This window comes from Streptomyces sp. NPDC003691 (assembly GCF_053981115.1).
On sequence record NZ_JBSFNQ010000003.1, the window covers coordinates 113,011 to 170,681 of the forward strand.

The 57,671-nt window shown below is 72.3% G+C and carries 45 protein-coding genes and 2 pseudogenes (2 of these 47 only partly in view); 15 read left to right on the forward strand and 32 right to left on the reverse strand.

Translation table 11 applies throughout. The annotated features are described in order from the left end of the window. Positions 1-744: the final stretch of a VWA domain-containing protein gene (locus ACWDR0_RS02625; protein ID WP_456349767.1), read on the forward strand. 1,455 nt of this gene lie to the left of the window's left edge; 744 of the gene's 2,199 nt are visible here — the last part of the coding sequence; its start codon lies off the left edge, out of view; it ends in the stop codon at positions 742-744. Here the strand turns inward: ACWDR0_RS02625 and ACWDR0_RS02630 are convergent. Both ACWDR0_RS02630 and ACWDR0_RS02635 read right to left on the reverse strand, forming a co-directional pair. Beyond that, positions 725-2,026, reverse strand: coding sequence for a HAMP domain-containing sensor histidine kinase (locus tag ACWDR0_RS02630; protein ID WP_456349768.1), 1,302 nt, complete (start codon positions 2,024-2,026; stop codon positions 725-727). The genes ACWDR0_RS02625 and ACWDR0_RS02630 overlap by 20 nt on opposite strands. Further along, positions 2,023-2,676 (reverse strand): response regulator transcription factor, encoded by a 654-nt coding sequence (locus ACWDR0_RS02635; protein WP_456349769.1) that lies wholly within the window; start codon positions 2,674-2,676, stop codon positions 2,023-2,025. The genes ACWDR0_RS02630 and ACWDR0_RS02635 overlap by 4 nt, the downstream gene beginning before the upstream one ends. A 233-nt stretch (positions 2,677-2,909) precedes the next feature. On the opposite strand from ACWDR0_RS02635, the gene ACWDR0_RS02640 reads away from it, so the two are divergent. Beyond that, positions 2,910-3,560, forward strand: coding sequence for a DUF6461 domain-containing protein (locus ACWDR0_RS02640; protein ID WP_456349770.1), 651 nt, complete (start codon positions 2,910-2,912; stop codon positions 3,558-3,560). A gap of 71 nt (positions 3,561-3,631) precedes the next feature. On the opposite strand, the gene ACWDR0_RS02645 is transcribed toward ACWDR0_RS02640, so the two are convergent. The 9 genes from ACWDR0_RS02645 to ACWDR0_RS02685 all read right to left on the reverse strand — a co-directional run bounded on the left by ACWDR0_RS02645 (position 3,632) and on the right by ACWDR0_RS02685 (position 18,929). Continuing rightward, positions 3,632-7,189 carry an ATP-binding protein gene (locus ACWDR0_RS02645; protein ID WP_456349771.1) on the reverse strand — a complete coding sequence of 1,186 codons (3,558 nt, stop codon included), beginning with the start codon at positions 7,187-7,189 and terminating at the stop codon, positions 3,632-3,634. A gap of 113 nt (positions 7,190-7,302) precedes the next feature. Beyond that, on the reverse strand, positions 7,303-7,980 hold the full coding sequence (locus ACWDR0_RS02650) for an FMN reductase (protein WP_456349772.1): 678 nt from the start codon (positions 7,978-7,980) through the stop codon (positions 7,303-7,305). Positions 7,981-8,121: 141 nt separating this feature from the next. Beyond that, the gene (locus ACWDR0_RS02655) at positions 8,122-9,201 is read right to left on the reverse strand and encodes an LLM class flavin-dependent oxidoreductase (protein ID WP_456349773.1); all 1,080 of its coding nucleotides are present in this window, start codon (positions 9,199-9,201) and stop codon (positions 8,122-8,124) included. 144 nt (positions 9,202-9,345) lie between these two features. After that, complete coding sequence (locus ACWDR0_RS02660) at positions 9,346-12,837, reverse strand: SAV_2336 N-terminal domain-related protein (protein WP_456349774.1); 3,492 nt, start codon at positions 12,835-12,837, stop codon at positions 9,346-9,348. Between the two features lie 17 nt (positions 12,838-12,854). Continuing rightward, positions 12,855-14,051, reverse strand: coding sequence for an AAA family ATPase (locus tag ACWDR0_RS02665; RefSeq protein ID WP_456349775.1), 1,197 nt, complete (start codon positions 14,049-14,051; stop codon positions 12,855-12,857). Further along, the gene (locus tag ACWDR0_RS02670; protein WP_456349776.1) at positions 14,048-16,459 is read right to left on the reverse strand and encodes a VMAP-C domain-containing protein; all 2,412 of its coding nucleotides are present in this window, start codon (positions 16,457-16,459) and stop codon (positions 14,048-14,050) included. The genes ACWDR0_RS02665 and ACWDR0_RS02670 overlap by 4 nt, the downstream gene beginning before the upstream one ends. A gap of 3 nt (positions 16,460-16,462) precedes the next feature. Then, on the reverse strand, positions 16,463-17,065 hold the full coding sequence (locus tag ACWDR0_RS02675; protein WP_456349777.1) for a CU044_2847 family protein: 603 nt from the start codon (positions 17,063-17,065) through the stop codon (positions 16,463-16,465). A 130-nt stretch (positions 17,066-17,195) separates the two neighbouring features. Then, positions 17,196-17,996, reverse strand: a complete 801-nt coding sequence (locus ACWDR0_RS02680; RefSeq protein WP_456349778.1) for a bestrophin-like domain — start codon at positions 17,994-17,996, stop codon at positions 17,196-17,198. A gap of 15 nt (positions 17,997-18,011) precedes the next feature. Then, complete coding sequence (locus ACWDR0_RS02685) at positions 18,012-18,929, reverse strand: hypothetical protein (protein WP_456349779.1); 918 nt, start codon at positions 18,927-18,929, stop codon at positions 18,012-18,014. Between the two features lie 206 nt (positions 18,930-19,135). Between ACWDR0_RS02685 and ACWDR0_RS02690 the strand changes: the two genes are divergently transcribed. Then, positions 19,136-19,351, forward strand: a complete 216-nt coding sequence (locus tag ACWDR0_RS02690; RefSeq protein ID WP_456349780.1) for a hypothetical protein — start codon at positions 19,136-19,138, stop codon at positions 19,349-19,351. A gap of 50 nt (positions 19,352-19,401) precedes the next feature. Here the strand turns inward: ACWDR0_RS02690 and ACWDR0_RS02695 are convergent, their stop codons facing one another. The 3 genes and pseudogenes from ACWDR0_RS02695 to ACWDR0_RS02705 form a co-directional block, all read right to left on the reverse strand. Next, positions 19,402-20,490 (reverse strand): magnesium and cobalt transport protein CorA, encoded by a 1,089-nt coding sequence (locus tag ACWDR0_RS02695; RefSeq protein ID WP_456349781.1) that lies wholly within the window; start codon positions 20,488-20,490, stop codon positions 19,402-19,404. 918 nt (positions 20,491-21,408) lie between these two features. Then, on the reverse strand, positions 21,409-23,028 hold the full coding sequence (locus ACWDR0_RS02700) for a sensor histidine kinase (protein WP_456349782.1): 1,620 nt from the start codon (positions 23,026-23,028) through the stop codon (positions 21,409-21,411). A 284-nt stretch (positions 23,029-23,312) separates the two neighbouring features. Continuing rightward, positions 23,313-24,023, reverse strand: a pseudogene (locus ACWDR0_RS02705) (response regulator transcription factor); the annotation flags it as partial. 276 nt (positions 24,024-24,299) lie between these two features. On the opposite strand from ACWDR0_RS02705, the gene ACWDR0_RS02710 reads away from it, so the two are divergent. After that, positions 24,300-25,901: an alpha/beta hydrolase gene (locus tag ACWDR0_RS02710; RefSeq protein ID WP_456349783.1), complete on the forward strand. Its 1,602-nt coding sequence runs from the start codon at positions 24,300-24,302 to the stop codon at positions 25,899-25,901. 300 nt (positions 25,902-26,201) lie between these two features. On the opposite strand, the gene ACWDR0_RS02715 is transcribed toward ACWDR0_RS02710, so the two are convergent. Both ACWDR0_RS02715 and ACWDR0_RS02720 read right to left on the reverse strand, forming a co-directional pair. Next, positions 26,202-29,099 carry a toxin-antitoxin system YwqK family antitoxin gene (locus ACWDR0_RS02715; RefSeq protein WP_456349784.1) on the reverse strand — a complete coding sequence of 966 codons (2,898 nt, stop codon included), beginning with the start codon at positions 29,097-29,099 and terminating at the stop codon, positions 26,202-26,204. 179 nt (positions 29,100-29,278) lie between these two features. Next, complete coding sequence (locus tag ACWDR0_RS02720; protein WP_456349785.1) at positions 29,279-30,193, reverse strand: NAD(P)-dependent oxidoreductase; 915 nt, start codon at positions 30,191-30,193, stop codon at positions 29,279-29,281. Positions 30,194-30,515: 322 nt separating this feature from the next. On the opposite strand from ACWDR0_RS02720, the gene ACWDR0_RS02725 reads away from it, so the two are divergent. The 4 genes from ACWDR0_RS02725 to ACWDR0_RS02740 all read left to right on the forward strand — a co-directional run bounded on the left by ACWDR0_RS02725 (position 30,516) and on the right by ACWDR0_RS02740 (position 33,879). Continuing rightward, on the forward strand, positions 30,516-31,049 hold the full coding sequence (locus ACWDR0_RS02725) for a toxin-antitoxin system HicB family antitoxin (RefSeq protein WP_456349786.1): 534 nt from the start codon (positions 30,516-30,518) through the stop codon (positions 31,047-31,049). 85 nt (positions 31,050-31,134) lie between these two features. Continuing rightward, a complete protein-coding gene (locus tag ACWDR0_RS02730) occupies positions 31,135-31,977 on the forward strand; it encodes a DUF4097 family beta strand repeat-containing protein (RefSeq protein ID WP_456349787.1) in 843 nt (280 codons plus the stop codon). A 91-nt stretch (positions 31,978-32,068) separates the two neighbouring features. Next, entirely contained in the window at positions 32,069-33,088 is a 1,020-nt protein-coding gene (locus ACWDR0_RS02735) for an ATP-binding cassette domain-containing protein (RefSeq protein ID WP_456349788.1), read from the forward strand. Continuing rightward, entirely contained in the window at positions 33,085-33,879 is a 795-nt protein-coding gene (locus ACWDR0_RS02740) for an ABC transporter permease (protein WP_456349789.1), read from the forward strand. The genes ACWDR0_RS02735 and ACWDR0_RS02740 overlap by 4 nt, the downstream gene beginning before the upstream one ends. Before the next feature lie 164 nt (positions 33,880-34,043). On the opposite strand, the gene ACWDR0_RS02745 is transcribed toward ACWDR0_RS02740, so the two are convergent. The 5 genes from ACWDR0_RS02745 to ACWDR0_RS02765 form a co-directional block, all read right to left on the reverse strand. Then, positions 34,044-34,487 (reverse strand): RICIN domain-containing protein, encoded by a 444-nt coding sequence (locus ACWDR0_RS02745; protein WP_456349790.1) that lies wholly within the window; start codon positions 34,485-34,487, stop codon positions 34,044-34,046. 207 nt (positions 34,488-34,694) lie between these two features. After that, positions 34,695-35,042, reverse strand: coding sequence for a hypothetical protein (locus tag ACWDR0_RS02750; RefSeq protein WP_456349791.1), 348 nt, complete (start codon positions 35,040-35,042; stop codon positions 34,695-34,697). A 110-nt stretch (positions 35,043-35,152) separates the two neighbouring features. After that, a complete protein-coding gene (locus ACWDR0_RS02755; protein ID WP_456349792.1) occupies positions 35,153-40,093 on the reverse strand; it encodes a DNA repair ATPase in 4,941 nt (1,646 codons plus the stop codon). 373 nt (positions 40,094-40,466) lie between these two features. Continuing rightward, on the reverse strand, positions 40,467-42,503 hold the full coding sequence (locus tag ACWDR0_RS02760; RefSeq protein WP_456349793.1) for an SPFH domain-containing protein: 2,037 nt from the start codon (positions 42,501-42,503) through the stop codon (positions 40,467-40,469). Between the two features lie 57 nt (positions 42,504-42,560). Further along, positions 42,561-43,121 (reverse strand): hypothetical protein, encoded by a 561-nt coding sequence (locus tag ACWDR0_RS02765; protein ID WP_456349794.1) that lies wholly within the window; start codon positions 43,119-43,121, stop codon positions 42,561-42,563. A gap of 138 nt (positions 43,122-43,259) precedes the next feature. On the opposite strand from ACWDR0_RS02765, the gene ACWDR0_RS02770 reads away from it, so the two are divergent. Beyond that, on the forward strand, positions 43,260-44,297 hold the full coding sequence (locus ACWDR0_RS02770) for a PucR family transcriptional regulator (RefSeq protein ID WP_456349795.1): 1,038 nt from the start codon (positions 43,260-43,262) through the stop codon (positions 44,295-44,297). A 129-nt stretch (positions 44,298-44,426) separates the two neighbouring features. Here ACWDR0_RS02770 and ACWDR0_RS02775 read toward each other — a convergent pair whose 3' ends face one another. From ACWDR0_RS02775 to ACWDR0_RS02800, 6 genes are all read right to left on the reverse strand, one after another. Then, complete coding sequence (locus ACWDR0_RS02775) at positions 44,427-45,047, reverse strand: hypothetical protein (RefSeq protein ID WP_456349796.1); 621 nt, start codon at positions 45,045-45,047, stop codon at positions 44,427-44,429. Between the two features lie 176 nt (positions 45,048-45,223). After that, positions 45,224-45,502 carry a hypothetical protein gene (locus ACWDR0_RS02780; RefSeq protein ID WP_456349797.1) on the reverse strand — a complete coding sequence of 93 codons (279 nt, stop codon included), beginning with the start codon at positions 45,500-45,502 and terminating at the stop codon, positions 45,224-45,226. A gap of 54 nt (positions 45,503-45,556) precedes the next feature. Next, on the reverse strand, positions 45,557-46,099 hold the full coding sequence (locus ACWDR0_RS02785; RefSeq protein ID WP_456349798.1) for an NUDIX hydrolase: 543 nt from the start codon (positions 46,097-46,099) through the stop codon (positions 45,557-45,559). A gap of 5 nt (positions 46,100-46,104) precedes the next feature. Next, complete coding sequence (locus ACWDR0_RS02790; protein ID WP_456349799.1) at positions 46,105-47,226, reverse strand: adenosylhomocysteinase; 1,122 nt, start codon at positions 47,224-47,226, stop codon at positions 46,105-46,107. A gap of 12 nt (positions 47,227-47,238) precedes the next feature. After that, entirely contained in the window at positions 47,239-47,409 is a 171-nt protein-coding gene (locus ACWDR0_RS02795; RefSeq protein WP_456349800.1) for a hypothetical protein, read from the reverse strand. A gap of 382 nt (positions 47,410-47,791) precedes the next feature. Beyond that, positions 47,792-47,980 carry a hypothetical protein gene (locus ACWDR0_RS02800; protein ID WP_456349801.1) on the reverse strand — a complete coding sequence of 63 codons (189 nt, stop codon included), beginning with the start codon at positions 47,978-47,980 and terminating at the stop codon, positions 47,792-47,794. Between the two features lie 514 nt (positions 47,981-48,494). On the opposite strand from ACWDR0_RS02800, the gene ACWDR0_RS02805 reads away from it, so the two are divergent. After that, positions 48,495-49,832: a hypothetical protein gene (locus tag ACWDR0_RS02805; RefSeq protein WP_456349802.1), complete on the forward strand. Its 1,338-nt coding sequence runs from the start codon at positions 48,495-48,497 to the stop codon at positions 49,830-49,832. 5 nt (positions 49,833-49,837) lie between these two features. Continuing rightward, on the forward strand, positions 49,838-50,665 hold the full coding sequence (locus ACWDR0_RS02810; RefSeq protein WP_456349856.1) for a DUF1932 domain-containing protein: 828 nt from the start codon (positions 49,838-49,840) through the stop codon (positions 50,663-50,665). Here ACWDR0_RS02810 and ACWDR0_RS02815 read toward each other — a convergent pair. Together ACWDR0_RS02815 and ACWDR0_RS02820 are read right to left on the reverse strand one after the other, a co-directional pair. Continuing rightward, positions 50,662-51,129, reverse strand: coding sequence for a VOC family protein (locus tag ACWDR0_RS02815; protein WP_456349803.1), 468 nt, complete (start codon positions 51,127-51,129; stop codon positions 50,662-50,664). The genes ACWDR0_RS02810 and ACWDR0_RS02815 overlap by 4 nt on opposite strands. A gap of 68 nt (positions 51,130-51,197) precedes the next feature. After that, positions 51,198-51,410 (reverse strand): hypothetical protein, encoded by a 213-nt coding sequence (locus ACWDR0_RS02820; protein WP_456349804.1) that lies wholly within the window; start codon positions 51,408-51,410, stop codon positions 51,198-51,200. A gap of 105 nt (positions 51,411-51,515) precedes the next feature. Between ACWDR0_RS02820 and ACWDR0_RS02825 the strand changes: the two are divergent. Next, positions 51,516-51,842 (forward strand): annotated as a pseudogene (locus ACWDR0_RS02825) (class I SAM-dependent methyltransferase); the annotation flags it as partial. Between the two features lie 134 nt (positions 51,843-51,976). Continuing rightward, on the forward strand, positions 51,977-52,525 hold the full coding sequence (locus ACWDR0_RS02830; protein ID WP_456349805.1) for a DUF3995 domain-containing protein: 549 nt from the start codon (positions 51,977-51,979) through the stop codon (positions 52,523-52,525). A gap of 264 nt (positions 52,526-52,789) precedes the next feature. Here the strand turns inward: ACWDR0_RS02830 and ACWDR0_RS02835 are convergent, their stop codons facing one another. Next, positions 52,790-53,389, reverse strand: a complete 600-nt coding sequence (locus ACWDR0_RS02835) for a hypothetical protein (RefSeq protein WP_456349806.1) — start codon at positions 53,387-53,389, stop codon at positions 52,790-52,792. Between the two features lie 526 nt (positions 53,390-53,915). On the opposite strand from ACWDR0_RS02835, the gene ACWDR0_RS02840 reads away from it, so the two are divergent. Then, positions 53,916-54,131: a DUF6243 family protein gene (locus tag ACWDR0_RS02840; RefSeq protein WP_456349807.1), complete on the forward strand. Its 216-nt coding sequence runs from the start codon at positions 53,916-53,918 to the stop codon at positions 54,129-54,131. Between the two features lie 75 nt (positions 54,132-54,206). Here ACWDR0_RS02840 and ACWDR0_RS02845 read toward each other — a convergent pair whose 3' ends face one another. Further along, a complete protein-coding gene (locus tag ACWDR0_RS02845) occupies positions 54,207-55,508 on the reverse strand; it encodes an MFS transporter (RefSeq protein ID WP_456349808.1) in 1,302 nt (433 codons plus the stop codon). After that, on the reverse strand, positions 55,505-56,761 hold the full coding sequence (locus tag ACWDR0_RS02850; protein WP_456349809.1) for an aminotransferase class V-fold PLP-dependent enzyme: 1,257 nt from the start codon (positions 56,759-56,761) through the stop codon (positions 55,505-55,507). The genes ACWDR0_RS02845 and ACWDR0_RS02850 overlap by 4 nt, the downstream gene beginning before the upstream one ends. Between ACWDR0_RS02850 and ACWDR0_RS02855 the strand changes: the two genes are divergently transcribed. Next, positions 56,760-57,671, forward strand: the 5' portion of a protein-coding gene (locus ACWDR0_RS02855) for an aminotransferase-like domain-containing protein (RefSeq protein ID WP_456349810.1). Its footprint extends 519 nt past the window's final position; only the first 912 of its 1,431 coding nucleotides appear in the window; it begins with the start codon at positions 56,760-56,762; the stop codon falls past the right edge of the window. The genes ACWDR0_RS02850 and ACWDR0_RS02855 overlap by 2 nt on opposite strands.

Consider the following 57,671-nt stretch of genomic DNA (forward strand, 5'->3'; position numbering starts at 1 on the left):
GCGCCTGTCGTGATCGAGGACCACGAGCCCGTGGCCGTTCCGGAGGCCCCCGTGGCCCCCGTGGTCGCGGACACCGACGAGGCCACCCCCGCCCCCGCCGCGGTACCCGCGGCCCTCGCCGGGACGGCTGCCGCCGCTGCCGCGGCCGTCGGGCGGGCCGGGCTCGACGGGGTGCGGGCGCAGGTGTACCTGGTGCTCGACCGGTCCGGGTCGATGCGCGGGTACTTCAAGGACGGCAGCGCGCAGCGGCTCGGCGAGCAGGCGCTGGCGCTGGCCGCGCAGTTCGGGCGGGACCGGGTGCAGGTGGTGTTCTTCTCCACCGAGATCGACGGCACCGGCGAGCTGACCGGCGCCTCCTACGAGAACCGGATCGACGAGCTCCACGGTTCCCTCGGCCGGATGGGGCGGACCAACTACCACCTCGCCGTCGAGGAGGTCCTCGCGCTGCACGCCAAGGGCGACGACCCCGCCGCGCCCGCGTTCGTGGTGTTCCAGACCGACGGCGCGCCCGAGTCCCGTACCGCCGCCACCGCCGCGCTCACCGCGGCCGCCGGACGGCCGGTCTTCTGGCAGTTCGTGGCCTTCGGGGAGCACGACGCCAAGGCCTTCGACTATCTGCGGAAGGTCACCACGGAGGGCGCCGGCGGCCTCGCGAACGCGGGCTTCTTCCACGCGGGCCCGGCGCCGAAGGACCTCTCCGACGCCGAGCTGTACGACGGCCTGCTCAAGGTCTGGCGCCCCTGACGGCGCCGCGGACACCGCCCCTGCCCTCCTCCGCGGGGGCGGGCGGGCGTACCGGCAGGGACACGGTGACGGTCAGCCCGCCCGCCGGTCCCGGCCGGGCCGTCACCGATCCGCCGTGCGCCTCCGCGATGGAACGCACGATGGACAGGCCGAGGCCCGCGCCCGGACCCATCCGGTCGCGGCCCTCGCCCCGCCGGAAGGGCTCGAACAGGGCGGGCACATCCGCCGCCGGGATCACCGGACCGGTGTTCTCCACGGTCAGCACCCCGCCGGACAGGATCACGTCCACCGTGCCGTCCGGCACGTTGTAGGCCACCGCGTTCGCGACCAGATTGCGGACCAGCTGGGACAGCAGCGGGCGGTTGCCGCGGACCACCGGGGGCCGCCGTACGGACCGGCCCCGGATCCGCACCTCCCGGATCTCCGCCCGTACGTCGTGCCGGGCCGACTCCTCGGTCACCACGTCCGCCAGGTCGACGTCCTCGCACTGCTCCAGGCCGCGTTCGCCGCGCGCCAGCATCAGCAGCCCTTCCAGCAGCCGTTCGCTGCGGCGGTTGCTCTCCAGCAGGACCGCTCTGGTTGCCGCCGTCTCCTCCGGCGAGGCCGACGGGTCGAGACCGACCTGGATGGCGGTGCGCTGGGTGGCGAGCGGGGTACGGAGTTCGTGGGAGGCGTTGGCGATGAACCTGCGCTGGCTGTCGAACGCCCGCTCCAGTCGTCCCAGCAGTGCGTCCAGCGTCTCGCCCAGCTCCTTCAGCTCGTCGTCGGGACCGCCGTCGGGGCCGATGCGCTCGTGCAGGGTCCGGGCGGAGAGCTTGCGCGCCTTCGCCGTCATCGCATGCACCGGACGCAGCACCCGCCCGGCCGTCCACCAGCCGACGGCGACCGCGCACAACGCCGTCACCAGCAGCGCGGCGGCCGACCAGGAGAGCATCTGCCGGGACGCGGCGTCGCTGACGTTGTCGGTGAGCCGGTCGGCGAGGAGGGGGTCCAGCGACACCAGGGCGGGGGCGCTGTCCGTACCGCTCGTGGCACTGCCCGGGCCGCCGCCGTTGGTGGCGGTCTCGCGGTACTCCTTGAGCACCGACGGCAGATACTCCGACCGCTCGGCGATCGCCGCCGCCTCCGACTGCGTACCGGCGCTGGAGAGCAGATTGACCGTGGTCAGCAGGGCCCCGCCGAGGACCAGGAAGACCGCGCCGAAAGCCAGGGCGATCCGGGTCCTGGCCGACAGCGGGCGGACCAGCCGCCCGGGTATCCGCCGCCACCGCGGCCCGTTCACAGCGCGTACCCCGCGCCCTGCACCGTACGGATCGGCGACGGCTCGCCCAGCTTCGACCGCAGCTTGCTCATACAGACCCGGACCGCGCCCGTGAACGGGTCGGTGTGCGCGTCCCAGGCCCGCTCCAGCAGCTCCTCCGCCGAAACCAGGGCGCCGTCCGCCTCCAGCAGGATCTGGAGTACGGCGAACTCCTTCGGCGACAGGTCCAGCGGCCGTCCGTCGCGCTCGGCGGTCCTGCGGACGGTGTCGAGGAGGATGCCGTGGCGGGTCAGCCGGGGCGGTACCAGCCGGGCGCTGCGCCGTCGCAGGGCCCTGACCCGGGACACCAGCTCGGGGAAGTCGAAGGGCTTGCCCAGATAGTCGTCGGCGCCCAGGTCCAGCCCGGCCACCCGGTCCTCGGCCGCGGCGGCCGCGGTCAGCATCAGGATCCGGGTCCGGGAGCCGGTGTCGACGAGATGCCGGGCGACCTGGTCGCCGTGGACCCGCGGGAGGTCGCGGTCGAGGACGACGACGTCGTAGTCGTGCAGTCCGAGGTAGGCGAGCGCGGCGTCCCCGCTGTAGACGGTGTCCACGGCGAATCCGGCGCGCCGCAGCCCCGTGGCGATCAGCTCGGCCAGGACCTGCTCGTCCTCGGCGACGAGTATGCGCATGGCGCTGTCCCCATCCGTTCCTGTTTGCGGCTTGTCTCCCCCAAGGATGCGTCTTTCTACTCCGAACGGTGTTTCGCCGATGTTTCTCCCCGCCCGGTTCCGCCGCCGTTCCGCCGTCGTCCCGCTGTCGTCCCTGCTCGGAGCGGTCGGCCCGCGGCCGCAAAGGGGCACCCAAGCGGCATCGGAGCGGCATCGGAGGGGCGTTGTCAGTGGTGTGGTTCAGGATGGTGGGCATGACGAAGACCGCAGCCGATTACGCCTGGTTCCAGAGGGATTTCGCGAGCCTGGCCGTGGCGTACTGCTTCACCCTGGTCCGCGGGCTCACCCCGGCCGAGGCCGTCTCCCGGCTGGGAGGACGGCTCGGGGCGGAGGGCGAGCCGCCGGACCCGGGGATCACCGTGGTCGAGGAGGCGGCTCATGCCTACCACCGCCGGGTCGACGGGGCGCACGAGCTGATCGCCGTCACCACTCTCGGCCCCTGGACCCTGCTCATCGAACCGAACGGCTATCTGGGCTGTCTGGAGGAGCGGGCGCTGCCGGCCTCCGCGGGGGCGGTCTGGGTCTCCCACTACCGCAATGTGAACGCGGTCAGCTCCTTCCTCTGGGCGGAGGACGGGGAGCTGAGACTCCACTTCGACCCGCTGTTTCCCGAGGACCGCATGGGTGCCGCGCCCGATGCGCTCGTCGACGAGATGCGGCGGATCGGATTTGCGACGGAGGCGGCCGACGAGGGCGCCGACGACGGATACGACGACGACTTCGACGAGACGGCACCGTGCTCGGAGGGCGCCTTCGCGCTCGCGGAGCATCTGACCGGGGTCGCCGTCACTCCGGAGCTGTTGCGCGACACGGTCTTCGCCCGCGCCCTCGTCCCGGTGCGCTGAGCCGCATCGGGAAGGGAGGGAAAGGGGGAAGGGGGGAAGGGGGAAGGAAGCGAGGAAGGGAAGGGGAGCGCTCAGAGCTGCCAGGAGACCGGGGTCGCGGGGCGGTACGAGCAGTGCGCGCCCGTCGTGATGGAGTCGCGGAGATGGGCCGCCAGCTCCGGATGGAGACTGTCCAGTTTGCGTAGGGTGTCCCGGATCCGGGCCGTGACCGTCTTACGGGCGCGTTCGGCCTCGTCGCCCAGACGGCGGGTCCGGCCGCCGAGGCCGGCCGCCGTGCGCAGCTGGTCGAGGAGGGCCTGACGCTCCCGGGTGAACTCCGCGGCGCGGGCCGTGTCGCCGCGCTCCGCCGCGCGGTCGATCTCGTCGTCCAACTGCTCCAGGCGGGCCCGGTAGCGGGCCTTGGCCTCGTCGTCGAGGACCGGGTCGCCGCCGAGGCCGCGTGCCGCGATCACCTCGGCGCCGCCGTCGGGGGAGAGCAGCCGGACCGCCGGTATGTCACGGCCCGCGTGCGTCAGCAGGGTCCGCAGGTCCAGCAGGCCCTTGGCGTCCGGGACATGGGCGGACCGGCCCGCGAAGACCAGCTGCCAGACGGCCCCTTCCCGGCGGAACCGGGCACCGGCGGACGCGGCCGGAGCCGTACCGCCGGAACGGCCGGTGGAAGCGCTGGTGGAAGGAGCGACGGGGGTGCCGGCGGGCGTCACGGATGCCGTCCGTCCGGTGTCCGTACCGGCCGTCCGGCCCGCGGCACCGGGTGCTGTCGCGTCCCCCGGCGCGGTCCCGGGACGGCCGGGTGCACCGGCGGCCCCGGCCCCCGGCGCGACAGCTCGCGGGGCGGCGGCGGGCTCCCGGGCGGTGGCCGGTCCGGCGGCGGGCAGCAGATGTGTCAGGCCCAGCTCGCCCGCGTCCCGGCGGACCCGGGCCAGCAGTTCCGCGGGCGCCTCCGCGCCCAGGACACCGGCGAGTGCGGCCCGGGCCCGGACCGACCAGGGCCTGGCCCGCATCCGGTCGGCGTCCTGCCAGGCCGAGGTCAGAGCGGCTACGGCCGCCTCCCGGTCGCCCCGGGCGGCCTCCACGAGCCCCAGCCAGAGGTCCACCGGCCCGCCCAGGTCGCAGCCGTAGAAGGCGACGATCCACTCTCCCGAGTACGGCAGGAGGGCGGTCCGGGCGGCGTCGAGCCGGGCGGGGTCGCCGGAGACCGCCGCCGCCTGGGCGCGGAGCCGCATCCACAGCGCGGCGTAGAGCCGGGGCAGCGGCACCGGAAGCGCGGCCAGTTCGTCCTGCATACGCACCGCGAGGGCCGCGTCCCCGGTCTCGGCGGCCGTCACCCCGATCACCAGCTGGGGGAACGGGTGGTCGGTCGCCGTCATCCGGTCCACCTCGGCCGCGGCCTCGTCGAACCGGCCCTGGAGGATGTACATCGACCAGCGGACATAGGCGGTCACATACGAGTACGAGGAGTTCTCGCACTCCAGCGAGCCGAGTTCGCCGATGCCCCGGAGCGCGTCGTCGAACCGGCCGGTGAAGGCGGCGACGAGGGCGCCGTCCATGGCGCGGGCGAGTTCGAAGCGGCGCATGCCGGTCCGCTCGACGAGCGCGGCGAACTCCCGGTGCTGGTCGTGGTAGCGCGGATCGCCCAGCTCCAGCAGGCTGACCCAGCGCATCGACGAGGCGTGCAGCTCCATCTCGCGGTTCCGGGTGCGCTGGGCGACCAGCTCCATCTCGTCGGTGAGCGCGAGCCGTTCCTTCGCGGTGCCCAGGCCCCAGATCGCGTCGTGCCGGGCCCAGAGGGCGAAGGAGAAGAGCTGGTCGTCGCCGTTGCGGCGGGCGGTGTCGGTGAGCCGGAGCGCCAGTTCATGGGCCATGTCCTCGGACGAGGGCGGTACAGCGCTTCCCTCGCCGTCCGACAGGCTCCCGCCCGAAGCACCTCCGGCCGCCGCGCCCGCGTCCGTCGTGTCCGCGTCCGTCATGTCCCCGTCCGCCGGGGCGCCGCCGACCAGGGCGTCGTACGCCTCCGTCAGCAGACCGACCGTGAGCCGGCCCGCCCCGAGCGAGCTGGCGGCCCCGGAGTCGTACTGATGGAGGGTGATGGCGACCCGCGCCATCAGCGCCGGGTCCCCCGCGAGCCGGGCGTGGTCGGCGGCCCGCTCCAGCATCCGCCAGGACTGGACCGGATCGCCGCCCTGCCGCAGCTCGGTGGCGAGGTGCAGACAGATCAGCGCATACGGGCCGGGGTCACCCGACGCGACCTCCAGCGCCCGGCGGTAGTGGCCCACGGCCTCCTCGGTCGCCAGCCGCCCCGACGCGTCGCCGCCCGCCGCCACCAGCAGGGCGATCCGCTGCTTCGCCGGTATCTGATCGCCCGCCAGATACGCGTGCCGGGACAGCTCGGTGAGGATGATCCCCTCCTGGATGCCGGTGCAGTCGTCGGCGAGCCGGACGACGGCGGCGTGGCGCATCTGCCGCTGCTGCTCGTCCAGTTCCCCGTAGAGCGTCTCCCGGACCAGATCGTGGGCGAAGGTGTAGGTGCCGCCGCCGTGGGCCACGATCAGCTGGGCCGCGACGGCGCGTGCCAGCAGCCGGTCGGCGTGCGGCACGGGGATACCGGTGGCGGTGGCGAGCGCCGGGCGGTGGAACTCGGGCCCGATGACCGATGCCGTCCGCAGCAGGTCGACAACCTGCTCGGGCAGCGGTTCGAGGCGCCGCCGGACGGCCTCGCGCACCCCGGGGGCGATGCTGCCGGGGGTGACCGTCGCCCCGGGCGGGCCCCCGATGCCGGCCCCGGCCCCGGCACTCGCTCCGGCGCCGAATCCGGGCCCGAAGCCGGTCAGGGAGCCGGGGGGCGGGGCCGGGAGGTCGGGGCCTTCGCCCAGCCAGTTCCGTACGGTCTGCTCGATGAAGAAGGGGTTGCCGCCGGAGCTGCGGTGCACTTCGTCGACCAGCTTGTCGTCGGGCTCGCCGCCCGCGAACAGGGCGATCAGCGCGGCCACGCCGTCCCGGTCGAGCCCGGTGAGCCGCAGGGTCGACGAGGCGCGGGAGGCCAGCGGCAGCAGCAGCGGGCGCAGCGGATGCTCGGGGGCCTCCACCTCGGCGTCCCGGAAGGCGCCGACCAGCAGGATCCGCTCGTACCAGGTGTGCTGGGCGGCGAAGGCGAGCAGGCGGACGGTCGCCGGGTCGGCCCAGTGCAGATCGTCGAGTACGACCACGAGCGGCCGCTGCTGCGCCGCCGTGACCAGGGCCGTCGTCACGGCGTCGTAGAGCGGGAAGGCCTCGGGGGCCTCCACGGGCATGGGCTTGCGCACTCCGGGGTCCTCGCCGAGGACGGCCGCGAGCCGCCCGCCCGCCGCCTCCTCCACGGCGTCCCAGCCGGTGCCGACGGCCCGTCGCAGCGCCCGCAGCACCTGGACCCAGGGCCAGTATCCGGGGGCGCTGTCGGACTCCCAGCAGGTACCGCTGAGCACCAGGGCGCCGTGCCGCCGCGCCTCGTGGGCGGCCTCGGTGACAAGGGACGTCTTGCCGATTCCGGCTTCGCCCGTGACCAGCACCAGGCCGCCGTGGCTCTCCGCCGCCCGGCCTATCTCGGCCCTCAGCACGGCGATCGGGTGGGCACGTCCGATGAGTGCAGTGGTCATGCCCCAAACGATAGGAGCCGGGTCCGACATTCAGCAGGGGTTAACGGCCGCGGTGATGTCGGAGGCGGTGCCGTCCGTCATCATCGCGGCCGGGTCCCCGGCCGCCGGGGCGGTCAGGCCCGCGGCAGTCCGGCAAGCGCCGTACCAGCGCCGTTCCCGTCCGGGCCGCCGAACGCGCCGTCGAACGCGGCGAATCCGGGGGCCTCGTCGGCCCCGCCGTCCGCCCGGGCCCGGAAGGCCGCCGTCATCGCCCGGGCCAGCTGGCCGCCCGCGCGCACGATCCGGTTCGGCAGGGTGTCCGTCAGCGGGTCGCCGCTGCCGCCCCAGTCCTCGGAGGCCGCGTAGACGCCGGTCGGCACGGTCTCGGTGCGCAGATAGGTGAAGAGCGGCCGCATCGCGTGCTCCAGCACCAGGGAGTGCCGGGCGGTGCCGCCGGTCGCCCCGATGAGCACCGGCTTGCCGGTCAGCGCGTCCGGCTCGATCAGATCGAAGAACGACTTGAAAAGGCCGCTGTACGAGGCGGAGAAGACCGGGGTGACCGCGATCAGCCCGTCGGCCCCGGTCACCGCTTCCACGGCCGCTTCGAGTGCGGGCGGCGGAAAGCCGGTGACGAGGTTGTTGGCGATGGGCACGGCCAGGTCGCGCAGTTCGACCACCCGGACCTCGACGTCCGGCGTCCCGGCGGTCTCCGCCAGGGAACGGCGTACGGCCTCGGTCAGCCGGTCGGCGAGCAGTCTGGTCGACGACGGCACGCTCAGTCCGGCCGAGACGACCACCAGCTTCATGGTCATGTCCTCTTCTCCTTCTCGTATTGCTTGCTACGGGCCTGCTTGCTACGGGCCCTGGCGGGCCGGGCGGGGGCTACCGCCGGGCGGGGCGGGGCCGGGCGGGCACGCATGGCCCGCCCCGACCCGCCCCGGCCGCCTTCCGGTTCAGGCCGCGTCGGCCCCGGTGACGGCGGGGTGCAGCGGCGCGGTCTCCGGTACGCCCTCGGGCCGCAGCGCCGCGAACTCCTTCCGCAGCACCGGCACGACCTCCTCGCCGAGGATGTCGAGCTGCTCCAGCACGGTCTTCAGGGGCAGTCCGGCGTGGTCCATCAGGAACAGCTGCCGCTGGTAGTCCCCGACGCCCTCACGGAACGACAGGGTCCGCTCGATCACCTGCTGGGGCGAACCGACGGTCAGCGGGGTCTGCTCGCTGAAGTCCTCCAGGGACGGGCCGTGGCCGTAGACCGGCGCGTTGTCGAAGTACGGGCGGAACTCCCGTACCGCGTCCTGCGAGTTCTTCCGCATGAACACCTGTCCGCCGAGCCCGACGATGGCCTGCTCGGGCGTGCCGTGCCCGTAGTGCGCGTACCGCTTGCGGTACAGCTCGACCATCTTCCTGGTGTGGGACATGGGCCAGAAGATGTTGTTGTGGAAGAAGCCGTCTCCGTAGTACGCGGCCTGCTCGGCGATCTCCGGGGAGCGGATGGAGCCGTGCCAGACGAACGGCGGCACGCCGTCCAGCGGGCGCGGGGTCGAGGTGAACGACTGGAGCGGGCTGCGGAACTTGCCCTCCCAGTCGACCACGTCCTCCCTCCACATCCTGTGGAGGAGTGCGTAGTTCTCGATGGCGAGCGGGATGCCCTGGCGGATGTCCTGCCCGAACCACGGATAGACCGGTCCGGTGTTGCCGCGGCCCATCATCAGGTCCACCCGGCCGTCGGCCAGATGCTGGAGGTAGGCGTAGTCCTCGGCGATCTTCACCGGGTCGTTGGTGGTGATCAGGGTCGTCGAGGTGGACAGGATCAGCTTCTCCGTGCGCGCCGCGACATAGCCGAGCAGGGTCGTCGGCGACGACGGCACGAAGGGCGGGTTGTGGTGCTCGCCGGTGGCGAAGACGTCCAGCCCGACCTCCTCAGCCTTCTGCGCGATGGCCACGGTCGCCTTGATCCGCTCGTACTCGGTCGGCGTGCTGCCGTTGGTCGGGTCGGTCGTGACATCACCGACGGTGAAGATGCCGAACTGCATGGCGCTCGCCTCCCGGCTGCGGTCTCTTCGAAGGGCCGGCGGGCTTCCTTCGGAGGAGTATTGGTTGAACGTTGAACTAACCCTATCAACGGGTCCCCCCAACGGTCTATTCCAGCCTTGCTCAGACCCCTGCCCCGGCGCTTGTCACACGCCTGTCACCAGCAGTTTCGCCACCGAGAGCAGTCCCCGGACGGTGGCCGGCGGCAGCCCTTCGAGATCCCAGAAGCGGTACGGAGCCTGCTGCTCCCGCGGAACGACGACCACCTGGTCCGGCCGTATCCCGGCCGATTCCGCCAGCGCGTCCGGATCGGCCGCTCCGGACCGCAGCCCCTCGGTCACCACCAGCAACAGCCGGTCCCACTGCTCGTCGCGGCCGGACCGCCGCAGCTCGGCCAGGGTCCGGTCGGCCTCCGCCATCTCCCCGCTCCGGCCGTACACCAGCAGCCGGTCCGTATGGTTCAGCACCACCGCCGCGCTCCCGTCGAGCGCGCCCGCCCAGTCCGTCAGAACGAAGGAGTAGTACGGCGCGGTCAGCGCCAGCACCCTCATGTACTCCTGTGGGTGGCTCGGATTCACCCGGAAGGTCCGGTAGCGGTGGTGCGCCACCACTTCGAGACCGGCCGGGAGGGCCGTCGTACGCGCCCTGATCTCCTCGTACGAGGCCCCGTCCGGCAGCCCCGCGAACTCCTTCCACGACGCCGGATTCCGCCCCGCCACCAGACACTGCTCCAGCGCACCCTCGACCGGCGAGCCGTCCAGCGCCAGCACCGGCTCCCCGCGCACCGCGGCCAGCACCGAGCCGAGCGCGACCGTGAAACCGGCCCGGCCGTCGTACATCCGGCCCCCGGCCAGCGTCACCCGGAGCCCGTGCGGCAGCGGCGCCCGCAGCGACTCCAGCAGCGCCCGGTCCTCGGCCCGGCGCGGGCCCCCGCGCCCCTGGAACCGGCCCAGTCTGATCAGCCCGTGCCGGAGCGCGGAGCGCGGCGGCACCAGCTCCGGCCTGCCGTCCGGCACGGCGGGGACGCCGGGCCCGGCGCCCTCCGGCCCGCCCGCGGGCCCCGGGCGGGCCAGGAGCGTGGTGCCCGGCCCGGAAGGCGGTGCGGACGACGTCGCCCCCGTCCCGCCCGTGTGCTGCACCTGGTGCATCGCCAGATAGCGGGACAGCAGATCGGCCAGCTCACCCGCGGTGGGCCGGTTCGCGGGATCGGGGTCCAGACAGCGCAGCACCGTCGAGCGCAGCAGGTCCCAGGTGCCGCCCTGCCATTTGTGCATGCCTTCCGGCAGCTCCCGCACCGAATCCCCGACCCGGGTGCTGATGATCTGGAGCAGCTCGCCCAGCGCGTGCACCGTGTCCGCGGGCACCGGCACCGGGCCGGTCCCCGCGTACTCCCCGTCGATCGCGCAGTCCGACAGATCGCCCAGCACGATCGACCGGCGGAGTACGAACACGCTGTCCGCGGCCAGCGACGCCGGGACCAGCCCGTTCACCAGGCAGACATCGACGGCGCTGGCGAGCTGCCAGGCCGCGAAGAGCCCCGGCAGGGTGCCGAACGGCGGCCGGCCCGTATAGGCCGCTTCGTCCACCAGATCACTGATCCGGGGCGGCTGGGCGGCCGGCTCGTCGTCCTCGGCGACCGGGGACATCGCCAGCCACGGTGTGGTGCCCTCCGTGCCCCGGCCCAGCAGCACCGGCGCATAGCGGCCGTCGAGCCGGGTGAGTGCCTCCGCCTCCGTATCGAGCAGCCGGGCCGTGGCCGCGGGCTGGTCGGGCCGCGGTACGCGCACCACCACCGCCCGCTGCTGCCCGTCCTGCCCCCGGTAGACCAGGGTCCGCCGGCCCGGGCGCCAGCCGGTCAGCCGGTACGGGCCGAGCCGCTCCGGATCCTCCGGGCGCAGCGGCCGCCAGCCGCCGTGCCCCACCGCGGTCTCCGGCGACGAGGCGAGATTCGACGGCGGGGCGATCCGGCGCGCCGAGGAGTCCAGCGGCACCCCGAACCGGCTCAGCAGCTTCTGCTCGACATGGGTGAACGGGCGCCGTCCCGCGGGCAGGTCGGCATGGCCCGAGGGGTGTGCCAGCCAGGCCGGGAAGTCCGGGGAACGGCCCGCCAGCAGCTCCAGCCTGCGCCCGATCCGGCGGCCCGTCAGCAGCAGTTCGGCCTGTGGCACCGCGTCCAGCAGCGCGGCCTTCGACTCCTCCGTGAAGTCGAAGATCCGGTGTTTGGCCGGGAGCGGGTCCCCGGCCGGGACCGGTGCCGGATGCGGCCGGATCAGCCCGCCCAGGAACACCTCCGCCAGATGCGAGGTGTCGGCCCGCCACGGCACGGCCTCCTGCACCAGCCGCATCACCGGCACCGACAGCGGTGCCACGGCGGCCAGATGCGCCGCGAGCCGGTACGCCTCCGGGGTCGCCGCGTCCCGGAAGTGCTGCGCACCGGCCGGTACCGCCGACGCGGAGACCGGGCCCCGCACACTGGGCCGGGCCAGCAGCGGCAGTTCGGCCGTCGCCCCCGGCGACACCAGCAGCCTCGACCAGCGCGCCAGCGACGGCGGGGTGGCCTCCAGAACGGGCACGGGCACCCCGTCGAAAACGGTGAGACCGCGCGGCAGCACCGGATCGGCGATCTCCCAGGAGGTGTTGGCGCCACCGGTGGCCCGGGTGGTCACCAGCCAGCGGTCCGCCTGGACGCCCGACGCCTCCCACATCTCCGGCGGCAGGGTGTGGACCACCGCGACCGGGCCCCGGGCCGCCCAGGACCGCAGCAGCGCATGCATGCTCCCGGTGCGCCACGCCGTCCCCATACCGTCGCTGACGACCAGCACCAGGGTCCGGCCCGAGGGGTCGTTCACCCCGGTCAGCGGCAGTTCCGAACTGTCCTCCCGGAACGGCCGGGCCCGCAGCCGCGGGCCGCCGCGGGCCCGGCTGTCGAGTCCGTGGACCCGCAGCGAGGCGAAGGCCCCGAGCCGGACCAGCAGCCCGCGGAGTTCGGCCCCGAGCCGGTGCCACAGCAGCATCGAGAGACCGTCGTCGACCAGCAGCACCAGCCGCAGCCAGCGCTCCCGCACCGGCCGCTGGACCACATCGGGGACCCGGGTCTCGGCGAGCGCGGCGACCGTCCGCTCGACGTCGATCTCCAGCTTGTCGGGGCTGGCCCGGCGGCGGCGCAGCGGACGCAGCGCGCGGCCCAGCTCCAGCTGGTCGGCGAGGGCCTTGCTCTCGGGCACCAGTACCGGCAGCGCGCGCCGGGGCCGTCCGGGCGGCGGGGCGGACCGCCGCGCCTCCGCCTCGGGCGCGGCCCGCGGCACCGGCCGCTGCCGGGCGGCCGCGTAGAGCGCCGGAGCGTCGATCCGGGGGCCGTCGGACTCCTCGTCCCCGGCCGCCGGGGCCCGGTCGGGCCCGTCCCCCGCCGGTTCGGTCCCGGCGGGCGGCGGCGCGGCGGCCGCGGGGGCGGCGAGCGGGGCGTCGGGGGCGGCCGCGGGCAGCAGCCGGGCCAGCCAGAGCACATCGAGTACCTGCTCCGCGTCCAGCTCCCGCCCGGCCGCCCGCAGCACCCCGAGCAGCTCCCCGAGCCGCGCCCCGGGCTCGGGGGCGGCCGCGGGGGCGGGGACCGGTTCGGGTCCTGGACGCTCCTCCGTCATCTCCGGCCCCCGCCCGCCTACATGGACCCGGTCAGCTGGTGGAGCACCGCGTCGAGGAGGCCGTCCGCGTCCAGGTCGACACCGCCCACCCGCAGGAAGACCGCGTTCAGCAACTGGTCGGTGGCCAGCTCGCCGGGTGCCCGGCGGCGCAGGAACGTCTCGATCAGATCGTCCGCCTCGCCGAGTGCCGGTTCGCCGAGATGGGCCGCGACGATCGCCCGGAGCTGCTCCTCGTCCGGTACCGGCAGATACAGCCGCACACAGCGCCGCAGGAACGCGGGCGGGAAGTCGCGTTCGCCGTTGCTGGTGATGACGACGACCGGGAACTCCTCGCACTGGACGATCCCCCGGTGGACCAGGACCGTCCCGTTCCGGTCGGCGGTCTGGACCTCGACATCGGCGAACTCCTCCGGCAGCCGGGTCAGCTCCGGGATGTCGAAGACCCCCTCCTCGAAGACCGTCAGCAGATCGTTCGGCAGGTCGACATCGCCCTTGTCCATCTCGTCGACCAGAAGCGCCCGTGGGCGGGGCGACGGCACCAGGGCCGTACCGAGCGGGCCGAGCCGGATGAACGTACCGATGGACGGCTCCGTCCCGCCGCCCTCGCCACTATCGCCTCCGGTTCCGCCTCCGCCTCCGGTTCCGATGCCGGTTCCGTCTCCGGTGCCGGTTCCGGGATCGGCCGCGGCACCGGAACCGCCGCCGTCCGGGTCCCCGGCGGAGCCGGACCCGCGGTCCCGGTGCAGCGTCGTCTCCCGGAGCCGTCCGATCGCGTCGTACTGGTAGAGCGCGTCCCGGACGGTCGAACGGCTGTTGACCGGCCAGCGCAGCAGCTCGCCGAGCCGGAGTTCATGGGCGACGGCCCGCGCCAGCGAGGATTTCCCGGTCCCGGCCGGGCCGGTGACCAGCAGCGGACGACGCAGGTGGAGCGCCGCGTTCACCACGTCGGCATGCTTCGGCTGGATGAGGTACGGCAGCGCCGACCGGCCGTCCGGCCCGGTCGCCCCCTCCCCGGACGCCTGCCCGGGGTTCGTGTCGGCCCCCGGGCCGTCCGCCCGGACGGCCGGGGTGAAGCGGCGCCACGGCGGCGCGGCCGGGAAGTCGACGGACCGGGCCCGGCCGTTGCCGCGGAACAGCCGCCAGTCCCCGCCGCTGCCGTTGCCGCTGCCGGATGCCCCGGCCACCGGTCCGGATCCTGCCGCTGGGGTGTTCATGCGCTCTCCACGGGTTCGGACAGATGGAGCCGGGGCACGGTGCGGTCGGCGTCGGCCCAGGCCAGCACGGGCCGCCCCGGATACTCCCGGGGCAGGTACATCGTCTTGGCCCGGTAGGACCGGACCCCTTCGGGCAGTTCGCGGGTGGCGACCCGGGCCATCTGCCCCGCGGCATGGGAGGTCTCCCCGCCCTTCCGGTCCCACATCACCACGGGCACCCCCACGGCCAGACAGAGCTGCACGATCTCGTCCCGCAGTCCGGCGGGCACCTCCACCGACACCCGTACCGCGTCGAGCCGCTCCATCAGCGTGCCGTAGATCTCCCGGCGGCCCAAGCCCCCGTCCGAGAAGACCAGCGTCGTGCCGGAGTCCAACTGCTGCCACCGGCGCCGCCATTCGGGCAGGAAGCGCTCGTGGCGGCGGAGGAGTTCGGGGCAGTTCACCACCAGCGGGAACTCCGCGCCCAGCATCCCCGGCACCAGATCGCCCGGACCCATCCCCTCCCATTCGTCGATGGGCAGGTTCAGCCCCGACGGATCCACCAGCACCTCCACCATCGGCTGCTGTTCGGCGACCGACGCCGGGTCGAGGGACTCCAGCACGCGCAGCAGCTCCCGCGCCGCCTCGGGACCGGTGTACGGGACGGCTGCCGACGCCGACACCTGGCGGGGGCCGGCGCCCTCGTCGCACCAGATGCGCAGCCGGTAGCGCTCAAGGTCCTGCCGGGTCACCTGTACCAGGACCCTGACCCGGGCCCGGCGGCCGCGCATCGCCCGCTGCCACTCCTTGGCGTCGATCCGGCGCTCCCCCAGCGCCGAGCGCGGAATGCCCAGCCGGACCGCGACCGAGTCCGACCAGATCCGGAACCGGGCGCACTGCGGCGCCGAACAGAGCACGGCCAGATACTCGACGACCCGCAGCAGCGCGGGTACCCGGGGCCCGTAGCCGTCGGAGCGGCTGTCGCCGTGCAGGGTCTCCAGATGGTCGATCAGCTCGTCGAGCGTCGGTGTCCAGCCCGCCGGGTCCGCCTCCTGGCCGGGGGAGTCCTGCGTACCGTGCGAGTCGCGGGAGCCCCGGGAGCCGTGGGGTCCGGGCGCGCCGTCCGGCGGCTGTGGTTCCCGTGGTCCGTGCGGTCCGTGCGGCCGGACGTCCTCCGCAGCCCCGGGCACCGCGCAGTCGTACCCCGTGCCGCCCTCCGGCCCCGGCCCCGGCTCCGGCCCTTGCTCCGGAAGGGGACCGCGCACCCACTGGGGCCGCAGCGGGGCGGCCATGGGGAGTGCGGCCCGGGCCGCCTCGGCGAAGCGGGACCGTACCGGCGTTTCGGTCTCGTGGAGCAGCCGGTGCAGCCTGCGGTGCTCCTCCGGGGAGAGCAGCCTGGGCACCGGCGACAGCGCCCCGGCCGCCAGCAGCCGGTCCGTCGAGCCCGGGTCCGTATGCCGGGTGGTCTCGGAGAAGGCCGCCAGCGCCCGGGGCTCCCGGAGCAGGAACTCCGCGAACTCCTCCGCCGACGGCGCCATGATCTGGCTGGGCACCCGGAGCCCGAAGATCTTCGCCAGCCTTGCGCCGTGCTCGGCCCGGCTGTTGGCCGACGGCATCAGGTCGTAGAGCGCCTGGGAGAGCAGTACGGCGGCCGGGTCGTCCTTCTCGACGGCGGCCGGCCGGGCCGGGGGCAGCGCGCCCACCGCCCGCAGTTCGGCTTCGATCCGCTGCCAGGGGATGCACCAGCTCCGCCGGACCAGATGCTGGGGGCTGTACGCCTCGGGCCCGCCGTCCGGGCCCGGCGGCGGCATGTAGTGCGCCACGACCAGGCCGACGAACGCGGTGTCGTCCTTCGACCAGAGCGGGCCGCCGCTGAAGCCGCGGTCCACGGCCATGCCGGTGGCGGCTCCGTCGACATAGCCGATGTCCGGGCCGACATGGCCGACCGTCGCGTCCGCGAAGGTGCCGGGCCGTGCGGTGCCGTGCCAGAGCCGGACCTGCTGACCGGCCTCCATTTCCTCCAGCGCCGGGCCTCGCCCGACGGTGGTCTTTCTGCCGCCGTCGGTGCTCGGCGGCGGGAAGCGCAGCACGGCCAGGTCGCCCAGCCACTCCCGGGCGCCCGGCGGCACGGGCCCGCTGCCTTTCCGGGGGCGCGGCGGTATCCAGTGGGCGACCCGGGCGGTGCAGGTGTCCCGGCCGCCCCGGGGGCCGGGAACGGTCAGGGCGATCTCGACCGGTCCGGGCACCCGGGTTTCGAACATGGCCCGGCCCAGTGCGTCGTTGATGACATGAGCGCAGGTCAGAACGGTGTCGGGGGCCAGAAAGAGTCCGCCGCCCGCGGTCTTGCCGTCATCGTCGCGGCGGATGCTTGCCAGACAGCCGAGCGGATCCTTGGTGGTCTCCGGCGTCCCCCGCAGAAACCAGCCCATCGGTCACTCCGGTCCGGCGGCCGTGTCCGTCCGAGCCCCCGTGCCGGTGCCGGTGCCCGTGTCCTGCCCGTTCTGCCGGTCCTGCCGGTTCTGCCGGTCCTGCCGGTCCTGCCGGTCCTGCTGCCCGGGGTACCAGACGGCGGTGACGGTGAGATGTGCCTGACCCGTTCCCCCGACGATGCCGAGCTTCAGATCCTGGCCGACCTGCGCGCCGAAGACCACGCTGACCTCGGACGGCGGCTGCGGGACGGAGGTGACGGTGTGGTGGACCTCCTCCAGCAGCGCTCCCACCGGCCGCAGGGCGCCGCGGAGCGTGCCGCCCACATAGGAGGCGAACCGGCCGGAGGCCCGCCGGTCCCCGCTTCCGCCGTCGCCGTCATCGCCCGCGCCGGGGTCCCGGTCCCGGTCCCGGTCCCCGCGGGCGACCGGAACCGCCGGGCCCATGCCCGCCGGGAGGTCGTCGTCCTCGTCCGGTCCGTACGACGGGGTGTCGGGCTCGTCGGCCGGCTCCGGAACCTCCGGTGCCGTGACGGCCAACGGGCCGGGCGCGAGCAGGAACCGGACGGGCGTACCGTCCTCGAACTGGAACTCCGCGGAATGGGCCACGCGCACATTGTGCCCAGTGGCCCGTGCCCGGACCCATGAGTTCGGACAACTCGTCGCGTCGCGCACCGGGTTGACCGCCCTTCTCCCCATAGGAACCGCCGGGGCCGCCGGTCCGGCCGGTTCAGCCGGTTCAGCCGGACGGGGTGCCCGCGGCGCCGGGGAACAGCATCCGGAAGGTATCCGCCGACTCCGTACCGGAGCGTCCGAACGGTGCGTCGAAATCCCAGACCAGGAAGAGCAGAAAGGCGATCAGAGCGCTGAAGAAGCCCGCAAGCAGCAACTCCTGGTAGCTGCGGCCGATGTTCATCGTGAAGATCAGCCCGACCGTCACCAGCGCGCCGATGATCAGCCCGAACCACACCACTCCCGGCAGGGTGGCTGCGGCGTTCTGGATCCGGGCGTTCCGGGCTTCGTCCGTGATCGCCACCCGGTCCAGCATGGGCTGGTAGGCCTGGGACTGGAGTTCGCCCCGGGGCGCGTGCGAGGCGACATCGTCCCGGATCTCGTCGATCAGCTCCGCCCCCCGGTCGTTGACGTCCTCACCGTCGACCATCCGGGGCCACTCCTGATGGACGACATGGGAGACGTAGTCGTCGACGTCGTTGGAGAGGCGGGCCCGGTAGTCGGCGGGGAAGACCTCGGCGCGCTGCACCAGTTCGTGCAGGGCCTGGGCCTCGCGCCGGACCTCGTCCTGGGCGGCGCTGCGGGCCTCCCAGACGCCCGCGATGGCCAGGCCGAGGACGATCGCGTAGACCACACCGACCATCATCGTCATGTATTCGAGGACGTCCGGAGTCTCCACCCCGTCCTGGCCGAACTCCTCACCTCTGGCTTCCTTCAGGCTCCGTCTGCGCTGGTTGAGGAGGGTGACGGCGACGACGACCGCGGTGGCCGCGGCCATGACGATTCCGAGGACCAGCCATTCGGACATGGGGTGTCTCCCGTTTCAGCGGCTCCGCCGCGGCTTCAGCAGCGCGGCGGCGAGTACGGCCGGGGTGGTGGTGACCAGCACCAGAACGACGAGGGGCAGGCCCTCGCGGTCGGTCTGCGACGCGGGCGGCCGGTAGGCGGGCAGGTCCTGGGCGACCGGGACGGGCCTGACGGGCTTGCGCGAAGGGGTGGGCGCGGGCTTCGGCGGCGGAGTGCGCCGGACCACGGGCGGCGGTACGGGGGCGGGCGCGGCGATCCGCTCGGGCTCGGGCGCGGGCCGGGGCGGGGGCGCCGGAGGACGCGGCTTCGGGCTCGGCGTCGGCGTCGGTGCGGGTGTGGGGGCCGGGGTGGGACTCGGCGTGGGGGTGGGCGTGGGGGTGGGTGTGGGCGTCGGGGTAGGCGTCGGGGTGGGGGTGGGCGAGGGGGTCGGCTTCGGTGGCTTCGTGGGTTTGGGCGGCTTTGTGGGTTTGGGCGGCTTGGGGCAGTGCGTCAGTAACCGCAGCCGGATCGTCACCGAGATCCGCGGCGGGAACGGCCCGGTCGCCGAGACCTGCGCGGAGAGGCAGATCAGCCCCGGCACGGTGAGTCCCACCCGGGTGCCGACGGAGAACGAGGGCGGGGGCTGCGGGATGCGGGCTCCCGCGGCGAACGAGGGCACAGGCTTCGGCGAGCGGGCGCCGACGGCGAACGAGGGCAGCGGCTTCGGGGCCCGGTCACGCGGGACGGCCGGGGACGTGTGCGCCCGTCCCCCGCCGTCCCGTGTCTGCTGGGCGTCCCGGGCCTCCTGCGCTATCCGTGCCGACTGCGCTGCCCGGGGCGCCTGTGTTGCCTGTGGATCCCGATCTCCGCTCGCGGCAACGGCCGCACCGGTCCCCTGCAATCCGAGGAGGACCGTCGCGATCGTCACTGCACTCAACTGCTCCCATCGGGCCACATCAGCACGTTATGGGCGCAGCAGGGACACAGGTAGCACTATCACTTCGACTGATGAATAAGACATTTGTCGGAGGCGCCACCCACATGCGCATCACTGCTGTTCCAGCGGTTGATACACGCCCCGGCGCCGGGGCGTGCGCGCGGGGGAAGCCGGACGGAGCACTCCGGGATGCGGGCACCGGATACCCGTGAGAGGTTCGCCGGGTGAGTGAATCACTGATCGACCTGGCACGCTCCGGGGCCGGTTTCGCGGTCGCCGGACTCACCTTCTGCGCACTGCTGTTCATGGGTGTCGCCGCCCTGCGGCTGTCGAGCGCGGGCCGCACCGAACCGTCCGACGAGGCGGGTTCGCTGCGGCTCGCGGTGTACGGCGGGGTACTCGCCGCGCTCTCGCTGGGGCTGTTCGTGACGGTGATATAGCCGCCGGCACCGCGGGTGTCACGGGCGTTGTGCGCGGTGCGGGCGGAGCGTCAGAGCCAGCCGTTGCGCCGGAAGCTGCGGTGGATCACCACACAGGCCGCGGCCATGATCCCGAGGACCAGCGGATAGCCGTACCGCCACTTCAGCTCCGGCATGTGCTCGAAGTTCATGCCGTACACCCCGCACACCATGGTCGGTACGGCGATGATCGCGGCCCAGGCGGTGATCTTGCGCATATCGGAGTTCTGGGTGACGGTCACCTGCGCCAGATGGGCCTGCAGTATCGAGTCGAGCAGCCCGTCGTATCCGGCGATCTGCTCGTTGAGCCGGACGAGATGGTCGACCACATCGCGGAAGTACGGCTGCATATCCGCGTCGACCGGCGGCTCGGGACGGGTCGCGAGGCCGAGCAGCGGGCGCTCCAGCGGACCCGCGGCCCGCCGCAGCTCCAGCAGTTCGCGCTTGAGCTGGTAGATCCGGCCGGAGTCACCGCGCTGGGCCCGTTCGCTGAACACCACGTTCTCGACGGCGTCCACATCCTCCTGGACGGCGTCGGCGACCGCGAGATAGTCGTCCACCACCCGGTCGGCGATGGCGTGCAGCACGGCCGCCGGGCCTTTGGCGAGCCGCCGGGGCGCGGCTTCGAGCGCCTCGCGCACCGGTCCGAGCGAGCCGTGCCGGCCGTGCCGGACGGTGATCACGAAATCGGGTCCGGTGAAGACCATCAGCTCGCCGGTGTCGACGACTTCGCTGGTGGCCGTGAGTTCCTCGTGGGCCACGTAGACACAGGTCTTGAAGACGGCGAACAGGGTGTCGCCGTACCGCTCCACCTTGGGGCGCTGATGGGCGTGGACGGCATCCTCGACGGCCAGCGGATGCAGCCCGAACGTCTCGGCATAGCCCGCGAATTCCAGGTCGGTGGGCTCGTGGAGGCCGACCCAGACGAAGCCGCGGCCCCTCTTGCGTACCTGGCGCAGCGCGTCCGCCGCGGTGCCGTGGCACCGCCGCCGCTCGCCGTCCTCGTACACCACACAGTTGATCACCGTGCTGCCGAGCGGGGAGCGCCGCGGGTGGGAGAGGTCGACCTTGCTCCGGTACGCGCGGCGAACGGCGCGCCGGATGCGGCGGATGACGGGCACGGTGGTGCTCCTTCTGCGGGGCCGCTCCGCGGGCCGGCCGGTTCGTCCGGTGGCCGAGGTCGCTGCCGTTGCTGCGGTACGGGTGTGTCGGTGTCGGTGTCGGTGTCGGTGTCGGTGCGGGTGCGGGTGCTGGTGTCGGTGCTGGTGGGGGGCCGGTTCCGGTGCCGGGCCGGGGCGGGGCGCCGGTTTCCTGCGGGTTCAGTGCCCCGGTGACCGGCCCGCCATGCCTGCCCGGCGGATGAGGATGCCTCCGGGCGGCCGTCCCGGCCGCGCGGTGAGGACGAGTGCGGCCGGGGCCGCGACGACTGCCGTACGCGGGCGCCCTTGCCGCTGGATACCGGTGCGCATGAGGGGACCGTAGGGCGGGCGGTGCGGCGGGCGCCTGAGTAGGCCTACTCAGCGGGCGGCCGATATCTGACGGGTTCTTCAACGGGTCTTCAAAGGTTCTTCAACAGTCCGGCCCTACAGTCCTGGTGTCCGGTCCGGGAGGCCGGAACCTTCGGGAGGGTGGTCCGGCACATGGGAAACCGGGAGAGCCGGACCACGACGTTCACGGCGCACGGGCCGCACGGGGGCGGTCACGGGCGGGTGGCCGATCCCGGACGGGGTACCGGGCCAGAGCCCGGATGAAGTGAGAAGGTCCTTCCGCGGAGCGGGCGCGAGCCACGCCCGGATCCGGCGGAGGGACCCGGGCACCGTACGGGCCGGGAGGGGAAGCCCCGGAGCCGTACGGTGCCCCACCACCCGGTGTCAGGGGAGCCCGGCCGTCCGCCGCCCGGCCGGGCCCGCACCCACAGACCCAGGAGGCCCGGTCGCTCGCCGCGCGACCGGGCCTCCTGTTGTGCGTGCTGCCCGCCGTATCCGCGGCTGCGCACGCCCGTGGCCTCGCGCCCCCGCCGCCCCGCGCCCTCCGTTTGCTCAGAGGCGGTCGAGGGCGACGGTGAAGGTCGTACCCGTACCCACCGTGCTCTCCACCTGCACCGTCCCACCGTGGTCGTGGACGATCTGCCGGACGATCGACAGTCCCAGCCCGCTGCCCCCGGTCAGCCTGCCGCGGGCCGCGTCCGCCCGCCAGAACCGGTCGAAGAGGTGCGGCAGGTCCTCGGCGGGGATTCCGGTGCCGGTGTCCCGGACCCGGAGCAGCGCCGCAGGCCCGTTGGTGGTCAGCGAGAGGGTCACGCACCCGCCGGGCGGTGTCGCGCGGATCGCGTTGGCGACCAGATTGCCGACGGCCTGGCGCAGCCGGTCCGGATCGGCGTGGACCAGGACCGGGGCGTTCCCGGCGGCGGTTTCGAGGGCGAGGGCGACGCCCGCAGGTTCGGCGCGGGCCAGATGGGCGGTCCGGCAGGTCTCCAGCAGTTCGCCGAGGTCGGTGTCGAAGCGGTGGTACGTGAGCGCGCCCGCCTCGGCGAGGGCCAGTTGCTGGAGGTCGTCGACGATCCGCTGCTGGAGCATGACCTCCTCGTGGAGGGAGTCCAGCAGCTCCGGCGTCGCCTCCACATAGCCGTCCTGGAGTGCTTCCAGATAGCCCCGCAGATTCGACAGGGGTGTCCGCAGTTCATGGGCGATGTCGCCGGTCATCCGGCGCTGGCGCTCCTCGGACCGCTGGAGCGAGGCGGCCATCCGGTTGAAGTCGCGGGCGAGTTCCGCGATCTCGTCCCGGCCGGTGACCGGGACGCGCCGTCCGAGGTCCCCCTCGCCGAGCGAACGGGTCGCCTCCGTCAGCGCGCGGACCGGGCGCAGCACGGTCCGGCTCAGCAGCAGCGCGGCCGCCGCGACGGCCAGCGCCACCCCGGTCGCGACCCCCACGGCCGAAGTGCCGGACGGGCCCGGCGGCGGTTCGTCGCCCACTCCGAGCCGGACTTCGAGCCGGGGCGGCGCGGCGCTCCGGACGTGTTCCCGGAACACCTGCTGGAGGCAGGTGTCGATGCCCGTACTGTCCCGGCCCAGACACGCCTGGGCGGCGCCGACCACGACGGCGTGCGGCGCGGGCGGCTTCACCGGCCGGCACTGGGGGCGGGACGGGTCGGTACGGACCGACGGTGTGCCGCGCGGGGTGTAGCGGACCACCGGTTCGGCGCCCGCCCGGGTGAGACAGGCCGCGTACCGCATACCGGCGCTGTACTCGCCGATCTCCTGGACCGTGTTCTCCATCCGGGCGACCCGGCCGGTACCGGCGGGCGGGCGGAAGTCGGGCAGCACGTCCACCACGAACGGGGTGCGGCCCGGCAGGCGGGCCGTGCCGCCGTCGAGCGTGTCGGAATCGGCCAGTACGGTGCCGTTCTCGGTGGTGGCGCGGATCCGCTGCCCGGTGTCGCGGGAGAGCCGCCGTACGGTGGCCGTGACGCCGTCCCAGGTGCCGTGGGTGGCACCGTACTGCCGCAGTCCCGCGGTGATCCGGGTCTCTTCGGCCAGCCCCGCCGAGACGCGCTGTTCCACGGCGCCGGTCGTCTGCCGCCAGGTCAGCCACGCGGTCGCGGCGCAGGCGGCGACCGCGACGAGCAGCAGCAGGGCGAGCACCCGGATGCGGAAGCTCATGGGGCGAAGTCGCCGGGGCCGTGGTCCGGATGGTGGCGGGCCCGGAAGCCGTCGCCCCAGGGACCGTCGCCCCACGGTCCGCGTCGGTGCCCGTAGCCGGAGTCCGGCCGGTGATACGCCCCACCGCCGGACTGCCCCCCGCCGCTCTGCCCGCCGGTCTGCCCGCCCCTCTGCCCGTAGGTCTGCCCGGGGTGGTCGCCCGGCCGGGCGGCGAACAGGTCATCCGTACGCCCCGCCGGGCCGGGGCCGCCCGCGCCCGGCCGTGCCTCCGGTCCCGCGTCCCGCCCCGGCCCCGGTCCCGGCTCCGTCTCCGGTACGGCCAGCCGGTAGCCGCGCCCGTACACCGTCTCCACCACCCGCGGGAACCGGCCGTCGGCCTCCAGCTTGCGCCGCAGGTTCATCACATGGGCGTCCACGGTCCGTTCCAGCACGCCCTCGTCGAAGCCGAAGACCCGGTCGATGATCTGGGCGCGGGTGAACACCCGGCCCGGTGACTGGGCCAGGACCTGGAGGATCGCGAACTCCTTGCCGGTGACCTGGATGGGCTCCCCCGATATCCGGACCTCGTAGCGGTCGGGGTCGACCTCCAGTGCGCCGACCCGGAGCACCGGTGTCGGGGCGTCCGGTACGGCGCTTGCGCGGCGCAGCAGGGCGCGCACCCGGGCCGTCAGTTCGCGGGGGCTGTACGGCTTGGTCATGTAGTCGTCGGCGCCGAGGTCCAGGCCGAGGAGGAGGTCCTCCTCGGTGGTGCGGGCGGTGAGCAGGAGGATGGGGACGCGGGACTCCATCCGCAGCACCCGGCAGACGTTGAGTCCGTCGACGAACGGCATCATCACATCGAGGACGACGAGATCGGGGCGGGTGGCCCGGGTCCGGTCGATGGCGGTCCGGCCGTCGGTGACGACCTGGACGTCATGGCCCTCGCGTTCCAGGTAGATCCGGATCAGCCGGGCCTGTTTGACATCGTCCTCGGCGACGAGAATGCGCGGCGTCACGACGGCTCCCTCCCTGTGAAATCCCCTGTCAGGCACGGACTTTCCGGCCGCGCTGGGCGACTCTACGCACCGGAAGCATGACAAAAGGGGCGGGCTTCACAGCGACTTCATGATTCGGTGGGGGTGGTGGCTTTCTCCTGGCATTGTGCCGGGATTGTCGGGCCGTGATAGCGCGGGGATCACGGTGGAGAGGCGCCGGGGACGGGGGTTAACCCGAGGGCGGGTCGGCCGGGCTGCCGGATGGGACGAGGCGGCTGTTCCGGGGAGCCTGGACCCATGATCGGAAGCGAAGCCTTACGTTCCCGCGCTCTGCGTTCCCGCACCCTGCGCCCCCGCCGGGCCGGTACCGCCCTGCTGGTCTCGGGCGTCACCCTCGCCTCGGCCGTGCTCACCGGCACCGCCCCCGCCGGGGCCGCCCCCGCCCCGGGCAGCGCCTCCGGCACCGGCGCCCGGGCCGCCCCGCCGCCCGCGCTGACCTGGACCCCCTGCGCCCGGCCCGGCGGCCCGGCGGGCCAGGAGTGCGCGACGCTGACCGTCCCCGTCGACTACCGGGATCCGGGCGGCCCGGTGCTGGAGCTGGCCGTCTCCCGGGTGCTCAGCGCCTCCCCGGGGGAGCGGCGCGGCACCCTGATGGTGGTGCCCGGCGGCCCGGGCGGCTCCGGGGTGCAGCGGCTGACCCAGCGGGCGGACGCCCTGCGGGCCCAGCTGGGCGGCGCCTACGACCTGGTCGCCTTCGACCCGCGCGGCGTGGCCGGCAGCACCAAGGTGTCCTGCGGTATCGACGAGAAGGACCTCCGGCTGGACCGGCTGCGCTCCTGGCCCGGCGCCGGCGGCGATATCTCGGCGAACACCGCCCGGTCCCGGCGGATCGCCGAGGCCTGCGCCCGCAACGGCGGCGCCGGGGTGCGCAGCCTCAGCTCCCTCAACCAGGCCCGGGACATGGACCGGCTCCGGCAGGCGCTGGGAGAGGAGAAGCTCTCGGTCTGGGGCAGCTCGTACGGCGTCTATGTGGCGGCGGTCTACGCACAGCGCTTCGCCCACCGCACCGACCGGCTGGTCTTCGACGCCAGCGGTGACCCGGACCACCGGCGGGTCGCCCGCGGCTGGCTGGCGAACACCGGACGGGCGGTGGAGGAGCGGTTCGCCGACTTCGCGGCCTGGGCGTCCGACCCGGCCCGGGAGGCGCCCGGCCAGGAGCCGGGCCTGCGGCTCGGACAGCGGCCTGAGGAGGTCCGCTCGCTGGTGATCGCGCTGGCCGACCGGCTGGACCGGGTGCCGAAGGAGAAGACGGACACCGAAGGGGTCGAGCTGACCGGCGCCGGACTGCGGAACGGAGTGTGGTCCATGCTCTACAGCGACAGCTCCTTCCCCGCCCTGGCCCGGCTTATCCGTGATGCCCGGGACCCGGCGGCGGTGGTGGCGATACCGGGCGATCTGAAGAAGCCGATCGACGACCGGGACGCGGCCGTCTGGGTGGGGGTCATCTGCAACGACGTCACCTGGCCGGACTCGGTCGCCGGATACGCCCGGGCGGTCGCCCGGGACCGGGCGCGGTATCCGCTGACCGGCGGCATATCGGAGAACATCACACCGTGCGCCTTCTGGCAGAACGAGGAGCGGGAGAAGCCGGTGCGGATCACCGGCGAGGGCCCGTCGAACATCCTGATGATCCAGGCCCGGCGGGACCCGGCGACACCGCACTTCGGCGCGGTGAGGATGCGTCAGGCCCTGGGCGACCGGGCGAGGATGGTGACGGTCGAGCGCGGCGGCCACGGGGTCTACCTCAACGACATCGGGAAGGGCTGCGGCGACGCGGCGGTGACCGCCTTCCTGAAGACGGGAGTGCGGCCGGAGCGTGACATTTCCTGTGGGGCCTGACGCATAGAGAAGTACCGGGGTCCTTCCCCCGGCCCGACACGGGGGTGCGGGCCGGGGAACGGATCCCGTTTCCGGATCCTGTTCCCCCGGGGCGCGGTCCTCGGGGACGGGGCCGGGGGGAGCGCCGGGCGGGCCGCGGAAGCGGCCAGCCGCACCCTGCGCTGATCGTCTCGCTGGTCCGTGCCGTCCGCGCCCGAAGGGCTCTTCCCCTCCCGCCCGCCCCGGTCCGGCAGCCGTACGGATCGGGGTGGGCGCGGGGCTGCCCGGGGCGGCACGGCAACCCGCCCCGGGGTCCGCCCGCTACTCCTTCACCGGCGCGCAGAGGGCCAGCAACTCGGGGGCCGTGCACGGCAGCCCGTTGTAACGGAGCACCTCGTTCATATCGATGTTGATGACGTTCGAGTCGGCGACGGTGCCGGCGAGCACCTTGACCACGCGGCGCTGTTCCGCCGTGAGCGGCTCGCCCTGGACGTACGCCTCCGTCGGGAACACGATGTCGAGCAGGGCCCGGGCGAGGTCGGGTGCGAGCAGGGACGGCGCTTCGGCGACCAGGCCGCACATCTGCCCGATGAACTCCCGGGAGTGCTCCGGCGGTACCTGGGACAGGGCCCCGACGGCATCGGTGGACGCGGAGCCCTCGGCGAACCAGAGCGCGCCGAAGTCCTCCAGCGCGTCCGGCCCGGAGAGCGCACCGGTGATCGTGGGGAGGGCCCGGTCGACCGGGCCGGCTCCGAGCCGTACCCAGGTGAGCGCCGCACAGAACCGCAGCAGCGGATCTTCGTCGGTGAGGAACGGCTCCACCAGGTCCCGGGTGGCGTCACCGGGCGCGAGGGCCAGACAGAGCAGCAGCTCGGCCAGGGTGTTCCGGTCGCGCCCGCCGCCCCGCTCGCCGTCGCGCTCGCCGTCCCGCTCGCAGTCCAGCCCGGTCTCGTCCGCCAGCACGGAGCGCAGGGCGTCCGCGGCGGGTTCGCCCGGGGCGGCCGCCAGCAGGCGATAGCCGATCTGCCGCACCCCGGACGGGATGCCGGGCCCCCCGGCGGCCAGCCGGGCCCAGGTCGGGGTCGCGGCGCCGAGACACGTATAGATCTCGTGGTACGCGCCCTCCGCGCCGTGCTCGCCGAAGTGCCGCACGGGGTCCGCGACTCCGGCCGCCGTGGCGAAGGTTTCCTTGAGATGCCGGGTCGCGTCGAGGCTGCCGTCGCGGGTGACGGTGTGCAGGATCAGCTCCAGCAGGGACACCTCGTCGGGCCCGGCTTCGGCCAGGGCGATCACGAACCGCAGCGCCGGACCGGCGATCTCGGAGACGGTGTGCTGGTGCAGCACCCCGTCCCAGAGGGTGGCCAGCGCATGGGCCGAGGCGAGCGGGTCCGGGACGGCGAGTCCCTTCAGCAGGAAGGGGTAGGCCTCCCGGTCGCCGAAGAAGGGCTGGTACTTCCCCCACTCGACACCGTCCATGCCCGCCAGGACGTCCGGCACCGGCATGGTGCGCCAGGTGTGCAGGGCATGGGCGAAGTGCCCGAGGTCCCCCTGGCGCCGCTTGTCGATCCCGTCGGACCCCTGAGAACCCTGAGACCCCGCGGCCCCTTGAGACCCCGCGGCCCCTTGAGACCCCGCGGACCCTTGAGACCCCGCGGACCCTTGAGACCCCGCGGACCCTTGAGACCCCGCGGACCCTTGAGACCCCTGGGAGCCCTCGAAACGGACGACGGCGCGCTCGGTGCCGTCGGCGCCGTCCACGCCGTACAGCTTCCACCGCCCCACCGGGCGCCCCTTGGGCCCCGGCCGTACCGCGCCCTCGGCGATCATCGCGCCCGAGGCGTCCAGCCCGCGCCACCACTCGACCGGCTCGTCCTCCACCAGCAGTTCGGACGGGCCGACCTCGGCCAGCCGGACGCCGTCCGCGGACCACCACACCTCGGCGACCAGGCCGCCGTCCCGCTCGATCCGCTCGACCCGGCCCTCCCGGTCGAAGCGCCGGTGCGCGACGGTGCCGTCCGGCAGCCGCTCGGTCTCGGAGCGCCGCCGGCCGCCGTCGTACTTCCGGTGCAGCACCTCGCCGCCGTCGGAGCCGTAGGTCCGCTCCTGTTCCAGCCGGTCGTGGTCCCACGGCACGTACTCGCGGCGGCTGGCGGGCAGCCCGTCCGCGTACTCGACCACGATCGGCTGGTCGTCGCCGAGGAACGGCTTGCTCTCCCACAGCCGCCAGGTGCCCAGAGCCCGGCCGGTGGCCGGGTCGGTCTCGCCGGTGACCCACGAGTTCAGCCCCGCCACCCAGACGGCTCCGTCCGGTATCCAGTCGCGGCGCTCCGGTTCCTCCCGCGGATCGGTGAACTCCGGGCGGGCCGGGCCGGTGTCCCCGGCGAGCAGCCGCAGGGCCAGCGCCGCGCGTCCGGCGGAGGCCGCGTGCAGGGCGGCGCCCGGGGCGGCGCCGAAGCCGAGGGCGATGCACTCCTCGACCGCCCGCGCGTCCCCGGCGCGGTCCGCCTCGACCAGCGGACTGCCCTTGCTCCGGCCGCCGGCGCTGTACTGGGCGAGGAGTCCGCCGTCGGGGGAGTGGTACTCGACGCCCTTCAGGGTGCCGTCGGTCTCCCAGAACCGGTGGAGCCCGATGCTCCGCTCCTCCCCGCCCGCTTCGAAGCGCTGGTGGTACCAGTGCTGGTGCCGGGTGGCGTGCTGGGCGGCCTCCGGTACGTTCGCGGGACGCGGCGGGATCGGCTCGCCGTCGAGGTCGACTTCCTCGCCGTCCGCGGTCCAGAACCGCTGCCGGACGAAGTACCCGTCCTCGTCGAACTCCTGGAGCATGCGCCGGACCGATTCCGGGAGCGGGTCCATGGCGGTCTCCCGGGTCGGCCCGTCCGCGCGGTACGTGACGCTCCGGAGCCGCTTGCCGTCCTGCCACTCCGCCTCGCAGGCGACGGAGCCGTCCGTGTGGTACCGGAGGTGCTCGCCGTGCAGCCTGCCCGCACGCCAGTTGCTGGTCTCCGCAAAGGTCCCGTCGTCCCACCAGTAGCGCCACACTCCCGTCTTCCCCTCGGGACCCGTCTCCCCGAAGGCCCAGCTGCCGTCGTCCTCCGGGACGGCTCCGGACGGTATGCCGTCGGGGAGTTCGGGGTCCCCGGGGCTTCCGGACTGCCCGGGTCCTTGGGAGTGCTCGGGTCCTTCGGAGTGCTCGGGGGTGGTGGCTCTGCCCATCGTCATGTTCCTCGTTCCTGCCGGTCACGGACCGCGGTCGGTCGCGCGCGAGTGAACCCACACCGATGTGCCCCCGTGGATCGTGCGATCGGTGATGCGACGGGATCGTAGGGGCCCGCACCGACAACGCGGGCATCCTCCGGGAACGTTGGCGCCCCGGACCGGCCGGCCGGGCGCGCCGCCCGCTACTTCCCCGCCTTCGCCAGCTCCAGCAGGCTGGAGAAGCTGTCGCCGCCGCGGCCCGCGGCCATACCGCGGTGGAAGAGGTCCACCACCGCCTGCGGGAGTGTGGTGTCCACGCCCGCGTCCGCCATCGTGTGCAGGACGTGCTCGACGCTCGCCGTGCCCATCGACAGGCGGTCGACGTCGCCCCCGTGGTTCCCGGCGTCAATGCGCTCCGCGTAGAAGCCGGTGAACATATCCAGCGAGGCGAACGTCTCCCGGGCGTGTCCCAGCACATCGGCGGCCTTGAGGCCATGGGCGTCGGCGAGGGCGATCGCCTGCCAGTAACTCAGCATCGACGTCCAGAACATGGTCATGCCGATCTGGTACATCAGCGCCGCCAGACCGGGGTCCTCGCCCTGGTAGTCGGGCCGGGTCAGCACCCCGAGGGTGTCCCGGTGCCGGTCGAAGGCGCTGCGCGGCCCGCTGTAGAAGGTGTACGTGGTCTCCGGGTCGCCGATGCCGGACGGCGGGGTGGTGACGCCGCCGGCCAGGAACTCCGCACCGGCGGCGGTCACCCAGCGGGCGCCCTCGCGGGTCCGCTCGGGGGTGTCCGAGCTGAGGTTGACGACGGTCCGGCCGGCCAGCGCGTCCGCGACGGGCTTCAGCAGGGTGTCCATCGCGTCGTAGTCGGTGAGGCTCAGGACCACCAGTTCGTTGGCGCCGAGAGCGGCCTCCACGCTCTCCGCGAGCCTGGCGCCCCTGGCGACAAGTGGTTCGGCCCGGGCGGCCGTGCGGTTCCAGACGGTGACCTCGTGGCCCTTCGCGAGATACGCCTCGGCCATGGCGGCACCCATGGGCCCGAGGCCGATGACGGTGACGGGCGCGGGGACGGCGGGCGCGGTGGTGGCGGACGGGGCGGTGGTGGACGCAGACATGAGGGCTCCTCTGTTCGGTTCCGGATTCCGGCTCTGCCAGCTCTAGAACGAGCGCTCTATCCAGAGCGCTGCCGCGACTGTAGCACGCCACTAGAGCGAGCGCTCTAGTGAGAGGGGGTGGCGCCGGGCGGGGCGGGGTGGCGCCAGATGGCATCCGGCGGCGCCATGGACCGGCCCGCAGGGGGCAATGGCACCCCTCGCGGCCCCGTAGCGAAATCGACGGCCGGCATTTCCCCAGCTCAGGCCCGTATCCGACCGCCCTGGCTCAACTGCGGCGCCAAACGGGTTGCCAATGGCGCCATCGAGGTGCCAAGATTGGGCCATGGACCTCACACCGTATGTCGAAACGGTCCGCCGGGAGTTTGCGGCGGCCGCAGGAGTCAGCGGGGCCGGCACGCTGGAACTGGCGGAGCGGCTCGATGCCCCGCTGGAGTCGGCCACCCGGCTGGCCATGCTCAATCTGCTCTCCGCCGCGATGGGCGAGATCACCCGCGAACTCGCCCCCGGCTCGGTCGAGGTACGCCTCCGCGGTCTCGACCCCGACTTTGTGGTGACGCCACCCGCCGGCCGCGATGGCGCCACCATCGGGCCGGAGCCGCTCGGCGGGCCGCTGCCGGAGCCCGCTCCCGTACCGGAGCCCGGGCCCGCCGACGGCGACGAGAGCGGTACCGCCCGCGTCAATCTGCGGCTTCCCGCCCGGCTCAAGACCCGGGTCGAGGAGGCCGCGGGCCGCGAGGGCCTCTCGGTGAACGCCTGGGTGGTGCGGGCGGTGTCCACCGCGGCGAGCGGTGGACCGCACCGTCCGCCGGAGCGGGTGCCGAACGCCGGGACCGGCTTCACCGGCTGGGCGCGCTGACCGCGCCCCACCCCACCCCACTACTTCCTTCACACCACGTCCCACCTGCGGGGACGCCACTCGGACTCCAGAGGACGGAACAACCATGCCTTCTTACGACACCCCTGCGCCCATCTCGGTCACCGCCCATGTCGAGGCCGGCTCCATCCGCTTCGCCGCGAGCGACCGCACCGACACGACCGTCGAGGTGCGGCCCCGTGAGCAGAAGAAGGACCTGGACGTACGCACGGCGCAGCAGACCGAGGTCGGCTTCGCGAACGGGCTGCTGACCATCCGGACGCCCAAGACCGGAATGCTCGGCCGCACCGGTGTGGTCGATGTGGTCGTCGAACTGCCCACCGGCTCCGGTATCGACCTGACCGGCGCCTGGACCCAGGTCAACGGCGAAGGCCGGTTCGGCGAGGTCCGGGTGAAGACCTCCTCCGGCGATGTACGGCTCGACGAGACCGGCCCGCTGAAGCTGACCGCCTCGCACGGTTCGATCGGTGTCGACCGGGTCGAGGGCCTGGCCGAACTGACCACCAGCTCCGGCAGTCTGCGCGTCGGTTTCATCGACGGCGCGGCCGTCCTGAAGAACTCCCACGGCACCACCGTCGTCGGTGCCGCGACCGGCGAACTCCGGGTCAACGGCGCCAACGGCGATATCGAGATCCGGCGGGCCGAGGACTCGGTGACCGCCACCACCGCCCATGGCACCGTCCGGGTCGGCGAGGTGGCCCGCGGCACCGTCCAGCTGGAGACCAACTACGGCGCCATCGACATCGGGGTCCGCGAGGGCACGGCCGCCTGGCTGGACCTCGACTCGGGCGCCGGGCAGGTCCGTAACGGGCTCACCGTGTCGGGGGGCCCGGGAGAGGCCGACGACACCGTCAAGATCCGGGCCCGGAGCCGGTTCGGCAGCATCGCGGTCCTCCGCGCCAAGTCCTGACCCGCGCCGCCCTTCCCTCTGCCCTGTCCCCTTCCTGCCCTCCCTCCCCCTCTTCTGCTCCGAATCTTCTGCCCCGAACGGGAGTCACCCCATGCGCTCTTCCGCCCTTCCCACCGCCCGGCGCGGGGACGGCCGGCCGTCGTCCGCCGGTGTCACCGCCACCGGTCTGCGCAAGTCGTACGGCGACAAGACCGTCCTGGACGGCATCGACATCGCCGTCCCGGCCGGGACCGTGTTCGCGCTCCTCGGCCCGAACGGCGCCGGCAAGACCACCACCGTCAAAATCCTCTCCACCCTGATCTCCCCCGACGGGGGCGAGGCCCGGATCGCGGGGCACGACCTGGCGGCCGAACCGCAGGCGGTACGCGCCGCGATCGGCGTCACCGGCCAGTTCTCCGCCGTCGACGGGCTGATCACCGGTGAGGAGAACATGCGGCTGATGGCGGATCTGAACCATCTGTCCCGGAGCGAGGGGCGGCGGGTCACCGCCGAACTGCTGGAGCGCTTCGACCTCACCGACGCCGCCAAGAAGCCCGCGCAGAGCTACTCCGGCGGTATGAAGCGCCGCCTCGATATCGCGATGACGCTGGTCGGCAGCCCGCGGATCATCTTCCTCGACGAGCCCACCACCGGTCTCGACCCGCGTGCCCGCCACAATATGTGGGGCATCATCCGCGAACTCGTCGCGGACGGCGTCACCGTCTTCCTCACCACCCAGTATCTGGAGGAAGCGGATCAGCTCGCGGACAGCATCGCCGTACTGAACGACGGCCGGATCGCCGCCCAGGGCACCGCCGAAGAGCTGAAGCGGCTCATCCCCGGCGGCCATGTCCGGCTCCGTTTCACCGACCCCGCCGTCTACCAGCGGGCCGCCGGGGCCCTGCGCGAAGCCGGCCGCGACGACCCGGCGCTCTCCCTCCAACTGCCCAGCGACGGCAGCCAGCGCGAACTCCGGGCCATCCTCGACTGGCTCGACTCCAACGGGATCGAAGCGGACGAACTCACCGTCCACACCCCCGACCTGGACGACGTCTTCTTCGCCCTCACCGGCTCCGGCGCCGGTACCAGCACCAGCACCCGCCCCGGCACCGCCAAGGAGAACGCCCGATGAGCAGCTCGCTTTCCCTCGCCGTCCGTGACACCACCACAATGCTGCGGCGCAACCTCCTGCACGCCCGGCGCTATCCGTCGATGACGCTGAACCTGCTGCTCACGCCGATCATGCTGCTTCTGCTGTTCGTCTATATCTTCGGCGAGACGATGAGCGCGGGCATCGGCGGCAGCGGCGCCGACCGGGCCGACTACATCGCGTTCATCCTGCCGGGCCTGCTGCTGATGACCATCGGCGGTGCCACGGTCGGTACCGCGGTCTCCGTCTCGATGGACATGTCCGAGGGCATCATCGCCCGCTTCCGCACCATGGCCATCAACCGGGGCTCCGTCCTCACCGGGCATGCCATCGGGAGCGTGCTCCAGTCGATCATCGGTGTGGTCTTCGTGGGGGCCGTCGGTGTCGCCATCGGCTTCCGCTCCTCCGGGGCCACCGTGCTGGAGTGGGTGCTGGCCTTCGGGCTGATGGCGCTGTTCGCGCTCTCGCTGACCTGGATCGCGGTGGGCATGGGCCTGGTCAGCCCCAACGCCGAGGCCGCCAGCAACAACGCCCTGCCGCTGATCTTCCTGCCGATGATCTCCAGCACCTTTGTGCCGATCGACGCGATGCCCGGCTGGTTCCAGCCGATCGCCGAGTACCAGCCCTTCACCCCGACCATCGAGACGGTGCGCGGACTGCTCCTCGGCACCGAGATCGGCCACAACGGCTGGCTGGCGGTGGCCTGGTGCCTGGCGCTGACCGCGCTCGGCTACCTGTGGTCCAAGTCGGTCTTCAACCGCGACCCCAAGTAGGTCCCGGATCGAACAGAAGGCATAGGGAAAAGGGCAGAAGGCGGGCGGCAGGCGGCGGGCTCCGGTACGGACCGGGGGCCGCCGCTTCGGCCGTCCCTGCGGCCGTTCCCTGCCGTACGGGCACTGGCAGCCGCCCGCTCCTTCAGCCGGTTACCGCGCGGAGGTCACATCCACCGCTGGTAGAGACCGTCGTTGACGGGATGGGTGTAGACCTTCTTGGAGTAGTTGCTGTCGAGCATCAGCCCGGTGGCGACGTTCTTGAAGGTCTTCCTGTTCGACGCGTCTATGGAGAGCTCCCACTTCTGGTAGGAGCCGCCGTTACAGCTGTGGGTGTACGCCTTCCCGGAGGTGTTGCTGTCCAGGCAGAGGCCCGTGGCGACGTTCCGCACGGTGACGTAGGACATGCCGAGCACGGGCGTTACCGTCCATGTCTGGTAGCTGTTTCTGAAATCACAGACGTTGGTGTAGGCCTTCCCGGAGCTGTTGCTGTCCAGGCAGAAGCCGGTCTGGACGTTCTGGATCAGCCTGGTGGTCGACGAGGCTGTCGCTGCCTGGGCCGGCGCTGCCGCGGCGAGGGCTCCGGCACCGGCCAGAGTCAAGGCGGCCACGGCGGAAGCAAGGCTTTTTTGCGTAAACATGGTTTTCCCTTCAACGGCTTCTCGGGCAGACGCGTGGAAACGTAGCCGAGGCCGATCCGGGGGAACAGAACACTTACAGCCAGTGCGTTTTCGGTAATCAAGTCCCTGCTGTCACAAGGGAAATGAGACGCCGGGACACTCTGCGAGCCGACCGGATCCGGACAGCAGGGTTTCCCTTCAGTGCGCGCTCCGGAGCGTGTTCATCCGGCCGATGCGGACCGCTTCCGGCTGCCGTACGAGACGTGCGTGCCGGGCCCGGGTGCCGTCCCCGGCAGCCGGGCGCCCCTGCACCCGGCCGAGCTTCGCGCCCGGCACCGCCGAGGGGGCCCGGCCGGTCCCGGCGCCGGGTGCCCCGCCGGTCCCGCGCCCGGCCCCACCCGCTGCCCCGCCACCGGTCCCGGCGGTCCGTACGCCGGGTACCCCGCGGTCCCCGAATCGCGGCAGGGCGCGGAGCGCGGCCCGTACCCACCTGATCAGTGCGGTGACGACGGCGACGGTACGACTGCTCCCGGAGCGCGCGTTCATGGGCCCGACCTCCCGTACGGCGGTATGTGAAGCCGGCAGATCCGTGCAGCCGACACTCACCAGATGCTCTGGCCCCTTCCGTACGTGACGCCCGTCTGCTGTGACTCCCGTCACGGGGTACCCCCCGGCCCGGCGGTCCGTCCGGCCGCCGCCCGGACGATCGCCGCCTCCAGCGACGCGAGCCGCTCGGCCAGCCCGCCGTACGGGTCCCGCTCCCGCTCCCGGGTCCGCGCGTACGCCGCCTTCACCTCGGCCCAGCGTGCCGCCGCCGGACCGTCGAGCGTGCCGCGCAGCTCCGCCAGGCGCAGCAGGGCGGCCTCGGTGTCGCCGGGCAGGGCCTGGGCCTCCGCCGTGTAGTGGTCGGTGACCACCGCCGCGACCTCGGCGTCCGTCATCGCCGGGCTGAGCCGCTGGGCGATGCGGTTCATATTCCGGTACGACCCCTGGAGCCGGAAAGGCGGTTCGGTACGGGCCGCTTCCGACACCCCGGCCGACGCGATGTACGCCGAGTTGACCGCGAGGACGGTCTCCCGGGCCGCCAGCAGATGCCGCAGCACCCCCAGGATCCGGTCCAGCTCCCCCGTACCGTACGGATGGACCAGCCGGTCGCGGCGGGCCGCCGGGTCCCCCGCCGCCAGCCGCACCAGCAGCTCCGTGTCCGCCCGTTCCCGCGCGGCCAGCGGCGCCAGTTCGGGGTGCGAGGTCAGTGCGTTCTCCACGAAGCTCAGCCGGAACGCCTCCTCCTTCCCCGTCAGGACATCACCGAGGTTCCAGACGTCCGCCCGGTTGGCCAGCATGTCCGGGAGCCGGAACCGCTCGCCGGAGCCGGTGTACGGATTGCCCGCCATGACCACCGCGAACCGCTTCCCGCGCAGGTCGCGCCCGCCGAGGGTGCGGCTCGCGTCGCACAGCGGCAGGAACTTCTGGAGCAGTTCGGGCGAGGTGTGCTGGATGTCGTCGAGGTACAGCAGCACGTTGTTCCCCGCCGAGACCGCGAATTCGATCTTCTCCAGCTCGGCGCGGGCGGCGGCGTCCGGCGCCCGCGCCGGGTCGAGGGAGACGGTGTGCGCGCCCAGCGCCGGGCCGTCGACCTTGACCAGCAGCAGCCCGAGCCGTTCGGCGACGTACTCGACGAGCGTCGTCTTCCCGTACCCGGGCGGCGACAGCAGCAGCAACAGCCCGCCGCTGTCGGTGCGCTTGGCGTCCCCCGCCGCGCCGAGCTGCCGGGCGAGGCTGTCGCCGACGAGCGGCAGATACACCTCGTCCACCAGCCGGTTGCGGACGAACGCCGACATCACCCGGGGCCGGTACTCGGCCAGCCGCAGCCGCTCGCGCTCGGCGGCCACGAGCCGGGTCCGCAGCGCCCGGTAGGCGCGGAAGGCGGGTACGTCGCGGGCGGCGAACGCGGCGGTACGGGAGAGGAACTCGTCGAGCCGGAGGGTCAGGGTGCCGCCGCTGATCCGGGGGTGGGTGCCGAGGAGTCCCCCGACGGTCGCGGTCCGGCCGGCCCGTTCGCCGCCGGTGCCGGTGCCGTCGCCGGTGCCGGTGTCGTAGCGGTCGAGGTCCGGGTACAGCTCCAGGGCCACGGCTTCGGCGAGCACCCCGGCCGGTACACCGTCCCCGCCGGAGTTCCGGGTGGAGTCCCCGCCGGAGTTCCCGGTGGAGCGGGTGGTGGGGTTTCCGGTGGAGCGGGCGTACGAACCGAGCCACCCTTCGACGATCCGCCGCGCGCCCGCGGAGCCCACCGGCAGTCCGCCGTACGCCGCCTCCCCGGCCGCCTCCCGGAACGCCGTCACCAGGGCGCGTGCCGCCGGGTCCGTGACAAACCCGCGGCCGGCCGCCAGCTCCTCCACCAGATACTCCGCGGCCTCCGCTGCCCCCGCCGTGCCCGCCGCCTCCGCCGGCCCCGCCGCATGAGCCGGGTCCGCGAAGTCCGCGGCCGCCACCCCGCCCAGCGCCGCCGCCAGTTCCGCGCGGAGTGCCGCCAGTGCCGGGGAGGGGCCGAACCGTTCCCGCGCCGCCACCAGCGATACCGCCTGCCGGGTCCACCGCGCCCGGTCCGCGGCCCCGGCGGCCGCCCAGAACGACTGGGCCCGCGCCCGCACCCCGCCCCCGTAACGGAGCAGCCCGCCCTCCCGCCACAGCTCCGCCACCGCCCGCAGCACCGCGACCGCGTCATGGTCGTGGACCCCGCGCTCGTACCCCTCGTCGTACGCCTCCGCCACCGCCCCGGCCACCAGCTCCGCCGGGTCGCCGCCCGCGACGGCCGCGGGCAGCAGCCGGGCCGCCAGATACTCCGCGCGGCAGACCTCCGGCGACTCCGACGGCAGCGACCGCCCCCAGCAGTCCCGGGCCGCCGCGAACTCCGGATCGTCCACCGGCCCCCGCCAGTCCGTGCCGGTCAGCGCGAACACCATGCCGTCGCCGCCCCCGTCGGCGCTCCCGCCGCCCCGCGGCAGCAGCGTCAGCTCCGGCGCCCGCGCGGTCACCGCGAAGACATGCCGCCCGAGCCGGATCGTGCCCCCGCCGTCGCCGAACAGCTCGCGCCGGTCCCGCAGCGCCCGTACCGCCTCCTCCCGGGCCGCCTTCAGCTGCCCCTCCACCTCCTCGGCCCGGACCGGGTCGCCGGAGTCCCGCAGTTCGGCGGCGGTCCGCCGGAGCCGGGCGACCATCGGGTCCGAGCCGAAGAAGGCGTGCACCTCGTCGCCGCCGCCCAGCGCCGCGGCCCGCCGGGCCACCGCCTCCAGCACCCGCCGCGCCGACTCCGCGAGCCGGTCGGCCCGCCGCGCCCGCTCGTCCTCCAGCGACTGGCGGCGCGCCGAGAACGCCTCGTACACCTCCGTCCGCTTCCCCGCGACCTCGGACAGGAAGGCGTCGTGGTCCGGGAAACGGGACTCCAGGTTCTCCAGCCGCAGCAGCAGCGCCGCGAGCTGCGCGTCGCACTCCTCCGGTGTCCCGGCCGCCGCCAGCGCGCCCGTCACCGACTGGGCAAGCAGCGCGAGTTCCGCGGCGAACTCGGCCCGGCCCTCCCGCTCGGCCAGCTCCCGGCGGCGGCCGGTGAGGACGGCACGCGCCCGGTTGACCAGGGCGGTGACGGCCGCGATCCGCTCCAGGATGCCGGTACGGACGGTGGTGTCCCCGATATCGAGCCCCGCGACGGTCTCCGTCAGCTCCCGGAGCCCGGCGGCCCGCGTATCCAGCCCCGCCACCACCTCACCGGCCCCGGCGGCCGTCGTGAGGCCCCCGGCGCGGTCCGCCAGCGCCGTGATCTCCGCGCGGTAGCCGTCGAACGCCTCCTCACGGGCGAGGAACGCGACCGCCCGGCGGGCCGCCGAAGCGGTGTCCCCCGCCACATCGTCCGCCAGCGCGTCGATCGCGCCGGTGTCCGCGTACCGCAGCTCCTTCAGCGCCAGCAGCCTGCCGCGTGCCGCGCGCAGCTCCGTGATCCGTCCGATCCACTCCTCCGCCGAGGCCGGGGACTCCCCGCGCACCAGCCGCACCAGCCGCGCGATCCCCGCCGCCTCGGCGGCGAGCGCCTCCGCCGCCGTCCGGGTCAGCTCCCGTACCGCCGCGAACTCCTCCAGCGCCCGCAGCGCGGCCGTACGGATCTCCTCCAGCGGTCCGCGCAGCTCCCCGGCCCCGGCGTCGCCCAGCCACGGATGCCGGTCCGCGGTCCGCTCGCAGTCGGCGGCCAGTGCTTCGTAGAGCGGGGCCGCGGGCTCGCCCGCCGCCGCCTCCACCGCGGCGCGGGCGACCGTGAGGACATCGGCGACGGCGCGCACCAGGGCCGCGTTTCCGATTCTGCCGAGCGGCCCGTCCGGGTCATGGGCGGCGGCCCGGTCCCCGGAGATGTACGGGGTCCGCCAGATCCGGACCTCGTGGACCCGCGACGGCTCACCGCCGTCCGGTCCGGCGAGCGCCATCAGGGTGCCGTCGTCGAGCAGCGCCCAGCCTTCGCAGCCCAGCGGGGCGACGACTTCCCGGCGGACGGTGTCGTACGGCAGCAGGACGCACCGGCCACCGTCCGGGGCGCGGAACGCGTAGAGCACGGCGTCGCCGCCGGGGGAGCGCACGGCCCGCTCGAACGCGGCCTCCGGATACGGGTCCTCGAAGGACTTCGCGGTCCCGGCGGCGGCCGTGCAGTAGCCGCCGGGGAAGACCACGCCCTGGTCGTCGGGGAGACGGCGCAGCGCGTCGCCCGCGCCGTCCGCGGCGTCGAGACGGGTCACCGAGCCGGTGAGGGTGTGCACCACGAGCTGCCGCACGGTGTCCTCGTTGTACGGGCGCACCCGCAGCAGCACCAGCGGCCCGACGCGCGCCCAGGTCACGTCCGCGTCGGCGAGGGACTGGAGCGGTTCGGCCACCGGCTCGGCGAACACGCCGTGCGGGGTGCCGGTGTCGTCCTCCGTCTTCACGGTGAGCGTGCCGCCGGTCGCCGACACATGGACGCCTTCGGTGACCCGGATATGCGGATGGCGGCCGGGCACATGGTCGTCGCGCCCGGCGGCCGTCCATCCGATGTCGCCCTCCGGCGGCGCCCCGGCGAGATCGCGCTCCCCGCGCCCGTCGAGGAAGCCGAGCGGTGCCAGGGACCAGCGCAGTACGCGTACGTCGTCGTTCTTGCCGGTCCTGAAGACGGCGAGCAGCCGGTCGTGGGCGACCAGGAGCCGCGCGGGCCGGGCGCCCTGGAAGAACCGGCAGAGCGCGGCGAACTCGGCCCGGAACGCCGGGTCGTCGAGGAGGCCGGGGACGGCGTCCTCGGGGAGCGGGGCGAGGTCGCGGTCGTAGAGGGCGAACACATCGCCGGGGGAGGTGGTGGGGGAGAGCGCGGCGGGCGCGTCGCGGAGCAGCAGCAGGGCGCCGCCGACGGCGACCAGGTCGCGGGGGGTGCCGGGGGTGCCGGTCCGGAGCCGCCCGGTCCCGGCGAGCGAGAGTTCGGCGGTCCCGAAGGCGGCGGTCCTGGCGGCGTCGAGCGCCCCGGCCCGCCGCGCCAGCTCGTCCCCGCGCGCCCGCAGCCGGTCCCGTACGACCTCGAAGGTGCCCGCGTCCATGGTTCTCCCCTGTGCCTCTCTGCGTCTCCGTTTGCGCCGGTGCCGGTGCCGGTGCCGGTGCCAGTGCCAGTGCCTGCGGCTGCGTTTCCGGCTGCGGCTGCGGCTGTGCCTGTGCCTGTGGCTGTGGCTGTGGCTGCTACCGCCGCGCGCTGCTACCGCCGCGCCTGCGTGCGCGTGCGTCTGCCCGCCCCCGGGACCCGGGCCCCGCCCCCGCCCCCGTACTCCGCGCGCATGGTTGTGCCCGCGGCTGCCGTCCCCCGTGGCGGCAGCCGCGGAACCTTTTCCGTCAGCGGGCAACGGGCCCGGGCGGCCGGTGTGCCCGCAGGCAACGCGACCGGCCCCGTAGAGCCCCCGCCCCCGGGCCCGTCAGCCCTTACCGCTGCCCGCTGCCGACACCGCTGCCGTTCAGGCCCGCCAGGGACTTGTCCGCCAGCCCCAGCCGGCGGGCCGCGTCGAGGAGGTGGCCGAGCTGGCCCTCCGCGCCGTCGCCGCCCGAGCGCATCAGCTTCGTCAGGAACGCCGACACCGTCAGGTTCTGCACATCGGCCGTCGAGGCCGACCCCAGCACCGATGCCAGGTCCCGGGTGAAGGCCGCCGACCCCTCGGGGCCGTCCAGCCACTGCCCGCCGAGCTGCCGCACGGTCGCCGAGCTCTCCACGAACCCGTCGACGCCCTTCCCGAGCGCGATCGAACCGACCAGCCGGTCGAAGAAGACCGACTCCCCGCCCACGATGTCGATATCGGCGTGCTCCAGACCGGTCGCGATGATCTGCGCCTGCGCCTCCGCGACCTTCCGCTGGGTGTCGAGCCCCGCGAGCCGTACGTCCTTCTCCGCCTCCAGGCGCAGCCGGTACTCCTCGTGGCCCCGGGACGCCTCGTCCAGCGCGGCCATCGCCGCCGCCTTCTCGGTGAGACCGGCGGCCTCCGCGGTCAGCTTCTCCCGGATCCCGTCCGCCTCCGCCTTCAGCCGCTCGGCGAGCGCCGCCGCCTCCGCGCGGCCCACGCGCTCGATGACATCGGCCTCCTTCTCGCGGACGGTGACCGCGGCCAGGCCCTCGGCCGCGGCCTCCGCCCGTACGCCCTCCGCCGTCCGGATCCTGGCGCGGGCGTCCAGTTCGGCGGCCTTGTTGCGGGCCTCGGCAAGGGTCAGTTCCTCGGCGGCCCGGTGCACGGCGGCCTGCTCGGCGGCCTCCGCGGCCTTGATGTCGCGGACCAGCTGCTCCTGTGCCGCCGCTTCGGCCGCGATGACGACCGTCTGCCGCCCCCGCTCGGCCTCCTCGACCGCGCGCAGCCGCTTGATGGACTCCTCCTGCTCGGCGACCGTACGGTCCACGGCGACCCGCTCCCGGATGACCTCGGCGATCTCCCGGCGCTCCGCCTCGACCTCCTTCTCCGCGGCGATCCGGCTCAGCTCGGTCTCCCGGTCCCGGGCGATGACCTCCAGCAGGCGGTCCTTCTCGATCCGCTCGTTCTCGATGGCGATGACCCGCTCGCGGTTCTTCGCGGCGACGGCGACCTCACGGGTCTGGTTCTCGCGGTGGACGCCGAGCTGCTCCTCCGTCTTGAGGAAGGCGGTCTGGGCCCGCAGCCGCTCCTCCTCCACCACCCGGGCCGTCTCGGCCTCCTCGCGGGCCCGGGACGTCTCGATCTCGCGCCGCTGCCGGATCTCGGCATCGGTCTGGCGCCGCTCCAGTTCGAGGATCGCCTCACGGGCGTCGACGTTCTGGCGGGTGATCTCCTTCTCCTCGTCGCGCTGGTACTCGTTGGTGCGGACATGTTCGACGGCGGTCAGCTCGGTGATCTTCCGGATGCCCTGCGCGTCGAGGATGTTGTCGCGGTCGAGCTGGACGAGCGGGGTCTGCTCCAGATAGTCGATGGCCGCGTCCTCCAGGCTGTAGCCGTTCAGATCGGTGCCGATGACCTGGATGATCCGGTCCCGGAACTCGTCGCGCTTGGTGTAGAGGTCGGTGAAGTCGAGCTGCTTGCCGACGGTCTTCAGGGCCTCGGAGAACTTGGCGTTGAACAGCTCCTGGAGCGTGGCCTGGTCGCTGGCCCGGGCGGTGCCGATGGCCTGGGCGACCTTGATGACGTCCTCGACGGTCTTGTTGACACGGACGAAGAACGAGATGCGGATATCGGCGCGGATGTTGTCCCGGCAGATCAGGCCGTCACGGCCGGTGCGGGAGATGTCGATGGTCTTCACCGAGATGTCCATGACCTCGGCCTTGTGCAGGACGGGCAGCACGACCTGCCCGGTGAAGGTGACGTCGACCTTTCTCATCTTGGAGACGATCAGGGCTTTGCCCTGTTCGACCTTGCGGAAGAGCCGGCCGAGTACGAGAACAGCGGCGATGACGATGACGAGGACGGCGGCGACGAGCAGCGCGGCGCCCAGGGTGATGGCATCCATGTGGGAATCCCCGGAGTTTCGGAGCGGAGGGCGCCCGTCGGTCCCGCGCGGGAGGCGTCAGGAGGGGGCGACCCAGAAGAACTCGCCGGCGGTGTCGTACGCGTAGAGCAGCGCGGAGCTGCCGAGGGAGAGCGCGTACGTGTCTTCGGCGGACTGGCGGACCTGGACGACGGCCGTGGAGCCGTCCCGCGCGGTGACCTCGGCCTGGCCGAAGCCCGCGTCCACCCGTCCCGTACGGATGGTGCAGGTCAGCCCGACGAAGTCCTGGCGGGACGGCCCGGGTTCGTCGGGGAAGAGGGTGGCCAGCGGGCGTACGAGGAGCCGGGTGAGCCACCAGGAGCCGGCCGCGGCGGCCACCAGGACGAGGACCCCGGGCACCGCGGTGAGCAGGACGGACCCCGCCAGGCTCAGAAACCAGCCGAGGGCAATGAAGAGGGAGGCCGAGACGGAGACGGGGACGCCGCCGAGCCCGAGGGCGGCGGTGTCGAGGTCGCCGTCGAAGCCGTCGTGCCCGGCGGCGCCCACCAGGACGAGCAGCCAGAAACAGAGCACGACGGTCAGGGCGGAGGTGAAGAGGAGGGTGGGGAAGGCGGCGACGGTACTCAGGAAGTCGTCCATGCCGTACCCTCCTCTCCTTTTCCTGCCCCCGGCCAACGAGACCGATGATGACGGGGGAATGTGGCCCTCCGCATTGCCGTCGACCGGCAGTCTTTACGCTTCCTTAATGCCGGACGCGCACAGCGGAGGGGGAACACGGTGCAGGAAAGCGGATACATCCGGATACTGGCCGACGCCTGTACGACGGGCCGCAGGCTGACCCGGGACGAACGGGAGTCGCTGCGGGCGGGCGGCGAACGGGCCGCGGAGGCGGGGACGGGCCTGCGGGAGCTGGTACGGGAGCAGCTCACGGCGGCCGAAACCCTGCGCGCCGGACTTCCGCGCACCGCAGCGGACCATCTGCTGTCCGTGGTCACCGAGGCGGTGGACGTTTTCGCGGAGGGCCATGAGCGGGCCCAGCGGCTCGCCGTGCGGCGGCAGGAGGCGGCCCGCCGGGAGTTCATCGACGATCTGCTGTACGGGCGGAGCGACCTGGGCCGGCTCGCGGCCCGCGCCGAACGCTTCGGCCTCGTCCTCTCGCAGGCGCACGCGGTCGCGGTGGCGGAGGGGCCGGAGCCGTACGACGACGGCTATCCGGTCACCCGCCAGGTGGAGGCGTCCCTGCTGGCTCGCTTCGGCGACCGGCATCTGCTCCTCACCACCAAGGACGGGCGGCTGATCTGTATCGCCCCGGGGGACCAGGAGGACGTCCTCCGCTACTTCGCGAAGCAGGCGTACGCGGCGACCGACGGCGGCCGGATCGCGGTCGGCCGCGCCCACCCGGGCCCGGGCGGGGTGGTCCACTCGTACGAGGAGGCCCTCAACGCGCTGGACCTCGCTTCCCGCATGAACCTGGACGCCCCGGTCCTCCACGCGGCGGACCTGCTGGTCTACCCGGTCCTCACCCGCGACCGCCAGGCGATGGCAGACCTGGTGGGCTCGGTCCTGGGCCCCCTCCGCACGGCCCGCGGCGGCGCCCGCCCGCTGCTGGACACCCTCACCGCGTACTTCGACACGGGCTGCACGGCGGCGGAGGCGGCGCGCCGTCTCTCGCTGAGCGTCCGGGCGATGACGTACCGCCTGGACCGCATCCACAAACTGACGGGCGCGGACCCGGGCGACCCGGTCCACCGCTACACCCTCCAGACGGCGGTCATCGGGGCACGGCTGCTGGGGTGGCCGGAGCGGGAGCTGTAGCCGCCGGGCGGGCGGGCGGACCGGGGCCTCCGGCGGCCGGACCTCCGGTGCCGGGGCCGCCCTTCCGGCTGTCCGGCCCTTTCCGGCTGTCCGCCCTCGCCCGCTCCCCCTCCCCCTCCCGCGAACGGATCAGCGAGCGCTCTCGCCGATGGCCTTCAGCCGGTAGGAGCTGGCCCGGTTGTCGATGGTGTTGCCGACATGGGGGCTGACGGTGAAGAGCCGCTTGTCGCCGCGGAACCGGGTGTCCGAGTACAGCTCGACCGCGCAGTTGCCCCAGGTCTGCACGGCGCTGATCATGTTGTCGGTGTCGGCACCGTGTTCCGCGGCGATATCGCTGATCGACAGATCCCATGCGCCGTCGTTCGTGCACAGGGAGTTCAGCGCGTACCCGAAGGCCCGCCCCTGGAAGTCCCGGCGCTGGTAGAACGTGACACCGGAGACCTCGCCCTGAGCGGATACCCGGCCGGCGGTGTTGACCGGGCCCTTCAGCCGGGCCTGGAACTTCTTGTCCCGGAGGGCTTCCTCGGCCGTCTCGGGGGCGTCGGTGATCCGGCCCCCGGTCAGCACGGAGATGAACGTGCGGTGGCTGTCGTAACAGGTGCTCTTCTTCGTGGCGGCGTCGATGACGCAGTAGTTGCCGGACTCGGACCCGGCCTCGGGGGCCTGGGCCGCCCCGGCCGGGGACGGCGCCATCAGCACACTCGCACAGGCGGCCGCTACGAGTACGGTCACACCGGTCTTTGTCTTCATGCTCTTCCTCATCTCCAGCAGGCGCGGGCGACCAACAGGCCGTATCCGGCGCCCTGTTCAGCGAACGATCTTTCCGGGAGGGAGAGGGGGAAGACTGCACGGAGGTTGCCTCAGGCGATTTTTGGCCAACGGTGGCCGGTCATCGGCACGCGGCTGCCGGGCCGGCCGTAGGCCGTTCAGTCCAGGGGATACGTGATCCCCTCGGCGACCTGAGGACTGTGCCCCCGGGCATCGGCCCGCGCCCGCTCCTCGGCCCGGGGATCCGCCGCATCATGAGCCTCGCTGACCCACTCGCAGGAGCAGGAGGCGATGAAGTAGGGAACGTACTGGTCGCGGTCGCGGCGGGGCGGATTGGCGTACCGCACATGCCAGATCTCGACGGAGTGCGTTTCCGGCGCCGCGGTGGTGGACCTGCGGCGCCGAAGCAATGAGTTCCAGGCTCCGGATATACCCATGCCGAGAATCGTGGTCCATGCATACATCTCGGGGCCAGCCCTGTGACCGGGGTTTCAGCGCAGTGCCCGCGCGATGCGCTGCCTCACCTGCTCGTCGTGCACCTCGGCGACGGGACGCCAGGCGGCGTCCGCGACTTCCTCCGACTGAAGTTCGCCGATACCGGCAGTGGTGGTGAAGAGGAAGCGGAAGTCGATGTGCTGGTGATCCGGTTCGCCCTTGGCATCGTTGGCATCGATGGGGTGGACGTCGATGTGGAGTGGCCCGTCACCCACGGGCGTTACCGCATCGGCGGGCACACCGGTCTCCTCGGCGAGTTCCCGGAGGGCAGCAGCTACCAGGGTCGTGTCCTCGGCTTCGAGATGCCCGCCCGGCAGCAGCCACTTGCCGGTGGCCAGGTGATGAACCTGAAGGACGCGTCCGTCGGCCCCGACGAGGACGGCACCAGCGGTGGCGTGCCCCCGGAACTCCTTGCGACTGGTGAGGTCGGCTTCGGCGGCCAGGAGTTCGAAAACCGTGCCGAGAGTTGCCTCCTCCCCGGGGTGGCGGTCGAGGTAGGCGGAGAGGGTGGTGCGGATGTGGTCTGCGGTAATGGTCATGTCGATCACCTGTTGAAGTAGGAGAGCCAGGCGGTTGCGATGGCGGCTCGGTCCGTCGCGGATACCTCGTGCATGCCGGGCGCGAGGTTGTCATCGGTGAGCATCCTGATCGACGCGAGTATCTCGGCCTGCACCAGGAAGATGAACGGTCCGACGCTCGCGCCGTGGAGGAAGTTGACGGCGTTGCCACCGTTGGCCAGGTAGAAGTAGTGGCCGGTCGTCTGATAGCGGGTGACATGGTCGCCAACCATGGTGCGCGTGTAGACCTCGGGCAGACCCGCCAGGTCCAACTCGTCCTCACTGGAGGTCACGGTGGCGACGTATGCGCCGTTGCGCAAGTGAGGGAAATCCTCGCCACGCAGGGAGATTGCTCCGGTCGCACAGAGCACGAGCCCTGCGCCGGTGAGGGCGGTTTCTCGGTCCCGGGCAACGGCGAATCCCTGCGAGAGTGCCTGAGTTCTGCGGACCGGATCGATGTCGAAGACTGTGACCTGGACCCCTTTCGCGTGCAGAAGCCGTGCAATCGAGGAGCCGAGCTTGCCGAAGCCGATCACCAGTGCTGGGCGGCCGTGGAGGATGTCGCCCCGTTCGCGCATGACGGCTTCCGTGGAAAAGACCACTGATTGTCCGACCAGGAAGTCTTCGGGGTCCTTCAGCGGAGAGCGGGCGACCGATACCACAGGGCAGGGGAGCGTATCTAAGGACTGGTAGCGGCGGTGGCCGTTCTCGGTGTCCTCGACAACGCCGAGCAGATTTCCCGAGAAGCGTGTGTGCAACTCGGCAAGAGCCGGAGCGAAATAGCCACCTACGTCGAGGAGCAACAGGTTCTCTGCCTCCGTCCGGGATTCCATATAGTCCAAGGCTACGGCTGCGTCGCAGAACATCTCGCGGGACAACGTATCGACCGGAACGGTTCGTTCGACCTCGCGCCGTGCGGAGATGCTGACCGACTTCGGCTTCGGCAGTACTGCACACAGGCGACTCATGGTGGCGACTGCGCGAACGAATGCTGGGCGCTCCGGGAGCAGGTGGGTGATGAGGAAGGAAGCGGCACCCTTGTCCGGAGCGAATCGAGTCGCGATCTTGGAGAAGTAAGCGTCCAATCGTGCGCGTTCGAAGGATTCCATAGGGTCTGCCTCTCATCCGACTGCATGGGTGATGCGCGGGTTTATAGGGGCGTCGAGGATGTGCTCTGGGCAGGTGGTCCGTCCGGGCCAGGCCTCGACGGGTGCGGTGGTGGTGCGCCCGCAGACGCAGCAGTCGGCGGTGACGGGCTCCGGGGGCGTACGGAGGAGCCCCTCGCTGGTCACCGGATCCACGTCCACGCGGGCCCGGGCCGCGACGCGGGCACGGCCACGGGCCGGGCGAGCCGCACCCCGCGCGGCGCGACGACCAGTCGCCGCGGGGCCGGCTGCGGGACCCGTGAGGGCTCCCTCGGGGCCGGGGGCGGCGGAACCAGGACGACGACGAGGACCGGCGGACGGAGGAAGGCCCGTATGCGCGCGAACACGTGGTGGACAGGGTTTCGCATGGGCCGGATCAGCTCCTCTGGAAGTCGGTCGGCCGAGCCTCGATGGTTCAACGGGCCGTGCTGGTCGTGTGGTTGGTCCCGGCCCCGCTGCCGGGGTCGTATGCGGGGCCGGGACCGGTATCCCGTACGCGGGCATGGGGGTGCGGCGCGTACGGGAGCTTTCAGTGCGCCGCGCGCTGACGGGCCTTGCGCGGGGCGGGGCACTCGGGGTGCGCGTAGAGGGAGGGGCGGGACCCGGAGGAGGAGAAGCCGAGCATGACGAGGTTCTCCTCGGTCCGCTCGACGGGCCGGTCGCAGTAGACGCAGTACTCGGGCGCGGAACCGGCGCTGGATGTCGCGCTGTCGGTCACCGGGACTGCCTGGTTTCTTCGAGACGCTTGATGAAAGCTGCGATCGTTGGTGACACGGGCACTTCCGCGGACAGCCGGGGCAAAGGCCTTGTCGGTGGGCGGTCCGGACACACCGGTCGCCCGCACTTGCACGGTCGCCATGCCTCCACCGGAGCATCCGGAGAGGCCGGGTCTGATGCCGGGCTCGAAGGACTGGTCCTTACGGTCTGGTGAATACGATCGCTGGATGGCATGGCGCCTCCGTTCCAGTCGTACAGCCCTGTTGCGCTTCGGCAGCACCGGATCCACCGTTCTCCGCCGGTCCTCAGGGCTTGGCCGGGTGGGCTACTCGGCCTGAGGACTCCGTAGCGTTGCTGCTCAGGGTCGTCCTCGACAGTGCCTTTCACCTGTCATGTTGTGACCTCTTCTGCCGCAACCAGGTCGCATCAATGTCAGATCGCCCAAGTAAGTTCAAATGCCATGTCCTTGGCGTACTTCCTGCGTAGCCTGGCCTTGACCGGATTCGGAGGGCGCTGTGTCTGATTCGACTTTCTTCCAGTTATTAATCAGGGAGCGTGGGTGGCGGCAGTTTGAGGTTTTCCGTCGCCGGTACGAGGCGGCTGCCAAGGAGCTGGCAGATATCGAAGGGCCCAAGGCGCTAGCGACAGCTTCAATTGAGCAGCGTCAATTTTTGCGTTGGGCACGCGGGGAGATCCGGAGCTTGCCTCGCACTGAAGCGCGCCGGATTCTTGGGCATCTTTTCCGTCCTGTTCCTGTTGATCAGCTCTTCACTCCCCCTCCGTCTCCTGGTGTCGAGGGTCAGAGGGATAGCTGCTTTGTGGCGCGTGAAAAGAAACTTGCCGAGGATGATGTAATGGCTGCCGCTGAAGAGTCTGCAAGCTTCGCGGTTCGGGTGGACAGCAGTAATGTTGGGCCTTCCACATTGGAGCAACTGCAAGCGGATATAAGTCGTATCCTGGCCAGTTATCCAAATCGCCCTGTGGAGTCGGTCTTCGCGGAGGTTCGGCGCTTGCGAGATCGCACTTTTGAGCTTCTGGATGGCCGGCAGCCGCCGCATTACACGCGTGACCTATATTTGGCAGCCGGAGTCCTCTGTGGTGTTCTGGCTAATGCCAGTTTCGACCTGGGGCGGTCCGAAGCTGCCGAAACTCAGGCGCGTACTGCTTTCTTGTGTGGCGAGGTCGCAGGGCACAACGGCCTTCGTTCCTGGGTACGTGGATTGCAGGCGCTCATGGCCTATTGGGATGGGCGCCTTTGTGATGCAGTCAGGCTGGCTGATGCGGGTGGAGAGTTCGTTCCGGAGTCGGGCACGGCAGCCATTCGACTCGTGAGTATTAGCGCTCGCGCGTATGCCCAGTTGGCGCAGCCGAAAGAAACGTTGACGGCACTTCTTCGGGCTGACCATCTTCGCGATCGAGCCACCGGGGATGAGGTCGAGGGAATGATGACGTTCCCTTTGGAGAAGCAGCTCTTCTACCGCAGCACTGCACATCTGTGGCTGGGTGGAGAGCAACACCTCTCTGACGCCGAATCCGCTGCGAGTCAGTCGGTCCGTGCCTACGAAGCCGCGCCACCGGAACGCCGTCGGCTTGGTGAGTTGTGCCTTGCGCGCATGGACCTGGCGTCGGCGCTTACCGCACGGGGCGATCTTGAGGGGGCGGCGCACCACGTACATGATGTCCTTCAGATCACCTGTCGGCGCGGGATCGACAGCGTCACCAAGAGGCTGGGTCAGTTCAGCAGGGAGCTCGCTGCTCATTCAGGGTCGGATTCGCCGATGGCGATCGGTCTCCGGGAGGCGGTTACTGCGCACCTGGCGCGGCCCCGTGAGTTGCCAGGAGGTTCGGCTTGAGCACTGTGACTGTTCTGCATCCCGGAGGGATGGGGGCTCCCGTTGCCGGGCAGGCCGTCGCGGCGGGTCACCAGGTGCTGTGGGTGCCTGTCGGGCGGAGTGCCGCAAGCGAGAGGCGGGCGGATGCCGCCGGGCTGACACGGTGCGGTTCGCTGGCGGAAGCACTTGGTGCGAGTGACATCGTGCTGTCCATCTGCCCGCCGCACGTTTCCGAAGAGGTGGCGGATGCCGTTGCCGCCCACGGTTACCAGGGCATCTATGTCGAGGGGAACGCGATCAGCCCGGAGCGGATGCAAGCGATCGCCGACCGGATGCCGTCCGGATGCACGGTGCTCGACGGCATGCTGAGTGGGCCACCTCCGCAGGGGAGTCGGACCGTCCGGCTCTACCTGGCTGGTGACGTAGCTGCCAGGGAGGCGGTGGAATCCGTCTTCTCCGATACTCGCGTGCTCATTCGGACAACCGGTGGCGGTATTGGATCCGCCTCGGCTCTGAAGCTGGCCATTTCCAGCTACCAGAAGGTCTCACGGGCCCTGGCCGGGGTCGCGCACGCCCTGGCTGCCGATCACGGGGTGACCGAGCATCTTTTGGACGAGGCCCGGCTGATGAACAAGGACATCCTCGACGATCCCGACTACCTGCCGAGTGTGGCCGTCCGCGCCTGGCGATGGGGACCGGAGATGGCCGAGGTCGCCGACACCCTGCGGGCCGCCGGACTGCCGGCCGAACTGGCCGAGGCTGCTGCGCTTGTCTACTCACGGTGGGACCGGCACAAGGACGAGTCGCCGTCCCTGGACACCATCCTTCGCACCATCCACCAGGACTCGAACTAATGGGTGGAGCGAAGACAACATCTCCTGCCGCTCGGCCAACACGGTCTCCGCTCTTCTCTTGCTGCACGACTACCGATACAGCTATTGGACGGGTGGCGACCGGCCGAGGAGAGCGTTCCACGAACGAGGGGAAGCGCATGAAGCAGGCACTGGAGATCAGGCCCATCGGCATCGTGGTCGGTGGCCGCAGCGAGGTATCCGACGATCAGTGGAGCGGCACGGCGATTATCCGCCTCAACCCCGACTTCCCTGCCGAAGTGGTCGAAGTCTTCGACGGACCAGTACGGGACGGTGCTTCGCCCGTGGGCGTTGGCCTTGGGGGACGCCTGGTGAAAGCCGAACTCGAGTCCGTCGAGGTCGAGCCAGGCGTAGACGGCGGTGCCGTTGATGTCGAGCCTGACCTCGGCTTCGAAGATCTCGCCCCACCAGCGGGCGGCGGCTTCGGGGTCGGCGACGAAGACCATGACGGTCCGGATACCGCGCACTTGGGATTCTCCTTGCCTCAGGAAGTGGCACGGTACCGCTGGGCCGGTCACTCGTGGACGCCGTGCAGGGAACGCAGACCGGTGGCAGCGGCGAACGCTGCCAGGGCGCGTATGAGGTCGTGATCGTTCCAGTGGGCGCCGAGTTCGCGTACATGGTGCAGGTAGGCGTGGCGTACCCAGCGCGGAGACGGGTGTCCTTGCCGGCCCGCCATGTGGGCGAGGGTGATCAGGTCGGGCAGCCCGGTGGTGTCCGGGCTCATCGGCAGCGGGCCGTACCGTGACTCACGGCCAGTGGTCGATCTTCGCGAGCACATCCACGAGGTAACCGCCCGGCCCGCTCTCGCCAGCACACCCAGGGCGCTGCGATGACCACCCAGCCCACGAACGACTCTTCCGTGACCGACCGGCGCCTGCTCTCCACCCAGGCGTACGGCACCGGCCGGAACCTCGCAGCCCGTCAGTCCCTGTACCAGTGGCAGACCCCGCGCCACGACCTCGTCGGCATCGTCGTCGATGAACTGGCCGACGTCCGCGGGGCAGTGGCAGACGTGGGCTGCGGTAACGGGACATTCGTGCACCGGCTGCGCTCCGACCGGCCGGACCTGACCGTGCTCCCCATGGACATCTCCCCCGGCATCGCCGGCGCCGTGGCCGCGGACGTCCAGCAGCTCCCCATCGCGGACCCGTGCCTGCCGGGCACCACCGCCCCCTCCCCACTCGTCGTTCACCGGGGCCAGTCGGCCTCCCCCGCGCGGCGGAGGCCGCGGACCCCAGTGGGTACCACGGGATGAAGCCCGGCCCGTGGCGCCCGGCACATGCTCATGCCATGACCTATCAGGCACCCCTCACCACCGACCGGCCGGCCGTCGGACCTCTTGGGCAGGCCGCCGCAAGGGCTGCCACCGCGTGGGCCGTCCTCTTCGGCGTCTTTCACTTTTACTGGGCCCTCGGCGGCAGCTTCGGGCTGGGAGACGGTGCCCAGGTGGAGGCCGGGCTCACCGGTGGCATGCTCGTGTACGACCTGGTGGTGGCCGTGCTCTCCTTTGTCGGCGCCCGGGTCGCCCACGAGCTGGGCAGGGCTCCCGCCCCGCAGCCGCTGCTTCCCCGCTGGGTGTTTCTCACCATGGTCTGGACGGCCACCATCGCCCTTCTCGCCCGTGGTGGCATCGGCATCGCCGACGACATCCTGCGCTCCACCGGCATCCTGGCCAACGGCCTGAGCGGCATGGCCGTCCAGGACGTGTACGGAGAACCGCACCCCTCCGCGTACACGATGTGGTCGATGCGCATCGTCGACGGCTTCTTCGTCCTCGGCGGGCTGCTCTTCGGGACGGCCCTGCGGGGCCATCTCCGGCAGGCCGGGAACGACGGCTGAGTCGCACCGCCCGACAGCCGCGGCCGCGAACGCCGCCTGGTGTGAGTGCCATAACGTCCCGGTTGGGGCGGTAAGAAGCGGGCGATACCGGCGCTCACCGGGAAGGCCCGCCGCGCGCCGGGAACGACAATTGCACCCCGAGCCCGGAGCGCGATTTCGGTTCTTGGCACCCGCTCCGGAGAAAGCCCCGGGCCATTGGCCCGGGGCTTCTGTGCTGTCCGGACCGGTCGAGGGTGGTGCGGCCGGTCCTTCAGGAGCGTCGGGTCAGATCGTCGGGGTGTCGTCGACGATCTCCTTGTGCGGTTCGACGACGAACTTCCAGCCTTCGCTCGGCTCCAGGAAGCGCACCCGGGTCGGGTAGATGTCCAGGGCGCGGCGGTCGCGGTTCTGGCTGTTCGTGTTCTTGCGGGCCCGGGCCGGCTCCTCGTACAGGTCGACCTTGACGTCCGGGACCGCCACGACTTCCTCGCTCCAGCGCTGGACGACACCCGCGCCGAACGCGTCCCTCGCGGCGGCGTAGAGCGCTTCCAGGGACTCCTTGTTCCCGCCGGGCACGAAGAGGGCGAGGTTCAGGAGGACACCGGCGCCCTGGAGGACCTCGATTTCCTGTCCCGACTTGTCGGCGACCCAGATCCCGGCGTCCTCGGCGTCGTCCGGGAGGACATGGACCTCTTCACCGAAGACCGTCTTCGCGGCGAAGGATCCCCCCTCGAAATTCTTACCCGGCTCCGTGAGGAAAGCCGGGGCATAGCAGTCGAGAGGAAGGCTTTCCGTCCCCGCCGAGACAAAAATGCTGTCCTGGATTCCCAGGCCTGAAATCTCCTCGGCAGTAAGACGACGGGCCGTAACCTTCTCGGTGTTCACGCCATTCCCCTTTTGATCGCGGCATCCTGCGAATTCATTAAGACCCTATCACGAAAGAACCAACTACCCTCCATTGCACACGCGTTCGCGTTCGCGATGGCATCGTTCGGCCTTCCGGGCATTTCTTCCGAGCGGGCGGCGGGCAACTTGTCCTGCATTATCGGAAAGCGTGGCACTCGCAGAGAAATACCATGAGCGGAGTCCGTATTCACCGTGCCCCTGTCTCCGTATCACGGCAGGACGCCGGTGACGGCCCCGACGCTCATACCGTCAGTGTGCCCGCGACCACTGACAACGCCCCCGGGGGCCGAGGGCGCCGGCATTCCCGGCAGGACACGGTCGGCACCGGAGCGGCGCGGAGCTCGGTGGGCGGGACCGGCGGAACCGGGTAACGTCGTTGTCATGTTCTTCCAGACGCCGATTTCCGAGTGAGAGCGTGACGGGCCGCCGCTGATGTCCGTCGTCGCCGCGCCCGTCCCCCACCGACGAATCCGTAGATCACTTCACATCATTCCCGGGAGAACCCATGACCGTGAGCAAGAACATCAACAACCCCGTGGGCCAGGGCGGCGGCCAGCGCAAGCGGCTGTCCCGCGCCGAACGTCAGAACAACGGTCCGCACCGCAACCTCGACCGCCAGAGTGCCGCCGACCGGAAGGCGGAGCTGGTGCGCAAGATGCGTGAGAAGACGGACGCGGCCGAGGGTGACGGGCCGACGGGCGACGACACCGCTCAGAGCTGACGCACCGCCGCCGGGCGGCCGCGCACGAAACAGGCCCGGGTCGGAGACCCGGGCCTGCTGGGTGCTGCCCACCGATCAGGGCGCGGCGCGGTCGCCGGCCGGTGGCCCCGTCGGCAGGGCGGCGAGCCGACTCACCGGTGACAGCACCAGCGCGATCACCACGGCGGCGGAACCGGCCGCCGCGACGGTCAGCGCGCCGTGGGCGCCGAGGCGGCCGGAGAGCAGGCCCGCGGACAGACCTCCGAGGGCTCCGCCGCCGAACAGCAGGGTGCGGAAGACCGCCGTCATCCGGCCCATCATCGACTGCGGGGTGGCGGCCTGGCGCAGGCTGACGATGACGACGCCCGCGACACCGAGCCCGAGGTAGCTGGTGAAGAAGGAGAGGACGAACATCCCCACCATCACCGGGCGGGGGCCGGCCGCCAGGACGATCAGCAGGGGGCCGAGGAGAAGGGCCGACTGCGCGACGAGGTAGACGCGTCCGAGCCGGAAGCGCCGGATCACCGTGCGGGAGATCGCCGCACCGATCAGACCGCCCACCGAAGCGGTCGCGAACACCCCGCCGATGGCCGTCGGTCCGAGGTGGAGATCGCGTGTCCCGTAGAGCAGGAACATGGTCCATACGGTGACCATCGAGAAGTTGCAGCAGAACCCGATGAGCGCGAGCGACCGCAGCACCGGATTCCTCAGCACCCAGCGGAGACCGTCCCGGAGTTCGGTCGGGACATGGCGTCGTACGGTCGCGGGTACGGGACGCGGTTCGGGGGTGCGGATGAGCAGCAGCGACACCACGGACACCAGGCAGGAGAACGCGTTGGCGACCAGGGCCACGGGTGCGGTGACGGCGGCGACCAGCAGGCCGGCGAGCCCGGGGCCCGCCACATCGGCCGCCGACGAGCTCATCCCCATCTTGGCGCCGGCCTCGACATAGCGTTCGGGATCACGTACCAGGGTGGGTACGTAGGACATCCAGCTCACGTCGAAGAGCACCGAGGCGACGCCGACGGTGCAGGCGATGGCCAGCAGGAGGGTCAGGTCGAGCGCGTCCGTCCAGTAGAGGACGGGTACGAGGGCCAGCAGGACCATCCGGACGAGGTTGGCGCCGAGCATCAGCCGCCGTCGCCGGGCGCGGTCCACCCATACGCCGAGGACCAGGGCGAGCCCGAGATACGGGGCGAGTTGCAGGAACCGCAGGAAGCCGACCTGTTCGTCGGTGGCGCCGAAAGCGGTGATCGCGGTGAGCGGCAGGGCGAGGTTGGTGACCTGGGCGCCCAGCAGCGACAGGGTCTCGCCGAACCAGAACTTGAGGAAGTCGCCGTTGCGCCAGAGGCTTTCCGAGGCGGTTTTCCCGGGGGCGTTGATCCCCACGGCGGTCATCGGCGCCCCCTTCGGAGGTCGGGAGCCTGCCGGGCGAGGTCGGCGACCGCGTCGGCGACGTGGTCCACCTCCTCCTCGGTGTTGTAGTAGTGCGGCGACAGGCGCAGGCACCATTCGATGCCCTTGTCCCGGAAGTCGTACTGCGCGAACTCACGGAAACTGAGGGCTGAGTTGATACCCCGGGCGTCCACGGCCGCCTTGAACGGCTGCGGCTGCCAGCCCTCCACCGCGAAGGTGACGAGCGCGGCCAGCCGCGGCCCGCGGTCGAGCACCCGCACCCCGGGTACGGTTCCGAGCCGGTCGCGCAGCCGGGCGGCGAGTGCCGGTGTGCGCCGCTCGACGGCCTCGATGCCGACCTCGCGGGCGTAGCGCGTCGCGGCGGCGCTGCCGAGCACCGTGGCGTAGGGGAATTCCCACTCCTCGAACCGGGCTGCCGTCGGAGCGGGCTCGTAGGCGCCCGGCTCGGTCCAGCGGGCGCCGTGCATATCGATGAACAGCGGTTCGTAGCCCGCCCGCAGGACGCGGTCGGAGACGTACAGGAACCCGGAGCCGCGCGGGCCGCGGAGGAATTTGCGGCAGGTGGCGGTGAGGAGGTCGCAGCCGATCTGCTCCACGTCGATGACGAACTGGCCCACCGACTGGCAGGCGTCCACCAGGTAGAGCAGGTCCAGCTCCCGGCAGTGCCGGCCGATCTCGGCGACCGGTGAGACGAGTCCCGAGTTGGTGGGGACATGGGTGGCGGACACCAGCCGGGGCCGGTGGGTCCGCATCAGCGCGGCCATCGCCTCCGTGTCGACGCCTCCGTCGGCGGTGTCGGGGGCGTGGACGATGCGTACGCCGAAGCGCTTGCGCAGGGACAGGAAGGCGATCTGGTTGGAGACGAAGTCGTCACGGGTCGTGAGGATGACGTCGTCGGCCTCGAAGGGGATCGAGGACAGGGCGTTGGCGTAGGCGTGGGTGGCGCTGCCCGCGAAGGCGATGTTGTCGGGCGTGGTGTTGATGAGGGCGGCGATCTCCGTGTAGAAGGCGCGTACTTCGGCGGCCCGGGCGGCCGACGCCTCGTAACCGCCGATCCGTGCTTCGAGATTCAGATGGCCGACCATCGCGTCGAGTACGGGGGTGGCCAGCAGCCCGCAGCCCGCGTTGTTGAAGTGGATGACCTTCCGGCACCCCGGGGTGTCGGCCCGCAGCGCGGCGACGTCCAGCTGAAGTGCTTCCCGACCCGAACCGATAGCGCTATTGTCATTCCTCATGAACGACAGTAGCACTTCTGGTGAGTTGGCCGACAGACTGCGGATCCTGCTCGCGCGGCTCTCGCCCGGCGACCGGCTGCCGAGCAGCCGCGAGCTGATCAAGGAGTACCGGGTCGGCCCCGCGACCGTGGCGCGGGCCATCGCCGCACTGGCGGCGGAGGGCGCGGTGGTGACCCGCCCGGGCAGCGGAACGTACGTGGCGCAGCGCACCCGGCTCCACGACGAGTCCGCCGACCCCGGCACCAGCACCGACTGGCAGACGGTCGCCCTCACGGACCGCGCCGTCGACACGCACCTGATCGCCGACCCGCTCGGGCCGCCACCGGCCGGGACGATTTCCCTGGACGGCGGTTACGTACACCGCTCGCTCCAGCCCACCCGCGCCCTGAGCGCGGCGCTGGCGCGGGCGGCGCGCCGTCCGGACGCCTGGGACCGTGCCCCGGCGGCCGGTCTGACGGAACTGCGCACCGTGTTCGCCCGTATCGTCGGCGGCAGTGTGGCACCGCAGGACGTCCTGGTCACCGGGGGCGGACAGAGCGCCCTGTCGATCGCCTTCCGGGCCATCGCCGGACCCGGCAGCCCGGTCCTGGTGGAGTCGCCCACCTATCCCCGCGCCCTGACGGCCGCCCGCGCCGCGGGACTGCGGCCGGTACCGGTCCCGCTCGACGCCGACGGGCTGCGGCCCGACCTGCTGGCCGACGCGTTCGCGATGACCGGCGCACGGCTGCTGTACTGCCAGCCGGCCTTCCAGAACCCGACCGGCACGGTCCTGGCGCCCGAACGGCGCCGTCAGATCCTCGATGTGGCGCGCGCCTCCGGCGCGTTCGTGATCGAAGACGACTTCGCGCGGCATCTGGGACACGGCGGCGCCGTGCCACGGCCGCTGGTCGCCGATGACCGCGACGGCACG

Excerpts from the sequence above, each read along its gene's own strand:
- ACWDR0_RS02640 (WP_456349770.1), top strand. The coding sequence starts at position 2,910 with ATGACGAAGACCGCAGCCGATTACGCCTGGTTCCAGAGGGATTTCGCG.
- ACWDR0_RS02670 (WP_456349776.1), bottom strand. The coding sequence starts at position 16,459 with ATGGGCTGGTTTCTGCGGGGGACGCCGGAGACCACCAAGGATCCGCTC.
- ACWDR0_RS02785 (WP_456349798.1), bottom strand. The coding sequence starts at position 46,099 with ATGACCATTACCGCAGACCACATCCGCACCACCCTCTCCGCCTACCTC.
- ACWDR0_RS02780 (WP_456349797.1), bottom strand. The coding sequence starts at position 45,502 with ATGGGTATATCCGGAGCCTGGAACTCATTGCTTCGGCGCCGCAGGTCC.
- ACWDR0_RS02790 (WP_456349799.1), bottom strand. The coding sequence starts at position 47,226 with ATGGAATCCTTCGAACGCGCACGATTGGACGCTTACTTCTCCAAGATC.
- ACWDR0_RS02650 (WP_456349772.1), bottom strand. The coding sequence starts at position 7,980 with ATGACCATGAAGCTGGTGGTCGTCTCGGCCGGACTGAGCGTGCCGTCG.
- ACWDR0_RS02755 (WP_456349792.1), bottom strand. The coding sequence starts at position 40,093 with ATGGACGCGGGCACCTTCGAGGTCGTACGGGACCGGCTGCGGGCGCGC.
- ACWDR0_RS02680 (WP_456349778.1), bottom strand. The coding sequence starts at position 17,996 with ATGTCCGAATGGCTGGTCCTCGGAATCGTCATGGCCGCGGCCACCGCG.
- ACWDR0_RS02840 (WP_456349807.1), top strand. The coding sequence starts at position 53,916 with ATGACCGTGAGCAAGAACATCAACAACCCCGTGGGCCAGGGCGGCGGC.
- ACWDR0_RS02850 (WP_456349809.1), bottom strand. The coding sequence starts at position 56,761 with ATGAGGAATGACAATAGCGCTATCGGTTCGGGTCGGGAAGCACTTCAG.
- ACWDR0_RS02815 (WP_456349803.1), bottom strand. The coding sequence starts at position 51,129 with ATGGTCTTCGTCGCCGACCCCGAAGCCGCCGCCCGCTGGTGGGGCGAG.
- ACWDR0_RS02710 (WP_456349783.1), top strand. The coding sequence starts at position 24,300 with ATGATCGGAAGCGAAGCCTTACGTTCCCGCGCTCTGCGTTCCCGCACC.
- ACWDR0_RS02655 (WP_456349773.1), bottom strand. The coding sequence starts at position 9,201 with ATGCAGTTCGGCATCTTCACCGTCGGTGATGTCACGACCGACCCGACC.
- ACWDR0_RS02645 (WP_456349771.1), bottom strand. The coding sequence starts at position 7,189 with ATGACCACTGCACTCATCGGACGTGCCCACCCGATCGCCGTGCTGAGG.
- ACWDR0_RS02765 (WP_456349794.1), bottom strand. The coding sequence starts at position 43,121 with ATGGACGACTTCCTGAGTACCGTCGCCGCCTTCCCCACCCTCCTCTTC.
- ACWDR0_RS02735 (WP_456349788.1), top strand. The coding sequence starts at position 32,069 with ATGCGCTCTTCCGCCCTTCCCACCGCCCGGCGCGGGGACGGCCGGCCG.
- ACWDR0_RS02760 (WP_456349793.1), bottom strand. The coding sequence starts at position 42,503 with ATGGATGCCATCACCCTGGGCGCCGCGCTGCTCGTCGCCGCCGTCCTC.
- ACWDR0_RS02635 (WP_456349769.1), bottom strand. The coding sequence starts at position 2,676 with ATGCGCATACTCGTCGCCGAGGACGAGCAGGTCCTGGCCGAGCTGATC.
- ACWDR0_RS02830 (WP_456349805.1), top strand. The coding sequence starts at position 51,977 with ATGACCTATCAGGCACCCCTCACCACCGACCGGCCGGCCGTCGGACCT.
- ACWDR0_RS02845 (WP_456349808.1), bottom strand. The coding sequence starts at position 55,508 with ATGACCGCCGTGGGGATCAACGCCCCCGGGAAAACCGCCTCGGAAAGC.
- ACWDR0_RS02775 (WP_456349796.1), bottom strand. The coding sequence starts at position 45,047 with ATGAAGACAAAGACCGGTGTGACCGTACTCGTAGCGGCCGCCTGTGCG.
- ACWDR0_RS02730 (WP_456349787.1), top strand. The coding sequence starts at position 31,135 with ATGCCTTCTTACGACACCCCTGCGCCCATCTCGGTCACCGCCCATGTC.
- ACWDR0_RS02750 (WP_456349791.1), bottom strand. The coding sequence starts at position 35,042 with ATGAACGCGCGCTCCGGGAGCAGTCGTACCGTCGCCGTCGTCACCGCA.
- ACWDR0_RS02700 (WP_456349782.1), bottom strand. The coding sequence starts at position 23,028 with ATGAGCTTCCGCATCCGGGTGCTCGCCCTGCTGCTGCTCGTCGCGGTC.
- ACWDR0_RS02715 (WP_456349784.1), bottom strand. The coding sequence starts at position 29,099 with ATGACGATGGGCAGAGCCACCACCCCCGAGCACTCCGAAGGACCCGAG.
- ACWDR0_RS02660 (WP_456349774.1), bottom strand. The coding sequence starts at position 12,837 with ATGACGGAGGAGCGTCCAGGACCCGAACCGGTCCCCGCCCCCGCGGCC.
- ACWDR0_RS02665 (WP_456349775.1), bottom strand. The coding sequence starts at position 14,051 with ATGAACACCCCAGCGGCAGGATCCGGACCGGTGGCCGGGGCATCCGGC.
- ACWDR0_RS02740 (WP_456349789.1), top strand. The coding sequence starts at position 33,085 with ATGAGCAGCTCGCTTTCCCTCGCCGTCCGTGACACCACCACAATGCTG.
- ACWDR0_RS02725 (WP_456349786.1), top strand. The coding sequence starts at position 30,516 with ATGGACCTCACACCGTATGTCGAAACGGTCCGCCGGGAGTTTGCGGCG.
- ACWDR0_RS02720 (WP_456349785.1), bottom strand. The coding sequence starts at position 30,193 with ATGTCTGCGTCCACCACCGCCCCGTCCGCCACCACCGCGCCCGCCGTC.
- ACWDR0_RS02820 (WP_456349804.1), bottom strand. The coding sequence starts at position 51,410 with ATGAGCCCGGACACCACCGGGCTGCCCGACCTGATCACCCTCGCCCAC.